This is a genomic window from Streptomyces sp. NPDC057287 (genome assembly GCF_042667905.1).
Classification (GTDB): domain Bacteria; phylum Actinomycetota; class Actinomycetes; order Streptomycetales; family Streptomycetaceae; genus Streptomyces.
Genome location: NZ_JBHUYV010000026.1, coordinates 1 through 52,394 on the forward strand (window position 1 = coordinate 1; position 52,394 = coordinate 52,394).

Here is a 52,394-nt window from a genome sequence, read left to right on the forward strand (position 1 = left end):
CAATGACGACGACACCGCAGGAGGCCACAACCACCTGGACCTGCAGAAACGCTGGTCCTCGAGATCGGCAGCAAGACCCAGGGCAAGAAGAAGTAAGCAGAGCTGAAAAAGCCCCCCACCTGCGGGTTCTCCGCGTGGTGGGGGGCTTCTTGGTGCGCCGGTCCGTGTGGCCCGCCCGATCAGTGATCACCGATGTGATGTGGGACCGCATCCGGTTGCTGATGGCGGCGGCACCGGTACACCCCAGGGCCTGTACGGAGTCGTGGCCACGGGATGGGGGCTGGAGTCCCCCCATGAGGGGCCGGTTAGGGTCTGGGTCATGTCTGCTGTCACTGAGTCCGCGTCTGCTCACACCTTGCGCCCCGCGACCCGTGCCGACCTGCCTGCGGTGCTGGCCCTGCTCGCTGACGAGGAGCAGGTGGTGGACCCGGCGACGGTTGTGGTGACGGAGGCGTATGAGCGCGCCTTCGTGGCGATCGACACGGACCCGCGCAACGAAATGCTGGTCCTGGTGAACGGCGCCGGCACGGTGGTGGGTTGCCTGCAGGCAACCTATATCCCGGGCCTTGGCAAGGGCGGTGCCGAGCGCGCCCTGGTCGAGGCGGTGAGGATCCGCGCGGACCTGCGTGGGGACGGGCTCGGCCGGACCTTGATGGCACACACGATCACGAGGGCACGCTCGCGCGGCTGCGTACTGGTTCAGCTGACCAGCAACAAGCAGCGTGAGGACGCACACCGCTTCTATGGGGCACTGGGTTTCGCACGCAGCCACGAAGGGTTCAAGCTCGCGCTGTAGGGGCGTTCGCCTCCATCAGGAGTCGGCCCTCTCCGGGACGACCGGCTCGGACCGTGTCCTGCATGGTCAGTTGGCGTATGTGCTGGGTCAGTTGCCCGGTCGGGCAGTCAGACCTTGCGGGCGCGCCGCCACTCGTAGGCGCCGGGTGAGGTCTCGACGACCTCGCGGGGGTAGGCCTCGCGGGCCTGGGCGAGCAGATTGCGCTGCTCGGTGACCCATTTCGGCGGCACGAACAACGGGACTGTGACGGTGACTCCTGACGCCGGCTCGTCGTGCACGGATGCCCAGAGCCCGCCGCCCTCGTCAGGCGTGAACTTCATCGAAGGAGTCCGCCCTGATGAGAGCCACATGGCGGACCGGCCGGACTCCAGGGTTGCCAAGGCGTTCTCCCAATCCTGCAGGTCCTCAGGGAGAAGGGTCACCGCGAAGCTGCCGGTGACGGATTCCGCCTTGATGACGATCTCGCAGTCGAGGAAGTCGTGGCCGGTCAGAATTCCCGGTTGATAGCGACCCAGGATGCGCACGGAGATGCTCTGTCCGTTGGTGCCAGGCCGGTCGGCCAGGTGAATCAGATTGATTGCGCCGTCCATCGTGTCCATGGATCCCCTCCCGAAGTGACCAGCTCGGAGCATCCTGCCGGACTCCCCCTCCTCTCGTGGAGGCCCCGGTCGGCAGACGGCTCTTCTCTGCGCCGGACCGTCGGCCGTGCGCGGCCTCCGCGAGTCGGTGGTGCGCTCGGTCACTGCGCCGTGGCCAGCCAGAGGGTCACGGCTGCGGTGGCGATGAGTCCGACGTTGAGGGTGATCCGGCGGTCCTCGCCGGTCAGGTGGACAGCGATCGCGCCGGCCTGCAGCAGTACGAAGCCGATGGCCGCGGCCGACGCCAGCGGCACGGCGATGCCCGTCAGCGGCGGCAGGACCAGGCCGGCCGCGCCGAGTATTTCGACCGCACCCAGCGCCCTGAGGGCGGGCAGGGGCATGCGGTCGACCCACGCCATCATCGGCCTGAGCTGGTCGCGGCTGCGGATCACCTTCAGCGTGCCTGCGTAGACGTAGAAGAGGGCGAGCAGTCCCGCGACGATCCAATAGGCGATGTTCATGGTTTCCGTTCATGGGCCGCCGGTTCGCAGGACCCGTCGATTGCGTCCGACAGCGTCGATTGCCGGGGAAATGGCTGGAGGTCGGAGATGGAGAGGTTCGGTCCGTGGTCCGAGCGGGTCCGGGCGCGTAAGCGTGGAGAGCGCAACGGTCCCGCCGTGCCAGGGAGGGTGGCCGGGACGTCCGCCCGGTCAGGCGGGATGGCTGGCGGGCTCGGTGGCGTAGCGGCTCATCGCTTCGATGTTGGCCTGTGGCGTCAGCGGCCGGCCTGCGGCGAGCACGTCCTGGAGGTCCCGGAAGTACTGCACGTACAGGTCCGGGGTGAACGTGCTGAGCATGACGGCGGGTTGGCCGGTCGGGTTGGCGAAGGTGTGAGGGGTGCCGGGCGGAACCATCACGAGCGTGCCCGCGGTGGCGTCGTGGTCCTCGTCGCCGACGGTGAACCGCACGGTGCCGGAGAGGATGTAGAAGCCCTCGTCGTGCAGTCCGTGGCGGTGCTGCGGCGGTCCTTGGGTGTGCGGGGCGAGGACGGACTCGGCGATCGCGAGGCGGTGCCCGGTGTGGCTGCCGTCCTCCAGGACGCGCATGCGCGTGGTGCCCAGGACGATCGTCTCGCCGCCGCCGGGACCCACCACCGACACGGTGCCGGCCTTGGCTGCTTCTTCGGTCATGCTCACGAGTGCACCGCCGGAGCCCCGCCCATGTCCAAGACCTGTTCCGCGGTGCCGATACCTCGTGGGTATCGTTGCACCGTGGAGCTACGTACCCTGCGCTACTTCGTGGCGGTCGCCGAGGAACTCCACTTCGGCCGCGCCGCCACCCGACTGCACATGAGCCAGCCACCGCTGAGCCGGGCGATCAAGCGGCTCGAGGCCGAGGTCGGGGCCCTGCTGTTCGCCCGCTCGCCTGCGGGAGTCGCGCTCACTCCGGTGGGCTCGGTGCTGCTCGACGAGGCGCGGGCCCTGCTCGACCATGCCGACCGCGTCGGCGTACGCGTGAGCGCGGCGGCCGGCCTCGCGGTCATCACCGTCGGCATCCTGGGCGACGGCACGGACCCGGGAGTGGCCAGGCTGGCCGCCGCCTACCGCCGCAGCCACCCCGGCATCGACATCCGCATCCGCGACACCGATCTGACCGACCCGACGTGCGGACTGCGCGCCGGACAGGTCGATGTCGCCCTGACTCGGGCGCCGTTCGACGAGACCGCCCTGACGACGCATGTGCTGCGGACCGATCAGGTCGGTGTGGTCCTGCGCGCCGACGATCCGCTGGCCGGCCGCGACCGGCTGCGGCTGGCCGAGCTGGATGACCGCCGCTGGTTCCAGTTCCCGGAAGGCACCGACCCCGTCTGGCAGTCGTACTGGAACGGCGGCAGGCCGCGCGAGGGCCCGGTGGTGCGCGCCGTCCAGGAGTGCCTGCAGGCCGTGCTGTGGAACGGCACGGTCGGCCTGGCCCCGCTCGGGCACGACCTGCCTGCGGAGCTGGCCGTGGTACCGCTGATCGACATGCCGCCGAGCCCGGTGGTGGCGGTGTGGAACGAAGGCAGCGCCAACCCGTTGATCCGGTCCTTCGTCGAGGCCGCGACAGCCGCGTACCGCCCCTGAGCACCGGCGACCGGTGCTCCTGGGCGCTTCACAGCCGGAGAGCCCGGAGCCTTACGTCCGGCTGGACGCGCCCGATTCACCGGCCGGGTCCCCTGTCGGCATCACGACGACCTGGTACGCGTCCTCGTAGATGATCCTCCCGGGGCTCGACGACTCCAGGCGCCTGCAGTCGACACCGTGCGCGGCGAGGATCTCCAGGTAGCCGCCCACACGCTCGACGAGTTCGTGCGCCGTGGACTTGAACCAGGCCACGGCACCCGGATGGATCTCGCGGTCGTAGACCTCCGGGTCGACGTGGGTGGGGTTGGGGTAGTTGGCGTCGTACCAGTCGTTGGCGGCACGCCAGAACCGGTGCTGCTCCTCGGTCAGCCGGCCGTCGCGCGCCAGCTCGTTGGTGAGCACGAAGACCCCGGGGAAATGACCACGCGGATGTCGTACCGTTCCCTGGAAACGGATGTACGGGGCATTGTGCACAGGGACACCTCCGTGTCGGCTCTCTCCGGTGGTCGGCGGGCGGTCCCACCGGCGCGCGAATCGCCTTCGCATCCTCCCTGTCATCGGCCGCCGTGCGCGGCACAGTGGGCGCATGGACGCAGACGACAGGAAGACCCTGGCCGGGGCGCGCGGCGCCGCCACCCGCTTGCCGGCCCAGGACCTGGAGCGGGCCCGGCGGTTCTACTCCGAGAAGCTCGGTCTGGAGCCCGTCGACGAACGGCCGGGCGGGTTGCTGTACCGGTGCGGGCAGTCGGAGTTCGCCCTCTTCGAGTCGGCGGGAACCTCGTCGGGCGCCTTCACCCAGATGGGGTGGACCGTCGACGACATCGAGGCGGTCGTCGCTGAACTCCGTGGGCGAGGCGTGGAGTTCGAGCAGGTCGAGCTGCCGGGGCTCTGCACCCGGGGTGGCATCGCCGAGATCGAGGGGAACTACCCGGGCAAGGGTGCCGGCGGTGAACGCGGCGCCTGGTTCCGCGACAGCGAGGGGAACATGCTCGGCATCGGCCAGCCCGTCGCGTAGGCGCGCAAGCCTCTCCTGCCCGGCCCACTCTCAAGGGCCGGGCGTGGCATCCGGTTACGGAGCCCTGCGCACCGGGGAGGCGGACCCGATTGCGCCGTCGAGGCCAACAAGGTTGGGTCAGCCTCTTGTTACGAGATCCGGGGAACGCTGCGGTACCGACGGACGGCATGGCCGGACGTCTTAGGGCCGTGCCGTGCCGGGAGGGGCCCGCTCATCCGGCGCGGCACCCGCTAACCTGACCTCCACGTCCGCCCGTTACCCAGGTACACACGCACCCTCGGGCCGCGGGACGGACAGGGCGCGGAGAGCAAGGAGATCGGGGAGAGCGATCATGGGCGAGTCTCTGAAGACCTTCGTCGGTGGCACCGAGGTCGAGGTGCCCAACAGCATTCCGGCGATCCGCGCCGCGCTTCCCGAGGGGAGACGCGAGGAGTTCGACCACGCGATCAACGACGCCGGGGTGCACGAGATCCAGGCCGTGATGCGCCACTGGATGCTCGAGTCCGTGCCCGATCCCGAGGCCGAGCGGATCCTGGTCCGGCTGGCGCAGGACGAGGCCGAGAGGCGGAAGGTCGCTTGAGCTTCCGCATCTCCTTCGCCCCGCCCGCCGACGACACCCTGGCCAAGATGCGCGACGGCGACTCGTTCCGGGACGAGATGGCGCGCACCCTCGGCCTCGACCCGTACGGACACGCCTCGACCGCCGTGAAGCGCGAACGCGACCGGCGCGAGGCGACGGTGTCCGGCGCCATCGTCCTCTACTACGTCTCGGGAACCGTGCTGACGGTCACCGTCGTGAGGCTCGTACCGCTGCCGTGAGGCTCGGCCCTGCCCCGGGCCTCGGGCTCCTCACCCCAGCCTGACCTGGCGGTCCGTGTCGCCGAGGGATTCCAGCAGGTCCCGCAGGTCGTCCGCGATGCGTTCGCGCTTCTCCTCGGTGAGGCCCGACAGCAGGCGGTTCTGGTTCTCCACATGGTCCACCAGCGCCCGGTCGATCAGCTCCCTGCCTGCCGCCGTGAGCGAGACGTGCACGCTTCGGCCGTCCTCCGGCCGGCGGCTGCGCACGACGAGCTCCCGCTCCTCCAGCCGGTCGAGCCTCTGGGTGATCGCGCCGGACGTGACCATGGCGGACCGCATCAGCTCCGCGGGGGTCAGGCGGTGCGGAGCCGGACTGCGCCGCAACGTGGCCAGGACGTCGAACGCCGCGGGGTCGAGATCGTGCCCACCGAAGACGGCCCGCTGTTCCGCCTCGACGATCCGGGACAGCCGCTTGATGCGCCCGATCAGGCCCATCGACGAGGTGTCCAGTCCGGGGCGCTGTTCCGCCCACTGCGCAAGCACGCGGTCCACATGGTCGCTCATGGGAAACAGCATATCTTTATCTTAGAGTTGAGATACCTACTTGCTTAGCGCTAAGCAAAAACGCTACGGTCCAGCCATGACGCAGGCCTTAGACCTCCTGACCGTGCCGCAGGCGATCCGTGCGCGCCGCAGCATCCGCCACTATCTCCCCGACCCGGTGCCCGACCGCCTCCTGACCGAACTCCTGGACCTGGCGCTGGAGGCCCCCTCAAGCTGGAACGTCCAGGCGCGCTTCGTCGTGGTCGTCTCGGACGACGAGGGACGGGCCGCCCTCACCCGGGCCACCGGGGGCCAGCCACACCCCCAGGAGGCGCCGCTCACCCTGGTGTTCGTGGCCGGAAGCCAGGCCTGGCGCGAGGATCTGAGCGACATCTACGAACGGGCCCTGCGCGACGGTGCATGGAACGAGCGGTTCGTCAGCGGGTTCTCCGAGGCCACCCAGGAATTCCAGCGGGACCTCGAGCAGCGGGGGCTGCTGCGGGAGTACGCCGTCAAGGACGCGGTGATCGCCGCGACCTACGCCATGCTCGCCGCGACCTCCATGGGGCTGGCCACGTCCCCGATGAACGGCTGGGACGAGCAGCAGGTGAAGCGGGTAATCGGCGTCGGGGACCGGGACGACCTGCACATCGCGATGCTGCTGCCGGTGGGCATGCCCGCGGAGACGCGCGCGCACCCGGGCCGACGGCCACGGTCCCGACAGGCCTTCACCGGCCAGTTCGGACACGAGGACCACGAGGACCACGAGAGCCACGGGCCATACAAGGACCACGAGAGCCACGCGCCGCACAAGGGCCACGAGCCACAGGACGCGCACGAGGGACACCAGGAAGGCGGTATCCGGTGAAGACGAAGGCGAACGGGCCCGCCGCCGACTCCGCGATCACCGTCCTCGCCCCGCTGGTCTGGGGCTCCACCTATCTCGTCACCACCGAATTCCTGCCGCCGGACCGGCCCCTGCTGGCCGCGACCGCCCGCGCCCTGCCGGCGGGCCTGATCCTCCTCGCCATCGGCCGGACGCTGCCGCGTGGCAGCTGGTGGTGGCGCGCCGCCGTACTCGGCACCCTGAACATCGGTGCCTTCCTCTACCTGCTCTTCGTCGCCGCCTACCACCTGCCCGGCGGAGTGGCCGCCCTGGTCATGGCCGTGCAGCCGACCGTCGTCCTCGCCCTGTCGGCGGTGCTGCTCAAGGAGCGGATCACGGCGACGCACGCCGCGGCCTGCGCGCTGGGGATCGCGGGTGTCGGCCTGCTGGCCCTGACGCCCCGTGCGGGGCTGGACGCGGTGGGCGTGGGCGCCGGACTCCTGGGCGCGGTGAGCATGGCGACCGGCATCGTGCTGACCAAGCGCTGGGGACGCCCGGCCGGGGTGGGCGTCCTGACGTTCACGGGCTGGCAGCTGAGCTTCGGCGGGATCATCCTGCTGCCCGCCACCCTGCTCGGTGAGGGCCTGCCCGACTCGGTCGACGGCCGTAACCTCGCGGGCTTCGCCTACCTCGGGCTCGTCGGCGCCCTGCTGGCCTACGCGGTGTGGTTCCGCGGCGTGGAGCGGCTGCCCGCGCTGACCGTGTCCGTCCTGGGTTTCGCCTCACCGCTCGCCGCGATGGCGCTGGGCTATCTCGTCCTGGACGAGACCCTGTCACCGGCCCAGCTCTCCGGCGCGCTGGCGGTCGTCGCCGCCGTGGTCCTCGCCCGCCCCCGTACGGCGAAAGGGCGGGAGCCGTCCAGCCCGCCCCCGCCCCCTCGCCGCATCCGGATCAGCCGAGCTTCGCGACCTGCGCGTCGATGACCGCCGTCGGCCGCTCGAAGTCGGCGTCCGCACCCGTCTTGGCGAGGTTGAAGGAGAAGAACGTGGCGATGGTGCCGCCCTGACGCACGCTCACGAGCTTGAAGGGGGCGACCTCGTCGCCCTCGCCCATCTGGACCCGCCAGGCGAGGGCCTCTTCCCCGCCCGTGGCCTTCTCCTCGGTGAGCTTGGTGACCTTCTGCTTCGAGCCCTTCATGGACAGGGTGAACCCGCCGGTCGCGCACTTCGCCGCGGAGTCACGCAGTTCCGCCATGCTCTTCGCCGCGCCGTCGCCGTCGTAGGAGGCCAGGGTGACCAGCGACGACGTCATGTCGAACATGCTGGCGAGGGCGTCCTCGGGGTCGGCCGACTCGTCCTTCTTGGGCTCCTCGACGACCTTGCGCCCGGCGTTCCCCACCGGGGTCCCCCGCTTCACCCCGTAGAAGGCGAAGCCGATGGGCTCGCACTCCTTCTTGTCCACGGTGACGTCCCCGGGCTGCGCGATGTCCTCGGGGCCGGTCTTCGAGATCTTGTGGCCCGCGACGTCGCCCTGCTCCAGCGACACCTTCTCCAGCTCGGCCGAGGACAGCGCCTTGACCGCCGCGGGCTTGGCGGAGGCGTCGTCCTTCGCACCCGAGGCGGCGCCGTCGCCCTTGGCATCGGAGTCGGAGCCGCCGCAGGCGGTGGCGAGAAGCGTCAGGGACGCCACGGCAGCGGCGAGGGCGGTACGGCGTACGGCGGTGGCGCGCATGGTTCGTTCATCTCTCGGTCCGAGGGAGCAACGGCCCTCCACCGGCGCGTGATTCAGGGCCGGCGAGGGAGGGCTGTCGCAGTGGACACACTCTACGATCGGACACCTGTCCGATGATCGTCCCGCGTGGTCACGGTATGTGATCGTGACTCCTCTGTGATCACCCTGTGAAGCTCCTGTGGGGCGGCCGGATCCGCAGCCGAGCCATGGGAGCCCGCCCGTGTCCGTCGACGCGACAACAGCCGTACTGGACGCCATCGGTGCCCACGAGCCGGACTCCCGCGAGCCGCTCGCCGGGGGCACGTACAACACCGTCACCCGCGTGACCTTCGGTGACGGCAGGGACTGGGTGGTGAAGATCCCACCGGCGCACTCCACGGGCATGAGCTACGAACTGCGCCTGCTCGTCAACGAGGTCACCTTCTACGGCGCCGCGGCGGCGGCCGGCGGCGCCGTGATCCCGCGGGTCGTGCACAGCGAGCTCGACCCGGGGGCACCGGCCGGAGCGTACGTCGTCATGACCACGAGCCCCGGGCAGCCCTGGAGCGCCGTCGCCGGTGACCTGACGGCCGGCGAGAAACGCGCTCTGCGGGGCGAGTTCGGGAGGATCGTCGGGCGGCTGCACAGCGTCACGGGCCCTGCCGGGTTCGGGTACCCGGGCGCGCCCTTCGGACCGCTCTCGGCGACCTGGCGCGAGGCGTTCACCGCGATGACGGATGCCGTGCTCGCCGACGCGGAGGCGTACGGGGCGAGGCTGCCACGCCCTGTGGGCGAGATCCGCGACGTGCTCGGCGGGGCGTCGGACGTACTGGGCGAGGTGACCCGGCCCGCACTGGTCCACTTCGACCTGTGGGAGGGGAATCTGCTGGTGGCCGGGGAGCCGGGCGGGCGGCGCATCGGCGGGATCATCGACGGCGAGCGGATGTTCTGGGGCGATCCGGTCGCCGACCTCGTCTCCACGAACCTCTTCGGCGACCCGGAGGCGGACCCGGACTTCCTCGCCGGATACGCGTCAGCGGCGGGCGAACCGATCGCGTTCACCCCGTCCGTGCGGATTCGGCTCAACCTCTACCGGAGCTACCTCTACCTGATCATGCTCACCGAGACGGTGCCCCGGGGAGCGGGGGCCGACGCGCTGGCCCTGACCTGGAAGGAGGTGGCGCCGCGGCTCGTCACGGCACTGGACGAGCTGGCCGCGGCACCGGGTTCCGGCCTCAGGAGGGACGCTTCGTCAGGTGGGTGAAGGCGTCCAGATTGCGCGTGGACTCGCCCCGCTCCACCCGCCAGGCGTACTCCTTGCGGATCGCGCTCGCGAAACCCAGTTCGAGCAGCGGGTTGAACGCACCGTCCGCCGCCTCCAGGACCGCGCCCAGCAGCCGGTCGAGCTCCTCGGGCGTGACGACCGAGAGCGGCAGCCTGCCGACGAGGTAGATGTCGCCGAGCTGGTCGATGGCGTAACTCACCCCGAAGAGACGGAGGTTGTGCTCCAGCAGCCAGCGGTGGACAGCCGCGTCGTTCTCGTCCGGGTGGCGGATGACGAACGCGTTGAGGGAGAGGGAGTGCTGCCCGACGAGCAGGGAGCAGGTCGTGGACAGCTTGCGCGTGCCGGGCAGCTTCACGACGTAGGTGCCGGACTCGGGGCTCTCCCATTCGAGCTCCGCGTCGTTCAGCGTCGCCTCGATGACCTGCGCCGCTGCTGCTTCCTCGGATACGTCAGCCATGGTGCGAGCGTACGACAAGGGGTGCACGCGGACCCGCGGCGAGGGTGCGGGGGCCGGGGAAACCCTCAGCCGTGGTGCGAGCGGGCGCGGCGCCGGTGGTCGTGCATCGCCGCCGTGTACACATCGGCGGTGGCCGACGCCGCCGTGTCCCAGCCGAACGACTGGGCGTGCGCGGCGGCCGCCTCCCCCATCCGGACGGCCAGCTCCGGATCGTCCGCGAACTGGCCGAGTGCCTGTGCGTAGGCCTCCGGTTCATGGCCGGGGATGAGGAAGCCGCTGACACCGTCCCGCACCGCGACGGGGAGACCGCCCACCTCCGCCGCGACCACGGGCGTGCCGGCCGCCTGCGCCTCGATGGCGACAAGGCCGAAGGACTCGCTGTACGAGGGCATGACCAGCACGGACGCCGCCCGGAACCAGTCGGCGAGCTGGTCCTGCCCGACCGGCGGGTGGAACCGTACGACGTCGGCGATGCCCAGGCGCGCGGCCAGCTTCTGCAGGCCTTCCGGCTTGGCGAGCCCGCTGCCGCTGGGGCCGCCGACGACGGGAACGAGGATGCGCGAGCGCAGCGAGGGGTCCCGCTCCATCAGGACGGCGACCGCACGCAGCAGCACGTCCGGAGCCTTGAGCGGCTGGATGCGGCCGGCGAACAGCGGGATCAGCGCGTCCTGCGGCAGGCCGAGGCGGGCCCGGGCGGCCGCGCGGCCGTCTCCGGGGCGGAAGCGTTCCAGATTGACGCCGGGGTGCACGACGGCGACCGACGCCGGGTCCGCCTCGTAGAAGCGGATGAGTTCGTCGGCCTCTCCGGCGGTGTTCGCGATGAGCCGGTCGGACGCATGCACGATCTGGGTCTCACCGATGACACGGGCGGCGGGTTCGGGGGTGTCGCCCTCGGCGAGCGCGGCGTTCTTGACCTTCGCCATGGTGTGCATGGCGTGGACGAGGGGCACGCCCCACCGCTGGGCGGCCAGCCAACCGACCTGCCCGGAGAGCCAGTAGTGGGAGTGGACCAGGTCGTAGTAGCCGGGGCGCTGACCCGCCCAGGCCTGCATCACACCGTGAGTGAAGGCACAGAGCTGAGCGGGCAGCTCCTCCTTGGCCAGGCCCTCGTACGGCCCCGCGTCGATGTGGCGGACCAGCACCCCGGGCGCCAGCTCGACCGTGGGGGGCAGTCCGCCGGTGGTGGCGCGGGTGAAGATCTCGACCTCGATGCCGATCGCGGCGAGGCGCCTCGCGAGCTCCACGATGTAGACGTTCATGCCGCCCGCGTCGCCGGTGCCGGGCTGGTGCAGCGGTGACGTGTGCACGGAGAGCATCGCGACGCGGCGCGGCTTTCGGTGCCCTGCGAAGCTGCCCGGGAAGCGGATACGGGGAGCCGCACGGCTGCTGCCGAGCCGGGAGACGTACTGGCTCACGGGTCCGATCCTCCTCGCGCAGGGCATGACACGTACGGGGCACACGGCCCCCTCGAAGGGCCAGAACAGCGGAACCAGGCCTTTCATTTCCACTTTGCCAAATCATTGCGTTCCGCCCGGCGTGCCGGAGCGCACCCGGCGGCCCCCGCTGCTCCGCGTGTGCCCCCGGGCGCTTCGCATACGCTCCCTTGCATGCACCAGCGCCCCATCGGCACCGCGACCCGCGGGACCACCAACCCCAACCGGCTGCGCCGCATGGACCGCTGGATCGCCGCCACGCACGGTCCCGCGCTGCGCCGCAGCGACTCCCCCGTCGCGGTCGACCTCGGCTACGGCGCCGCACCCTGGACCGCCGTCGAGCTGCTGGAACGGCTGCGCACCGCCGAGCCGCGCACCGCCGTCGTGGGCATCGAGATCGACCCGGCCCGGGTCGCGGCGGCGCAGCCCTACGAGCGCGAGGGCCTCACCTTCGCCCACGGCGGCTTCGAGGTGCCCCTGGCCGGGCGGCCGGCCCTCATCCGGGCCGCGAACGTGCTGCGCCAGTACGACGAGGGCGAGGTCGCCGCGGTCTGGCAGCGGCTGTGCGCCCGGCTCGCCCCGGACGGCCTGCTGGTCGAAGGCACCTGCGACGAGATCGGCCGCAGGCACGTATGGGTCGCGCTCGGCCCCGAGGGGCCGCGCACGGTCACCTTCGCGACCCGGCTCGGCTCGCTGGAGCGCCCCTCGGACCTCGCCGAGCGCCTCCCCAAGGCCCTGATCCACCGCAACGTGCCGGGCGAACCGGTCCACGCCTTCCTGCGGGACCTCGACCGGGCCTGGGCCACGGCCTCCCCGTACGCGTCCCTGGGCGCACGGCAGCGCTGGATCGCGGCGGCCCGGGCGGTCTCCGCCGACTGGCCGCTGACGGACGGCGAACGCCGCTGGCGGCAGGGCGAGATCACGGTGCGCTGGACGGCCCTGCGGCCGGGCGGGTGAGAAGCGGCGCCGTCCGGAACGGGCGGTGAAATCGGCCGGATCCGGGAACGCCTACGGATCACCGTTCGTCCCCCTGTGTGACGGGGCAGGTGACGCGGACCTCTGTTGCTTTACGGGACGGCATGGCACGATCGCGTCGTCACACAAAAGTTACTGACGGTAAGTCACATGTGCGCGATATGGCTTTCGTTGCCTTTCGCCCGGAGGGGGAGCTTGTGAACCGACGCCACTGTGCCAGCGCCGCGATCACCCTGGTCTGCGCACTGGCCCTGCTGACCGCGCCGGTCCAGGCCATGGCCGCCCCGATACCCGAGCCCACGCCGACAGCCACCGCCCCCGCCTCCACCGGGAAGAAGAGCCTGGAGGAGGTGCGCGACGAGATCGACACCCTCTACCGCAAGGCCGGGGCGGCCACCGACGCGTACAACCTCGCCGAGGAGCAGTCGGAGAAGCAGTCCGGCGAGATCGTCCGGCTGACCAAGACGATCGCCGACGGCGAGGCGAAGATCGCGGAACTGAAGGACAGGGCGGGCGCCGCGGCCCGCGAGCAGTACCGCAGCGGCGGACTCCCCCCGGGCACGCAGCTGGTCCTGAGCGGCGACCCGAGCCTCTTCCTGGACGGCGTCAACCAGGCCAGACAGGGCCAGCAGGCCACCAAGGGCATGCTGACCGAACTGGAGCAGGCCCAGGAGGACTTGGAGACGTACACCAAGGACGCGAACCTCAACTGGGAGAAGATCGAGGCCACTCGCGTCAAGCAGGCCAAGGCCAAGAAGAGCATCGACGCGCAGATCGAGACGGCGGAGAAGCTCGAATCCCAGCTGGCGAAGGAGGAGCAGGCCAGGCTCCTCCAGCTGGAGAAGGACGCCGCGTCCACGGCACAGGCCGCCTGGCTCTCCTCCGGCGCCCTCAAGGACATCAACCGCGAGGCGAGCGCCGCCGGCAAGCAGGCGCTGGCCTTCGCGACCGCCCAGATGGGCAAGCCGTACGTCTGGGGAGCCGAGGGCCCCGGTTCGTACGACTGCTCGGGGCTGACCTCGCAGGCATGGGCGGCAGCCAAGAGGCCGATACCCCGGACGTCGCAGGAGCAGTGGAGGCAGCTGCCCCACGTCCCCATCCAGGACATGCGCCCCGGCGACCTGATCATCTACCACAGCGACGCCAGCCACGTCGGGATGTACGTCGGCGACGGATCGATCGTGCACGCCCCCCGGCCCGGACGCAACGTCACCCTGGCGGGCGCCGGCTCGATGCAGATCCTGGGCGTGGTCCGGCCGGACAAGTAGGCGCCGGAGACCGGGCGGCCGGCCGGCACACAGGGAGGACGAGGTGTGCCGCGTGACGTGCGGCACCGACGCGTGCGCGGCTCTCCACATGACGGGGCGACACGCGATGACGGGGCGACACGCGAACGGCTCGACGCGCAAAGGGGCGCGCGTGACGGGGCGCAGGTGACTCCCGCCGCACCGCGCGCCCGGGGACGGGCCGGTAGATGTGTGCGGTGCGTGTCGGGCGCGTGATGTTTGTCATGACCTCATGTCCGTTTCATGCGCGACGATCACGCCGGATCCGTGGCGGGAAGCGGCTTATGGCCGCGCATATGACACAGGAAGATCACCGGTCACCATTCCGTTCCCCTGCCGTGGACCGCTATCGTCCCCGTCGGCGGGTCGTCGATCGTCGTCCCGCCGCGCCCTCGGGGGGAGGGAAGGAAACCCGAACCGATGCCCGTACCCGTACCGCAGCAACGTGCCGTTCCCGCTGCGGAGACCACTCATGGCGCCGACCTCACACTCCTGGTGATCGAGGACGACCCTGCGGGCACCTTCGCCGTCCCCGAGCTGTCGTCCGCCGCCGGGGCGCGGGTCCGCGTCCGCACCGCCCGCAATCTCACCGAAGCGGGCCGGCTGCTCACCGACGACGTCGACTGCATCCTGCTCGACCTCGACCTGGAAGCGGCGCCCCTGCCCGGCGGCGCGCGCTCCGACGTCCGTGACGAGGAGACGGGCGGCCCGGACGAGCTCGCCGCGCTCAAGCACATCCTGCGCATCGCACCGCGCCACGCCGTGCTCGCCCTCACCGCGGAGGGCGACGCCGAGCGGGCCGCCGAGGCCGTACGGGTCGGGGCCCAGGACTATCTCTTCCGCGACGAGCTCGACGGCCGCCTCCTCAGCCGCGCCATCCGGTACGCGGTGGAGCGCAAGCGGGCGGACACCGCCCAGCACCAGCTGACCGAGTCCCGGCTGCGCGCCCAGGAGAACGCGCGGCTGGAGCGTGGACTGCTGCCCACCCCGCTCCTCGACGGCTCCGACCTCGCCTTCGCCGCGCACTACCGGCCGGGCCGCAGCCGCGCCCTGCTCGGCGGCGACTTCTACGACACGGTCCGCACGCCCGACGGCACGGTCCACGCGATGATCGGTGACGTCTGCGGGCACGGCCCGGACGAGGCGGCGCTCGGCGTCGAGCTGCGCATCGCCTGGCGGGCGCTGACGCTGGCCGGGCTCTGCGGCGATGCCCTGCTCTCCACGCTGCAGCAGGTCCTGGAGCACGAACGGCAGAGCGAGGAGATCTTCGCGACGCTCTGCACCGTCGACATCGCCCCCGACGGCCGCCGCGCGGGCCTGTGCATCGCGGGTCACCCCGCGCCGCTCATCGCCCGCCAGGGGCGGGCGGCGCACCTGCTCCCGTACGAGGACGGCGGCCCGGCCCTCGGCCTGCTTCCGCACGCCCGGTGGCCGCGCCGCCAGGTCGAGCTGGGCGGTTCCTGGAGCCTGATGATGTACACCGACGGGCTGATCGAGGGCCGTGTCGGGCGGGAGGGGACCCAGCGCCTCGGCCAGGACGGCATGGTCGCGATGGTCAACGGCCGCCTGGACCAGGGGCTCGGCGGCGAGGCGCTGCTGGAGGCCGCGGTCACGCAGGTGCAGGAGCTGAACGGCGGCGAGCTCACCGACGACGTGGCAGTGCTGCTGCTGGAGCGCGACGAGGCCTGGATACGACGAAAGGGCAGGAGCACATCGCGCTCCCGCCCCGGTGCAGCGTCCGCGGTGGGCGCTCAGCGCCCGCCGTTGTAGGGACCGTACGGTCCGTCACTGCTGGAGCCTCCGCGCCGGCCACCGCCGCCGCCCGACACCGCCTTGAGCGCGGGCTTCACGTCCACCATGAAGACGATGGACGCGATCACACCCGCGATCTGCAGGAACAGGATCGGGATGACGAGGTTCACGAAGACGGTGACCCCGAGGATGATCAGCCAGAAGGACTTCTTCTGCTTGTCCGCGGCCCGGTAGGCGTCCTCGCGCGCCGTCACGGCGAAGACCAGCGCGACCACGGCCAGGACGAGCATGGCCAGGTACAGCAGCTGGAGGAACGAGCCGAATGCTTCGAGCAACACGGTGAGCACCGCCTAGTCAGTGGATGAGCGCCTCGCGGCCAAGGTACCGGGACAACGACCCGGGCACCCCCAAAGGTGCCCGGGTCGCCCTCCCGGCAATCCCGGAACCGCTTCCCGCCTACTTCGCGGAGGGCGGGGTCGCCTTCTTCGCGGCGGGCTTGCGCACGGGCGTCGCCGGCTTCTTCGCCGCGGCGGCGGGCGCCGCCTTGGACTCGGCGGCCTTCGGCGCGGGCTTCTTCGCGGCGGGGGCCACCGGCTTCGCGGGGGTCGCCGGCTTCACCGAGGTCACCGGCTTGACGGGGGTCACCGGCTTCGCCGCCGCGTCGGACTTCTGCTTCGGCACGGGCTTCGGCTCCGCCTCGACGACGGCGGCGATCTCGACGATCTCGTCGGCCGTCTCGCCGCGCCAGGTCCGCACGGTCAGCTCGCCGCGCTCGGCGACCTTCTCGTAGGTCTCCCGGGCACGGACCGCGTACTCGGCGGCCACACCGACGCTGCGCAGAGCCAGGTCCTGGGCGGTCTCGCCCCACTTCTTGAGGTCGGTGTCCAGCGCCCCGAAGACCTCGGTCACCTTCGCCTGCACGGTGGCCTGGGCCTCCTTCGCCTGCGTGGTGACCCGCTCCTGCACCGCCTTCGGGTCGGTGTTGCGCACGGCGTCGATCCGCTCGGGCGCCTCGGCCCGCAGCTGCTCGATCAGAGCCGGAACCTTGCGCGCCTGCTCCACGGCGAGGTCGGCCGTGCCGGCGGCGAAGTAGAGGGGGGTGGGGTCGGTGAGGGTCTTACGCAGGTCATCGGTGATGGCCATGACTGTGGTCCTCCCGGATCATCAGAAGTCAGTTAGCTGGTGGGTCTGCATCACTGCCGCCGGCCGTGCGGGGGCCGCGGGCATCCGGACCGGCGCCGTTCGCGTCATCGGCACCGCTTTCCGCGTCGGCATCGATTCTGCTCTCCGCATCGGCGGCACCGTGGAACCCGGCGCCGGTGTCGGGCGCGACATCGAAACCGTTCTCCCGGCGGAAGGAGTCGTAGATCTGCAGCAGAACGTTCTTCTGCCGTTCGTTGATCGACGGATCGGCCAATATGACCGCCCGCGTCTCCAGCTCCTCCCGCTCCCGCTCATCGAGGATCCCGGCCCGCACGTACAGCGTCTCGGCCGAGATCCGCAGGGCCTTGGCGACCTGTTGCAGCACCTCGGCGCTCGGCTTGCGCAGACCGCGTTCGATCTGGCTGAGATACGGATTGGACACCCCGGCGGCGTCGGCGAGCTGCCGCAGGGAGAGCTGCGCCGTACGCCGCTGCTCACGCAGGTACTCGCCGAGATTGCCGACGTTGAGTGATGCCATGCCTCGATAGTGCCCACCGGTGCTAACTTTTGCAAGCGCCTGCTTGCAAAAGTGTTCCACCTCATCCGGTTCTGGCGAACGACCTGGCGGAGTCCCGGCGTGGCCGGCCGGCCTGTACGGTCCACCGCATGGCTGACGCGTTCGATGTGGCTCAGGCTCTGCGCGGTGGGATACCCGACAGAGCGCGAGCCTGGGCCTTCATCCGGGACTTCGCCGCGGCGTGGGCGGAGCCGCTCGCCGACGACGCCGGTACGCGAGCGGAGGAGCTGGAGCGGGCCGAGGAGACGCTGGGGCTCACGCTGCCGACCGCGTTGCGCGAGGCGTACTCGCTTCTCGGCACGCGCCACGACCTCACCGGCAACCAGGACCCGCTGCTGCCCCCTTCCGACCTGTTCGTGCACGAAGAGTTCGGTGGAGTGCTCGTCTTCCGCAGCGAGAACCAGGGATGCGCTTTCTGGGGAGTGCGGCTGCGGGACCTCGGCCAGGACGATCCGCCGGTGTTCGTCCAGTCACAGGATGGCTGGGTCCACTACCTGGAGCGGGTCTCCCTGGCCTGTGTCGAGCTCGTACTCAGCGAGACGCTGCTCGGCAGCGAAGAACGGCTCTACAACGCCTGCGAACTTCCCGCCGGCCTGATTCGGGAGCTGCCGAGCCGGTTCGCACCGGTGGAGTTTCCCGAGTACCCGATGTGGACGGGGAAGGAAGAGTCACCCGTCCGCTGGTTCTCCGCGCCGGGGAAGCTCTTGCGGCTCGACGGACTGAGTGACCACAGCTGGCTGCACGTGCGGGGACGTACGTCCGCCGACCTGGAATCGCTCTGCGCCACCTTCCCCGGCCACTGGGTACGTGGGTACCCGGAGCCGCTGGAAGCCGACGAACTGCCGTTCCAGTCACCCTCGCTCGGATGACCGGGAAAGTCTGTGAACCGAGCTGATCCCACTCAGGCCGGTCGACCTCCCGAGCGCGACCCACCAGGCACTGAACAGATGACTTCCCTCGCGTCCGGTCTCCGGGCCTTTCTCGCCAAGGAGCACCGGTGACATCCGGCATACGCATCACCTGGACGCCGGCGGGATCCGGGTGGGCCGACTGCACCCTTGAAGACCACCGGACGAAAGTCGTGCTCGCCGCGTCCGACATCACCGGTGCGCCCGAGGAGCTCCTGACCGCAGTGGCCCGGCTCCTCGCAGGCGAGCCGGAGACCCGTGCCCAGTTCGAGGCCGAGCCGACCGCCTACCGGTGGATCTTCTACCGCGAAGGCGTGGACACCTGGACCCGCGTGCTGGAACTGCGTCATGGCAGCGATCACGACAACAAGGGAACCGAGATCTGGTCCGGCCAGCTCGGCATCGACCAGCTCGCCCGCTCTGTGATCCGCTGCTTCGACGAGGTCGCGCAGACATATGGCGAGAGCGGCTACCGGGGCAAGTGGGGCGAACACTTCCCACGAACCGAGCTCGAAGCTCTCAGACGCCTCTGGCACGCCCAACGCCGCAGCGACGACGCATAGCGCGCAACAGCCCGCTGCGCGGATTGCATGGGGCGACCCAGCCGTTCCCGTCTCGATCAACCCGGACCACCCCAGGTCGCCGCCTCGTGATGGCCCGGTTCAACCGAGACGGGACTCGGCCCGCTCCCCCCCTCAGCGCACGGTGATGACCAGCTTTCCCGTGGTGCGGCCCGTCTCCCCCAGGGTGTGGGCGCGGGCGCCCTCGGCGAGGGGGAACGTGCCGGACACGTGCGGGCGGAGCCTTCCCCGCTCGACGAGTTCGGCGATCGCCAGCATCCCGGACCGGTCGTGCTCGACGAGCAGGGTGACGGCGCGGACCTGCGCCTTCTCCGCTGCGGCCTGTGTGTCCCCGTCGCCCGGCAGCAGGGAGACCAGGGCTCCGCCGGGGCGGAGCACACTCACGGAACGGGTGGCGGTTTCGCCGCCGAGGGTGTCGAGGACGACGTCGTAACGCTCGTCGGTGTCGGCGAAGTCCTCGGAGCGGTAGTCGACGCAGGCGTCCGCGCCGAGCTCGCGCAGGAAGTCGTGCTTGGGGGCGCTCGCCGTCCCGGTGACGTGCGCGCCAAGCTCCTTGGCGATCTGTACGGCGAGGTGGCCGACACCGCCGGCCGCGGCGTGGATCAGCACCCGCTGTCCGGCCCGGAGGTCCGCGGTCTCGACGAGGGCCTGCCAGGCGGTGAGCGCGGCCAGAGGCAGAGCGGCAGCCTGGACGTGGTCGATCCCGGCGGGCTTGGCCGCGAAGGCGCGGGCGGGGCCGGTCACGTACTCGGCGTGGGAGCCGGCCCCGTACGGGTAGGGCAGCATGCCGAACACCTCGTCACCGGGCTGGAAGAGGGTGACGCCGTAGCCGGCCTCCACCACGGTGCCGGAGACGTCCCAGCCGAGGGTCAGCGGCGGGGGCGGCAGGAAAAGGCTCACGGCGCGGTGCTTGAAGTCCGTGGGGTTGAGCCCGGCCGCGTGCACGGCGACGAGGATCTCGCCGGGGCCGGGCGCGGGCCGCGGAAGCTCCGTAAGCCGCAGGACCTCGGGGCCGCCGAGGGCTGTCTGGTGAAGGGCGGACATCGAGGGGGCGGGGGCCGGAGCGGCGGGGTCCGTGGTGGCCACCGGGTCCGGAGAGCCGGGGTTCTCGGGGGTGTGCGTCGTGGTCATACCTCGATCCTGGCCGTCCGGCCCACCCCGGGTCGATGGCAAGAAGGTCATCCTCCGATACATTCATGCCATGTCCCTCGCTCCTGCCGACCGCGGCGTTCCCACTCCCCACGGCGCGCCCTTCACCCGCCCCTGGGCCGCCGGGCCCCTCCGGGACCGGGACCTCGCCGACCGCGCGGCCGAACTGGACCGCCAGATGCGTCCGGACCCACGGCCCGGCGCCCACAAGGTCGTCGTCCTCGCCCTCGACGGCGTCTATCCCTTCGAGCTCGGCATCCCGCACCGCGTCCTGGGTTCCGCCGACGGCCGCTACGAGGTGCTGTCCGCGAGCGTGGACGGGCAGCCCGTGCGGACCGACTCGGACCTGACCGTCACCCCCGCCCACGGACCCGAGGTGCTGGCCGGGGCGGACACCGTCGTCATCCCGCCGTACGCGATCTCCCGGGCGGCGGCCGCCGCCCCGGAACCGGAGGCCCTCGCCGCCCTGGCCCGGATCCGTCCCGGCACCCGCCTGGTGTCCATCTGCACCGGCGCCTTCCTGCTGGCCGCCGCCGGTCTCCTGGACGGGCGGCGCGCGACCACCCACTGGGCTCTCACCGAACACTTCCAGGAGCTGTTCCCCCAGGTCGAGCTCGACGCCGGCGTGCTCTTCGTCGACCAGGGCGACGTACTGACCTCCGCCGGGGCGGCGAGCGGTGTCGACGTCTGCCTGCACCTGGTGCGCCAGGACCACGGCAGCGAGGTGGCCAACCAGGTCGCCCGTCGCTGCGTCGTGCCGCCGTACCGGGACGGCGGGCAGGCGCAGTACATCGAACGGCCGCTGCCCCCGGCGAGCGGCACCGGCACCGGGCCGACCCGCGACTGGGCACTGGGGCAGCTGGAACGTCCGCTGTCGCTGGACGAGCTGTCCGCACACGCGGCGATGAGCACCCGCACCTTCGCCCGGCGGTTCCGGGAGGAGACGGGGCTGAGCCCCGGCCGCTGGCTGACCCAGCAGCGGCTGCGGCGGGCGCGGCACCTGCTGGAGTCCAGCGACCTGCCGGTGGAACGGGTCGCCCACGAGGTCGGCTTCGCCACCGCCACCTCGCTGCGACGGCACCTGGCGGCGGAGGCGGGGGTCGCCCCGTCCGCGTACCGGCGCACCTTCCGCGCCTCGGACCCGGCCTGAGCCGTCCCTCCGAGCGGGAGCCGGTGCGGAGCCCGCCTGCCCGGCCGGTCGAGCGGGAACGGGTGCGGCGCCTGCCTGCCGGAGCGAGCCTCTTGAGAGACTTCCGGCCATGACCTCGGCCGATGACGACGTGCGTACACCGTGGGACCGCATCGACACCTGGTGCGGGAGCCACCTCCGCGACACCCCCGTGAGGGCCGCCTCGGACGAGGGCCGGCTCCGCGCGGCCGAAACGGCGCTCGCGACGGTGCTTCCCTCCCAGGTGCGTGACTGGTGGGCCCTGGAGCGGGTCGGCGCCGACTTCTGGATCCCGGGAGCGTTCGCACCGGTGGATCTCGAGGAGGCGCTGGAGACGAGGGAGATCTGGTTGCAGGTCGCGGAGGAGGAAGACCCTGCCTTCGACGCCGACGGCACACCGCAACCCCGCTTCCTGCCCTCGTTCCTGCCGATCGCGATGGATCCCGGCGGTGACGGACTCGTCGTCGACCTGGCGCCCGGTGACTCCTGCGGCGCGGTGTACCTGTGGGACCACGAGACGTGGATGCTCGGGGTGCCGCTGTGGAGTTCGGTGGCCGCCATGCTCCGGGACATCGCCACGGCTCTGGAGTCGGGGACGCCCGCACTGCTCCGGCACGCGGCCCTCGGCGGTGTCCGGAAGGCATGCGTGGCGGTCGTGGACGACAGCGGGGATCTGGCCTGGGAGGCAGCGGCCAGCTGAGCCACCTCGGACGGGACGCGCTCCGGTGCCCGCCTGCCCGGCCGGGACGAGAAATCGGTTGGGCGGGTGCCGCGCGAACGACAGACTCGGTGCCATGACCTCCCCGACCGCCAAGTCCGACCTCCGCTTCTACCTTCAGTCCGCCCGGGACGCCCTGCTCTGGAAGCTCGACGGGCTCTCCGAGTACGACGCCCGACGCCCCCTCACTCCGACGGGTACCAACCTCCTGGGCATGGTCAAGCACGTCGCCACCGTCGAATTCGGCTACCTCGGCGACACCTTCGCCCGGCCGTCCGGTGAGCCGCTGCCCTGGGTCGGGGAGGGCGCCGAGCCGAACGCGGACATGTGGGCCACCGCCGACGAGTCGCGCGAGGAGATCGTGGAGCTCTACCGCCGGGCCTGGGCCCACGCGGACGCGACGATCGGTGCGCTGGCCCTGGACACCGTCGGCACGGTGCCGTGGTGGCCGACCGGGAGGGACGAGGTGACCCTGCATCATGCAGTCGTGCGCGTGATCGCCGACACGCAGCGGCACGCCGGGCACGCCGACATCCTCCGCGAACTGCTCGACGGGGCCGTGGGGATGGAGAAGGGCAACAGCAGCATCCCGCCCGGGGACGCGTCCTGGTGGGAGAAGCACCGGAGCCGCCTGGAGAGCGCGGCCCGCGAGGCCGGCCGGGATGTCTGACGCCGTGCCACCCCGACCTCGGCCGAGGGCGCTGGAGAGGGAAATGTCTACGCCACGCTGCCTCACTGCTCACGGGGTTCGGGCTGAGCTTCGCCCTGGAGCTCTACGCCGAGGAGGGCGGCGTGCTCCGGGAGCTCCGGACCTCGTGAGGCCCGAATGAACGACCTCCTGGCCCTTCTCGTGCTCGCGGGTGTGCTCGCCGCCGTGATGGGGTTCTTCCGGTGGCTGGCGTCCCGAGTCCGGCGGCGCGGAACCGCCGGTGCCGCCATCAGCGCGGCCCTGGCTTCGTACGACGAGGCGTTCCGCGTGACCGCGCACGAGGCCCACCACGAGATCCGGGCGCAGGCCGAGCGCAAGGCTCCGCTGCTCTCGCCGGACCACCCGTGGGAGACGGGCCGCAGCCGTCGGCCGTCGTGGGAGGGCCCACGGCGGCGGGGGCTGCGACGCCGCGTCGGGCGTCTGTGGCGCGGGCGTCGGGCCGGGCCCGCGTAAACCGGTCGCACGGCCGGGGCCACGTAAACCGGTCGCACAGCCGGGCCCGCGTAAACCGGTCGCACGGCCGGGGCGGATTTCCTACGCTGACCGCATGTCCCACGCCAACACGTCGTACGTCTGCCTGCCCTGCCGGGCCTCGTACAAGCAGCCCTACGAAGGGGGATGGGACGACCGTGTCTGTCCTCGGTGCGCCGGGACGCTGATCCACGCCGGATCAGCCTTCGCCGCCCCTCGACGCCGGGACGCCTCCGCGTGGCGCGTCCTCTCCTTGCTGCTGAACGCCGGCGTGCGCTTCCACAAGAGCTGCTGCGGCGGGCCGGGTTATCGCCCGCGCACGCTGCGGGAGGCGAAGGAACGGATGGTGTACGCCGAGCGCACCGGCGAGCCGCTCGCCAGGGCGCTGGTCAGGCCCGAGCTGCCGCAGTAACGTCCTCTTGCGGATGATCTGCCACGGTACGGATTGTTACAGTGGCAGACATGACCGCCCTGAGCCCCGCGCGCACCGAGCCCGACCTGTCCTTCCTCCTCGACCACACCAGCCACGTCCTGCGGACCCGGATGGCGGCGGCGCTCGCCGAGATCGGACTGACCGCACGCATGCACTGCGTCCTCGTCCACGCCCTGGAGGAGGAGCGCACCCAGATCCAGCTCGCGGAGATCGGCGACATGGACAAGACCACGATGGTCGTGACCGTGGACGCCCTGGAGAGCGCGGGACTCGCCGAGCGGCGACCCTCCACCCGCGACCGGCGGGCGCGCATCATCGCCGTCACCGAAGAGGGGGCCCGGACTGCCGCACGGAGCCAGGAAATCGTCGACCGGGTGCACCAGGAGGCCCTCGCGGTGCTTCCCGGCGGCGACCGCGAGGCGCTGCTGCGCGCCCTGAACCAGCTGGCCACAGGCCACCTGTCCACCCCCGCCGAGAATCCCCGGCCCGTCCGGCGGGCGCGCCAGGGGCAGCGGTAGCCCGCCGGGGCGACCGCCGCAGACCGGACCGTAAAATATAGTCTGCAACAAAACCATCTGCTACGGTCTCTCTTATCGACCCTTCCGACAGGAGAAGACCGATGCCCGCCCATGCCCCGCACGACACGTCCGCCGCGCCCCGCCCCGCGACGACCGAGCCTTCGGTCCCCGGACTCCGCGCACCCGCCCCCGAACATCCCGGCCCGGGTGAGACCACCCGTCACCGCGGCCTCGCCCTCGCGGTGATCGCCGCAGGAATGCTGACGGTCACCCTCGACGGCTCGATCGTGACCGTCGCGATGCCCACCATCCAGCGGGACCTGGGCTTCACCCCGGCCGGCCTCAGCTGGGTGGTCAACGCCTACCTGATCGCCTTCGGCAGCCTGCTCCTGCTCGCCGGGCGGCTCGGCGACCTGATCGGCCGCACCCGCGTGTTCCTCGCCGGCACCGCCGTCTTCACCATCGCCTCCCTGCTGGCCGGTGCGGCCACGACCCCCACCGCGCTCATCGCCGCCCGCTTCCTCCAGGGGGTCGGCAGCGCGATGGCCTCCGCCGTCGGTCTCGGCATCCTGATCACCCTGTTCAGCGGGGTCCGCGAACGGGCCAGGGCCATCGCCGTGTTCTCGTTCACCGGAGCGGCCGGCGCGTCCATCGGGCAGGTGCTCGGCGGGGTCCTCACCGACGCGCTCAGCTGGCACTGGATCTTCTTCATCAATCTGCCGATCGGCGTGGTGGCCCTCCTCGTCGCCCGCCGCGTCCTGCCCGCCGACCGCGGCGCCGGACTCACCTCCGGCGCGGACGTCATCGGTGCCGCTCTCGTCACGGCGGGTCTGATGCTGGGGATCTACACCGTGGTCAAGGTCGAGGAGTACGGCTGGATCTCCGCCCCCACCCTGGGGCTCGGGGCGGTCGCCCTGGCGATGCTCGTGGCCTTCGTCGTCCGTCAGGCGACCGCCCGGACCCCGCTCATGCCTCTGCGCGTCCTGCGCTCCCGCAGTGTCGCCGGGGCCAATCTGGTCCAGGTCCTCATGGTCGCGGCCCTGTTCTCGTTCCAGATCATCGTCGCGCTGCACCTGCAGAACGTCCTCGGCTACGGCGCCGCGGAGACGGGGCTCGCCATGCTCCCGGCCGCCGTCGTCATCGGGGGTGTCTCACTGGGCGTCTCGGCCCGGCTGAACGCCCGCTTCGGTGAACGCGCCGTGCTGCTGACCGGGATCGTCCTGCTGATCGGCGCCCTCGGATTCCTCACCCGGATCCCCGCGGACGCGCGGTACGTCACCGACGTGCTCCCCGTGATGCTCCTCGCGGCCGGCTTCGGACTGGCGCTTCCCGCGCTGACGGCCCTGGGCATGTCCGGTGCGGGCAAGGAGGACGCCGGGCTGGCGTCCGGGGTCTTCAACACCACCCAGCAGATCGGCATGGCCATCGGCGTCGCGGTGCTGACCACCCTGGCGGCGGCCCGGACCGACACCATGCTCGCCGAGGGCCACCGCCGGGCGGAGGCGCTGACCGGCGGCTACCAGCTGGCGTTCACCGTCGGAACGGGCCTGCTCGTCGCCGCCTTCGCCGTGGCGTTCCTCGTCCTGCGCCCCGCACCCTCCGCACCCCGCTCCTGAATCCCGAGAGGCAGACCCCATGAACACCACCGGAGAGACGAAAGGCGGGCCCGCGCCCCGCCCCCTCACCGACCAGGCACTCCTCCGGACCCTGCGGGATCAGCAGTTCGGCGTGCTCGCGGCCGTCCGCTCCACCGGCCATCCGCACCTGTCGACCGTCCTGTACAGCATGGACACCGAGGAACGCGTCCTGCGAGTCTCCTCCACGGCGGACCGGCTGAAGACACGCATCCTGCGGAAGAATCCGCACGCCTCCCTGCACGTCGGCGGCGACGACGCCTGGTCGTTCGCCGTGGCGGAGGGGACCGCGGAGGTCTCGGAACCGACCACCGTGGCCGGCGACGCCGTCGGACGTGAACTCCTCTCCCTGACACCGGGTTTCGACGATCCGGCGGAGGAACGGGGCTTCCTGCAGCAGGCCGTCGCCGAGCACCGCGTGGTGATCCGGATCAGGGTGACGAGGCTCTACGGAACCGCCCTGGACGTGACGGCGGCCGGCACGTGACACACGGCAGGGACACCGCGCACGACGGACACGTGACGCGCGACGGACACGAGACGCCGCACGACAGGCGCATGACGCACGGCACCGACGTCCTGCCCGCCAGGCCCTACGACGCCGTGCTCTGCGACCTGGACAACGTCGTCCGCTTCTACGACACGACACACCTGTCCGCACTGGAGCCTCCGCGAACCCGCCGACCTCCACGCGCCGTTCGGCCTCACCCGGACCGCACCGTGAGCAGCCCGTCCGCCAACTGCGTGAAGGCGAACCCCGCCGCCTCCCGCGCGTCCGCGTGCACCTGGCCGGCGCTCTCCCCCGCGTCCATCCGCCGCCAGTTCTCCATGGCCAGGATCCGCAGTACGGCGATGATCTGACCGGCCGCGAGGCGCGCCGCCACCGGCGTACCGGGGTCCAGGGCACGGGCGAGCGCGGCTTCGGAACGGCCCTGGTAGGCGTAGAGGCGGGCGACGAGCGACGGGGTTCCGTAGAGCAGCCGGTGGAAGGCCAGCACGTGAGGGTTGTCGCAGAGGCCGGTGACCGGGTCGCGGCGGTCCAGGCCCTCCAGGAAGTGCTGACGCAGCGCTTCGAGCGGGGAGAGGCCTTCCGCCCGGCCGGAGACGACACGGGCGGCCTCGTCCTCGTGGTCGGCGAACCGGTGCAGGACCAGGTCCTCCTTGGACGGGAAGTACCGGAACAGCGTCGGCTTCGAGATGTCGGCCGCCGCCGCCACCTCGGCCACCGAGACCTTGTCGAAGCCCCGTTCGAGGAACATCGAGATCGCGGCCTCGGAGACCGCCTGGTAGGTCAGCTGCTTCTTGCGCTCACGCAGGCCGGTCTTCCCGTCGCTCATGACGGCGATCCCTTCTCGATGAGCGCGTCGACCCCGTCGAGGATCCGCTCGAGGCCGAACACGAACTCGTAGTCGGGCTCGTCCGGTTCACTCATGATCCCCGTGTCCAGCAGCCCTGCCAGCTCCGGATGGAGTGCCGGGTCCACGAGTCTGCGCACCGTCCGCTCCCACCGCGCCATGAACTCCTCGGCGGAGACGCCCTTCTCCTCGACGGCGGCGGCGATGTCGCTCATCAGCGTCGCCTCGTTCCGCACGTAACCGGAGACGAGGAGGATGACCGAGATCTTCTCGCCCGAGGACAGGCCGCTGTCCCTCAGCGCGTGGAGCCCGCGTTCCCACCACAGCACCATGTGCGGGCTGGCGGGCGGACCGCCGATCGGGATGCGCAGGGACCACAGGTTCTGCTGGAACATCCGGCGCTGGGACCAGGCCCACCGGCTCAGCGCCTCCCTCCAGCCCGCCTGCTCCTCCGCCTCGGACAGCGGCGGCGGGGTGCCCAAGGCCGCCTCCTGCATGAGGACGTACAGCTCCTCCTTGGCGGAGACGTAGCGGTAGAGCGACATCGTGGAGGCCCCGAGCTCCTTGGCGACCCGCCCCATCGAGACGGCCGAGAGGCCTTCGGTCGCGGCCACCGACACGGCCGCCGCCACGATGCGGTCCAGTGTCAGGCCGGGCTTCGGGCCCTTGACCGGACGGTCGCGCAGACCCCACGCGGCCTCGATGCTGGCCGGCAGGCCCGTACCGCCCGACGCACTGCTGTTCTCCGTCACCCGTGGCCCTCTTCCCCAGTACTGGCTTGCCACCATCCTAGGTTTGCGTAATGCTTACGCAGTAACGCGTATGGCTTACGCAGAAGGGGGACAGTCATGAGCACACCCACGAACGGCGTCATGATCGAGGCGCACGGCCTGACCAAGTCCTACGGAGGAGGCACGCGGGTCCTGGACGGGGTCGGCCTCCGCGTCGCCCGCTCCGGGATCCACGCGCTCCTCGGACCCAACGGCGCGGGAAAGACCACGACCGTGCGGATCCTCGCCACCCTCACCACCGCCGACTCCGGCACCGCGCGCGTCGCCGGGTACGACGTCGTCGCCGACCGGCGCCGGGTGCGCCGCGCGATCAGCCTGACCGGGCAGTTCGCCGCCGTGGACGAGACGCTGACCGGTGAGGAGAACCTGCGGATGATGGCCCGGCTCTCCGGCCTGTCCCGCGCACGGGCCAGGACCCGCACCGAGGAGCTCCTCGACCGCTTCGGCCTCGCGGACGCGGCCCGCCGCCAGGCCCGTACGTACTCCGGGGGGATGCGGCGACGCCTCGACCTGGCGGCGGGACTCGTCGGCTCTCCCGAGCCCGGCGTCTTCTTCCTCGACGAGCCCACCACCGGCCTCGATCCCCGCAGCCGCCGCGAGCTCTGGCAGGTGGTCCGCGACCTCGCCGGCCGGGGCGCCGCCGTGCTGCTCACCACCCAGTACCTGGAGGAGGCGGACCAGCTCGCCGACGGCATCAGCGTCCTCGCCGAGGGGCGCATCGTCGCCGAGGGCACTCCGGACGCACTGAAGTCCCGCGTCTCGGGACACCGCCTGGACCTCGTCCTCAGCACCCGCGAGGCCTACCTCCGGCTCGCCACCCGCGCCGACCACCACTCCCCCGAGACACTCACCCTCGGCGTCCCCACGGACGGCACCGCGGCCCACGTCCGCGCCCTGCTCGACGAGATCGACCCGCACCGCACCGACGTCGACCGCTTCTCGCTGCACCGCGCGACCCTCGACGACGTGTTCCTCGCCCTCACCGCCGAGAGGACGGAGGCACCCGCCCATGTCTGACACACCCGGAGCGCTGACCCACGCCGCGGTCATGACCAGCCGCAGCCTGCTCATCAGCCGCCGCAACATCGACGCCGTCATCACCTCGATGATGCTGCCGATCATGCTGATGCTGATCTTCGTCTACTTCTTCGGCGGCGCGATCGACACCGGCGCCGCCTACGACTCGTACGTCATGTACGTCGTCCCCGGCGTCCTGTTCCTCTGCGTCGGCTTCGGTTCCGCCACCACCGCGGTGGCGGTGAGCGAGGACATGAAGGGCGGCATCATCGACCGCTTCCGCTCCCTGGACATCGGCGCGCTGCCGATCCTGGCCGGCCATGTGGCGGCCAGCACCGTCCGCAACCTGGTCTCCACGACGCTGGTGTTCGCCGTCGCCCTGCTCATCGGCTTCCGCCCCGCGGCCAGCCCCGCCGGCTGGCTCGCCGTCGCCGCGGTGCTGCTCGCCTGCATCGTGGCCCTGTCCTGGATCTCGGCGGCGATCGGCCTGCTCGCCCGCACGCCGGAGGCGGCCGGCGGATTCACCTTCTTCATGTCGTTCCTGCCCTACCCGAGCAGTGCCTTCGTCCCGGTCGACACCATGCCGGACTGGCTCCACGGCTTCGCCGACCACCAGCCGGTGACCCCGGCCATCGAATCCCTCCGCGGTCTCCTGCTGGACCAGCCGGTGGGCAACGCCCCCTGGACGGCACTCGCGTGGGCGGCCGGGATCCTGCTGCTGGCGGTGGGCCTGTCGGGGACACTGTTCAGGAGGCGGACGCGGTGACGCGCGGGCGCGCCCCGTCAGAACACATCCGGGCACCACGCCCGCCGTGGCGCCCGGAGCAGCGCGTCGGCCGAGGCCGCCGCGCCCGCCCGGTGCTCGTCGATCCGGCCCAGCGCGGCCAGCCGCACCGGGGACTCGTCACCCAGCAGAAGCGCGCCGAGATCCGCCACGTCCAGCGTCAGGTCGGCGTCCCGGGTCGTGGGCCCGCAGGACGCGCCGGAGGGTGACACGTCCAGCAGGAAACGGCCACCCGCCAGGCCCGCCGCGTCCCGGACGTCGAGGACCAGCGCGCCCTCGGTCGCGTACGTACGTGACTCCAGGGCGCGCGGGACGTCCAGGACCCTCAGCCACAGCCAGTCCGCCTGCGTCACGACGCGGGCGGCGCGGGGGTCGGGGAGGAGGAGGGGGAGCAGGTCGTCGGGGGCGCGGTAGCCCGTGCGGACCGTGGTGATCCAGTCGATGGAGCAGACGAACTGCCACAGGGCGCGTTCCGCCGCCGGGGTAGCGGCGATCAGGCTGCTCACCTTCGCCGTGTTGAGCGGCTGCTTCCGGTCGCCCCAGTGAGCGTCCGCCCGGTAGACGACCAGGCCCTCCGTCTCCCCGCCGGCCGACCGGTACACGGCGTAGAACGGCTCCGTCCACGTCTCGAACGCCGGGACGTCCACACCGGTGTTCCGCTGCCACCAGCGCTCGTCCCTGGAGACCACGCCGTGCTGCCGCGCGGCGAGACGGCCGTGGAGTTCGGGGCCCAGCTTGCGTACGTCCGCGCCGTCGACCAGCTCGATCCGGCCGCCGTCCGCCTCGGAGGGGACCCGGCCGCGCGGGTCCAGGCCCGCCCGGGGGACGTCGATCTCCCACTCGGCCGTCCAGGCGGCCGGCCCGAATCCGTACCGCCCGTAGATCGGGTACTCCGCGGCGATCAGCGACGCCACCACGTCACCGCGCTCCTTCGCCGCCGCCAGGTCCGTCGCCATCATCCGGCTGAGCAGCCCCCGTCGCCGGTGCGTGGGGGTGACCGTCACGGCCGTGATCGCGTCCGCCGGCACCTTCGCGCCACCGACGACGGTCAGTTCCTGGGCGAACGAGCGGAAGGTGGCCACGCAGCGCCCGGCGTCGAACACGCCCTGGACGCGGTCGAGATCGGTGTGGGCCAGGCGCACCGCGATCTCCTCCTCCGCAACCGGTGCCGACGACGCCCGGAGGAATCCGGTGCCGACGGCGCGCAGCCAGTCGGGGAACTCGGCGGAGGAGACGGTACGTGGATCAAGACTCATGCGGCCCACGCTAGGCGCAGGGCAATCCGAATGTCGCGCGCGTTTCACCCCGGCGCGGGCCCACGCGCACGCGCGCGACCCGCGAGCAACCCGCCGGAGCCCGCGCGAGCCGGCGCCGGGCCCCCGCCGTCGCTCAGAACGCCGCCCGGATCGCGCCCACCTCCGCCGCGCCGCCCAGCAGCGGAGCGCGCCCGATGCGGGACACCACGGGGGCGTCGACGCCCAGCAGTTCGAGGGAGCGGGCCAGCACCGGGCCCAGGGCACGGGTGGAGCCGTCGTCGATCTTGAAGGCGAGTGCCCTGCCGTCCGGGAGGGCCAGCGCCTGGACCGCCTCGGCGCCCATCTTGGAGAGCGTGCCCGGCACCTCCCGCATCAGCCAGGTGTCCGGCCGCCGTGTGCCCGCGACGTACTCCGGGTGCGCCCGCATGGCGTCCGCGACCCGCCGCTCCGCCGTGCCCGGCTCCGCCAGTACGAACGAACGGAACGCGCGGGCCAGGCCCACCAGGCCGATCGCCATCAGCGGGGCCCCGCAGCCGTCCGTGCCGATCGCGGCGACGGGCTCGCCCGCCGCCTCCGCGACGACCTGGCCGACCAGCCGCTGGAGCGGGTGGGCCGGGTCGAGATAGGTGGCCGTGTCCCAGCCGTTGCGCACGCAGACGGCGAGCATCGCCGCGTGCTTGCCGGAGCAGTTCATGGTGAGCGGCTCCCGGACGCCGCCGGCGGCGAGGTACGCCTCGGCCTCGACCGGGTCCAGCGGCAGATCCGGCGGGGTCTGCAGATCCGCCGGCTCCAGGCCGTGCTCGGCGAGCATCGTGCGCACCAGGTCGAGGTGGAAGGGCTCCCCGGAGTGGCTCGCGGCGGCCAGCGCCAGCCGCTCCTCCGAGAGGTCCAGCCCGGCCCGCAGGATCGCGGCGGCCTGCATCGGCTTGTTCGACGAGCGCGGGAAGACCGGGGCCGCCGGTTCGCCGAGCGCGAGCTCCACGCTCCCGTCGGCGGCCAGGACGACCAGCGACCCCCTGTGGTGGCCCTCGGTGAAGCCGGACCGTACGACCTCGGCCAGGACCGGGAGCTCGGGGGACGGGGTCGACGACGGGGCTATGGAGGACGTCATGCGGCGGGTGGCCTTCCGGGGACGGGGTGACCCACCCCCGGAAGGGTCGCTTCAGGCGAGCAGGTCCTCTACTTGTGCTTCCCCGTCACGGTACCTGCGGGCGATCTCCGCGCTGCAATCGTCCACGGTCCGCTGGAGCCGGTGACGGCGCCGGGACACCTGCTGCTCGTAGCGGACGAGCCGTCCCATGGCGGTGAGGAGCTCTTCGTCCGTCCGGGCGTCGAGGTCGGAGAGCTCGACCTCCGCGAGGGTGTCCGCCGCCAGCTGCCGGTACTCGTCGCTGCGCGGCGTGGTGAGGGTGACGTGCCGCGCCGACGAACGGTGGACGGAGGGGGTGTCGGCGAGGATCTCCGACAGCCGGTCCACCACGGGCGACTCGGGATCCACCCGTCGGGCGAGCTCGGCCCGCAGGATGTCGATCCGCCCCTGGACCAGACGGCGTACGTAACTGAGGTCCGCCTCGTCGCGCTGGGCGTCACGGCGCAGGGTGCGCAGCTCCGGAAGCCGCAGCCCGCCGAATTCGGGCTGCGGGCGCACGGAGGCCAATCCCTCGAGCGCACCGCCCGCACCGCCTCCGGTCTGCCCGGGCACGGACACCACTCCGGGCAGGTGCACGGGTGGCGGGGTGGGCAGCTGACCGGGCGCAGCGACGGACCGCTGCACGGGTGGCCGCAGGCCGGCGGCTGTACGTGTCACTGGTACGGCACCGGGTGATGGCCCGGTTCCCTGTGTCGTCATGATGTTCCGTCCCCTCGACCGGTGCGTCGGCACACCGACATCGTGCATCGTGCCACTACGCAGGGTGTTCACGCAGGTGCTCTGTACCCGTTCAGCCCAAGATAGGTTGGTCTGTATGCGTGCAGTGATACAGAGAGTGGACGGCGCGAGCGTCAGCGTGGCGGGCGCCGCGGACGATCCGTCGGGGACCGGGACGGTCGGCGAGATCGTCGGCGAGGGACTGTGTGTGCTGGTGGGGGTCACTCACGGCGACACCGCGGAGAAGGCGGCACAGCTCGCCCGCAAGCTGTGGAGCGTGCGGATCCTGGAGGGCGAGAAGTCCTGCTCGGACGTTAATGCACCGCTTTTGGTCATTTCTCAGTTCACCCTCTACGGGGACGCCAGGAAGGGCCGCAGGCCCACCTGGAACGCCGCCGCGCCCGGCGAGGTCGCCGAACCGCTGGTCGACGAGGTGGTGGCCCAGTTGCGCGCGCTCGGCGCGCAGGTGGAGACGGGCCGGTTCGGGGCGGACATGCGGGTCACGCTCACGAACCACGGCCCGTTCACCGTACTGATCGAGGTATAGCAGCGCGGGCAGCCCGGCTGGACGGCCGCGCGTAGTCGCTCTACGGCTCGACGACCGTCTCCTGGGCCGCCGCGGTGTCACCCGCGATCAGTTCCGCGTCCACCGCCACGTTCCGCTTGACCAGTGCCAGGGCGATCGGCCCCAGCTCGTGGTGGCGGGCCGAGGTGGTGATGAAACCGAGCTGGCGGCCCTCCTCGCCGTCGGCGGCGAGCCGGACGGGCGTCCCGTGGCCGGGCAGGTACACCTCGCTGCCGTCGAGGTGCAGGAAGACCAGGCGGCGCGGCGGCTTCCCCAGGTTGTGGACACGGGCGACCGTCTCCTGGCCCCGGTAGCAGCCCTTCTGGAGATGCACGGCGCTGCCGAGCCAGCCCAGCTCGTGCGGGATGGTTCGGTGGTCGGTCTCGAATCCCAGACGCGGGCGGTGCGCCTCGACGCGCAGTGCCTCGTACGCCAGGATGCCGGCCACCGGGCCGTGCGCCGAGGCGTACGCCTCCAGGTCGGCCCGGGGCAGGAAGAGGTCGCGGCCGTGGGCCGTCTCCCGTACGGCCGCGCCGTCAGGGACCTCGGCGATGGAGCCGGCCGGCAGGTGGACCACGGCGAAGTCCTCGGTGCGGTCGGCGACCTCGACCCGGTAGAAGAACTTCATCGACTCCAGGTACGCGATCAGCTCGCCCTGGCTCTCCGGCTCGGCGTGCATCCACATCGTCGTGCCGTCGTCGACCAGGTACAGGGCGTGCTCGATGTGCCCGTTGGCGGAGAGGATCAGTGCCTCGGTCGCCTGGTTCGGCGCGAGATCGCTGACGTGCTGGGTGAGCAGCAGGTGCAGCCAGGCCAGCCGGTCGTCGCCGGTGACGGTGACGACCGCGCGGTGCGAGAGGTCGACGAGACCACTGCCGTCGGCGAGTGTGCGTTGCTCACGGAACAGGTCGCCGTAGTGCGCGGCGACGCCTTCGTCGCGCCCCTCGGCGGGGACGGCGCCGGGCAGGGACAGCAGGGGGCTCTTCATGCGACAAGCGTACGACCCGAGGGGGCCGGTCTACCGCTCGGCGGCGGGCCCCTCCGGCGGGCCGGCCTCCGCGGCCTTCGCGGTGCAGTCGGCGCAGCGTCCGAAGATCGCGAAGTGCTTCATGTCGGTCTCGAAGCCGAACGTGGCCCGCAGCTTCGCCGTGAAGTCGGTGACCACGTCGACGTCGGCCTCGATGACGTCCGTGCAGTCCCGGCAGACGAGGTGGATGTGGTGGTGCCGGTCCGCCAGGTGGTAGGTGGGGGCGCCGTGCCCGAGGTGGGCGTGGCTGACCAGCCCGAGCTCCTCCAGGAGCTCGAGGGTCCGGTAGACGGTGGAGATGTTCACGCCCGACGCCGTCCGGCGCACCTCGCAGAGGATGTCGTCGGGTGTCGCGTGCTCCAGGGTGTCGACGGCCTCCAGGACGAGCTGACGCTGAGGCGTCAGCCGGTAGCCACGCTGCCGAAGATCGGTCTTCCAGTCGGTGCTCACCACAGCCCCAGTGTAGGGCGGGGTGAACACGTCCCGACCGGATCCGGGCGGGACGGACCGACTACTTGAAGAACGCGATGCCGTCGTCCGGCAGGTCTCCGAGGCCCCGCGCCATCTCGGCGACCTGTTCCGGGGAGACGACCTTCTTCAGGTGCGCCGACATGTACGGCCGCAGCTCCACGTCGGGGGTGGCCTTCTCGCCCACCCACATCAGGTCGCTGTTCACGTAACCGTAGAGCCGCTTGCCGCCGCTGTACGGCCCGGAGGCCGCGGTGCGCGCCACGGCGTCGGTCACGACGTCGATCTGCGGCTTCTGCTTCGCCAGCTCGCCGTACCAGATCTCGACGATGCCCTGGTCGCGGACCATGACGATCTCGACCTTGCGGTCCTTGTCGATGCGCCAGTAGCCGGACTCGGACTCCAGCGGCTTGACCTGGTTGCCCTCCGCGTCGAGCACCCAGGAGTGCGAGACGTACTCGAGGAAGTCGCGGCCGTCGTGGCTGAAGGTCACTTCCTGGCCGAAGTTGCACTTCTCGGCGCCGGGGAAGTCGGAGACGCCCGCTCCCGCCCAGTTGCCCAGGAGGAAGGCCAGCGGCACGAGGTCCGGGTGGAGGTCGGACGGAATCTCGATCATGAGCGGCTCAGACGATCTGTGAGGGTGTACGGGAGGTGTTCGGCGAGGGTCAGCGCTGGCCCTGGTACAGCTTCTTCACGGTCACGGCGGCGAAGGCGAGCACGCCGACGCAGACCAGGACCAGCAGGGCGGAGAAGAAAGCCTCAAGCACGGGAGCTCCTCGGAACGAACGACATGACGGCAGCGGGCGGCCGGGCCCCCAGCCTAATGGGTGGGGGCCCGGCGCGGCGGTCCGGGGCTTCGCCCCGGCCCGGTCGGCTCAGCCCAGGAGCTGGTTCTGGAGGATCAGCGTCTGGTGGAACGGAACCGCCTCCGCGCCGGCCCCGCCCTTGCGGCTGTGGACGACCAGGGCGACGGTGTCCCCGGCCAGGACGTAGGCGTGGCGGACCTGTTCGGCGCCGTAGGGCTCGGGCTCGGAGTAGACGTGAGCCGTCGTGAATTCCGCCCCGGCCGTGGCGGTCCAGTCCTCGTCCCACACGGGCTCGGCCATCCCGGCGAGGGGGATCGGCAGAGAGCCGCCCTCGTCGAAGATCTCGTCGATGAAGGCCGTGGAGTACGCCACCGAGTTGAACTGGAGCAGATAGACGCGGGACGACGTGCCGTCCTTCATGGTCCAGCCGCGGGCGGCCACGTGCCGCAGGGCGGAGTCCTCGAGGTGCTGGTCGAGAGCGGTCCGGTCATCCTTCCCGTACTCGGCGGTGTACCGGGCGGTGTCCACCCAGCCGCCGTCGAGCTCCTTGTCCACCGTGGCCCCTGCCGGTACCGGCAGCAGCAGGCGCCGCAGATCCGCGTGGTGGATCTCGGCGGTGTTGGAGTCGCTGAACGGGCGGGGCGCGTCGGCGGGCAGAGCGGGCAGGGTCAGCGCCGGGTAGTCCCACCGCCCGTCGTCCCGCGTGGCGAGGCCCGGTACGTCGGTGCGCTTCATCGACGTGATGCCGGCGACCGTGCCGGCTCCCAGCCCGCCCATGACGAGCACGGCGGCCGTCCATCGCAGGACGGCCCGCAGGACGCGGCGCTGCGGGCGGGGCGCGGCGGGCGCGAGCTCCTCGGTCTGCACGGGAGGGGGCGGAGGATCCTGCGGGACCGGCGGGAGGGCGGTCGTGGCGGGAACGGCCACGTCGGCCGGTGGGGCCGTCTGCTCGGTCATACGTACTCCCCCGGGGACGTGATGTGGTCCAGCTGGTCCTTCAGCAGTTCGGCGACGGCTGCCTTGTCGACGGGCTTGATGCCGGTGGCCCGGTAGGTGATGCTCAGCTCACCGTCGTACGCCGCGCACACCAGGTCCTCGATACCGCTCTCGCTGTCCTTGGGCTGCAGGTAGCAGGTCGCCCTGCGGGTGTGGCCCTTGACCTTCGGGCCGTCGCGGAAGATCCCGACGAGGTCGAACAGCTCCTTCTGGAAGGTGTAGAAGGTCCGGACCGCGTTCTTGTCCTTCATCCGGACGATCTCGGCGTGCACCTCCAGATCGTTGTTATCGGAGACGTACGAGCGAAGAGCGAGGCCCTGCACGCGGAGCTTGTCGATCCGCTTCTCGTACTCCCGGCGCTCCTTGCCCGCGAGGCCCCGCCTGGACTCCTTCATCGCGGCGACGGCCTGTCTGCCGTCCACCTCGTCGTCGTTGCCGTGCTCACCGTCGTCCGGACCGAGCCGGTAGCCCTTGGGTACGGGCAGCAGCAGCTTGCTGAGCTCCGTGTCCGACCGGCCCCGGCCGGTGTCGCCCGCGGGGTCCTTGCCGGCCTTGCGGTCGGACACGTCCCAGAGGCGCGTTTCCACGGTGCGGTCCGCGCCGTCGACCGTGACCTTCGTGTACGCGGCCGCGCCTCCGACAGCGCCCAGCACCAGCACGAAGGGAAGCGCCGTGAGCAGGATCCGTCGGGCCCGGACACCCCGGACGGGGGCGACCGGGGTGTCAGCGACGTCCGTGGCGTCGAGCGGTGCCGCGTCGGAGGGCCCGGGCGGGGTCATGTCGTTCACACGCGCTCCAGCTGTCGCTCGGCCAGCGTCCGGATGTCCTTCTTGCTGATCGGCCGGGTGTCGTAGATGTCGATCTCGATCATGATGTCGCCGCGGTGCACGACGGCCCTGGCCTGGTACGACGGCAGGTAGCCGGGATCACGGTCGACGCCGTAGATGTAGTAGCGGCCGTCTCCACTGCCCTTGAGCAGGTCGCCCTCGTTGCCCGCGTATTCGTCCGAGGCCATGTACGCGCGCTGGCCGGCGGCGTAGTCGGCTGCCGCCGCCTCCGTCCCGGAGGAGAACTGGGCGAGCGTGATCGTCGCCTCCCGGTACTCGCCCTTCTTCCAGGCGGCCCCGGCGGCACGGCGGAAGCCGGACTCCTGGAGGTACTCGAACATGTGCCCTTCCTCCTTGTAGCCGCGCGCGAGGTCCCCCACGCCGATCCAGCCGTCGTCCAGCCAGTCCGCGTCCTCGTTCTCGCTCCAGCCCGCCGGGCGGTCGATCAGCAGCTTGCGCAGGTCGCCGTCCGTCTTGACCTGCCGGTCCTGCGAGGCGGGCAGCGGGGCCGGGACCTTGTCCGCGGGAAGCGCCTTCGCCGGGTAGGCCAGCTCCGTCTGCGACAGCGCGGGCAACTGCGACGGGGGCCGCTGCGCCTGGATGCCGTAGCCGACCGCCGTGCCGCCGGAGATGCCGAGCAGGGCAGCGGCGGCGATGAGCAGGGCCGTACGGCCGCGCGGGCGCCGGCGTACGGGCACGGCCGGCGGCTCCGCCGGTGCCGTGGGCGAGGTGGCCGGTGCCGTGGCCGGCGGCTGGACCGACCTGTCAGAAGTGGTGTCGTTCGGTTCCAAAAGGGTCCCCCCCAAGAGACCTGAGGCGCAGGTTCCATTACCTGCGCACACAACTGACCCACAGGTCACAAGGGAGGTTGCACCACCGAGGATTACAGTTCGGTACATGCCGAAGAAGCTCGTGATCAAGGTGACCGCCGGGGCCGATGCCGCCGAGCGCTGCTCGCAGGCCTTCACCGTGGCGGCCGTGGCCGTCGCCAGCGGGGTCGAGGTCTCCCTGTGGCTGACCGGCGAGTCCGCCTGGTTCGCCCTGCCGGGGCGCGCCGCCGAGTTCGAACTGCCGCACGCCGCGCCCCTGCCCGATCTGATCGACTCGATCCTGGCGGGCGGCGGCATCACGCTCTGCACCCAGTGCGCGGCACGGCGGGACATCACCGAGAAGGACGTGCTGGAGGGGGTGCGGATCGCCGGCGCCCAGGTCTTCGTGCAGGAGGCCATGGCGGACGGCACCCAGGCGCTCGTCTACTGACCCGAGGCGAGGGAGGGCCTACCGGCGGTTCCTGCCGTCGAGTTCGTCCCACCACGCGTCCGACGTCGGGTCGCCGGTGGGCCCCTTGCCGGCCGGGCGAGGGCGGGAGTCGCCAGGTGGTGAGTCCCGGGACCCCGACCCTCCGGGCGGGCCCGACTCTCCGGGCGGGCCCGGGTCTCCGGGCCGGGAGCCCCGTGAGGGGTCGTCCCACCAGCGGTCCTCCGGTCCCCGCCGGTTCGCGACGATCGCCGCGACGGGCGGTATGACCATGGCGACCACGCACATGGCCACGGCCGCCGGGACCGACCACAGACGCACGAAGGCCCAGGCGGACACGAAGAGGAGAAGGCATCCGCCCATCATCAGGAAGTAGACGCGCCTGCGCCGGGCGTACATGTCTCCAGCGTAGGGCTCTCCGGCGCGGACGCGACCGCGGACGGCACGAAGGGCCGCACCCCTGTTCAGGTGGCGTCCAACCCCCTGAGGTGCGGCCCTCCGGCCGTATGTGCGCGTGAACTACACCGCGATGGCGACCTCGGCGAGGCCACCGGTCTGCGCCACCACCGTACGGTCGGCGGTGCCGCCCGGAACCAGGGCGCGAAGCGTCCAGGTGCCCTCGGCCGCGTAGAAGCGGAACTGTCCGGTCGCCGAGGTCGGGACCTCGGCGGTGAACTCACCGGTCGAGTCCAGCAGACGGACGTAGCCGGTGACGGGCTCGCCGTCGCGGGTCACGCTGCCCTGGATGGTCGTCTCGCCCGGCTTGATCGTCGAAGCGTCGGGGCCGCCGGCCTGTGCTCCACACATGGTGTTCTGTCCTTCTGGTCGGGGTCCTGCTGATCGGGTCCTGTGGATTTACTTGTTGGCGCCGAGCTCGATCGGCACGCCCACCAGGGAGCCGTACTCGGTCCACGAGCCGTCGTAGTTCTTGACGTTCTCCTGGCCGAGCAGCTCGTGCAGCACGAACCAGGTGAGCGCGGAGCGCTCACCGATGCGGCAGTACGCGATGGTGTCCTTGGCCAGGTCGACCTGCTCGTCCTCGTAGAGGGCCTTGAGCTCGTCGTCCGACTTGAAGGTGCCGTCGTCGTTGGCGTTCTTCGACCACGGGATGTTGCGGGCGCTCGGCACGTGGCCGGGGCGCTGCGACTGCTCCTGCGGGAGGTGCGCCGGGGCGAGCAGCTTGCCGCTGAACTCGTCGGGCGAACGCACGTCGACGAGGTTGAGGCTGCCGATGGCCTTCACGACGTCGTCGCGGTAGGCACGGATCGACTCGTCCTGCGCCTTGGCCTTGTACTGCGCGGCCGGGCGGGCCGGGACGGCGTCGGTCAGGTCGCGGGAGTCGAGCTCCCACTTCTTGCGGCCGCCGTCGAGCAGGCGGACGTCCTGGTGGCCGTAGAGCTTGAAGTACCAGAAGGCGTAGGACGCGAACCAGTTGTTGTTGCCGCCGTAGAGGACGACCGTCGTGTCGTTGCCGATGCCCTTCTCGGACAGGAGCTTCTCGAAGCCGGCCTGGTCGATGAAGTCACGGCGGACCGGGTCCTGGAGGTCCTGCGTCCAGTCGATCCGGATCGCGTTCTTGATGTGGTTCTTCTCGTACGCCGAGGTGTCCTCGTCGACCTCGACGATCGCGACCTGCGGGTCGTCGATGTGGGCCTCGACCCAGTCGGCGTCGACCAGAACGTCTGCGCGGCTCATGTGTTTCTCCTCCGGGGCAGTCTGCGGCGGGGCGGTGCGGTGTGCGGGGTGCGAGGTGTACGCGCAGGTGCTTGGAGCGGAACGCGTACGGACGGCACGGGTTCGGCCCTGACATCGTCGAAGGGCCGGGGGAAACGGGAGAGGGTCCCGCTCAGAAGGTGCGACAGAGCATGGCGGCGACGCGGCACAGGTCTACTGCCCGCCGCTTCGTGAGGTCCGCCTGTCGCTTCATGCATCCGATCGTAGGGAGGTACGGGCGGAGATGTCACCGTCGTGTCGGATGATGAGACACGATCGTCCGCGATACGAGACGGAGTGAGCCGGTAAGGCCCTCCCGGCCGGGATTCGCCCACCCTCCGCCCGACGGACATCTACGGAACGGACAAGCCTGTCTCATTATCTGGATCGAGCCGTCCGGGGCGCCTCCGCGGAGCCCCTACCCCGCGCGGCCGGGGGTTATCCGCGGCCGCGCCGTGCCGCTCCGTCACCCACGAGTGGGGCGGTCAGCCCGCCAGTTCGACGTCGGAGCCGCTCATCGATATCTCCAGACCGCCCGGCGCCACCTCGATCTTCTCCAGCTTCAGCCCGTCCGGCAGGCCGCCGATCCCGCGCTCGAAGTCGGTCTTCTGCCTGACCAGGTCCTCGAGGCCGGGAATGCCCTCGCCCGGGACCTCGTCGGCGCGCACCTTGACGGTGTCGCCGTCGACCAGGGTGACCGTGGAGAGCACGCTGCGCGTGAGCGTCCGGTCCACCAGCGGGATGCGGACCGACCCGGTGACCTTGACCTTGCCCTTGCCGCCGTACGCGACCGTGACGCCCTCGTCGGCGGCCTCGGTCAGGGCCGCGTACGAGACGACGGCCGTCCCGGTCGCCCGGGATGCCGTCGCACTGGTGTAGCCGGCGCCCAGCGTCACCTGGTGCAGCTGGGCCCGGATCTCGCTGATCCGTATCTCCCGCCCGGCCGCGCTGGCGCGGATGTCCTCGACGGTGACGTCGACCCGGTCGAGCTCGGAGCCCGCCACCTGGGTCAGGAAGGGGAAACCCTTGATCGAGACGTCGGTCGAACCGGTCTCGACGCCGCCGAACCCGACCCGGTCCTCGGCCTCCGACTCCGCGAAATACACGGCGGCCCGGTCCACGGCGACGAAGACGCCGCCCAGCACCACGGCGATGATCAGCAGTATTCGCAGTGCGCGCATGCCTGTTGTTCCCCCACTCGGACCGGCCGGACCTCTGGTGCACGTGAGCCTACTGCCGCTGCGCGGCGCGCCCGGAGTGATCGACGAGCGGAAGGCCCGGCCGGTTCCCCGGCGACGGGGAACCGGCCGGAAAGAAGTGAGGGAACGTCAGGAACGTCCCGTACGTCAGGCGATCGCACGGCCGATCAGATAGACGGCGGGGGCCGCGGCCGTGAGCGGCAGAGCCACCCCGGCCGTCATGTGCACGAAGCGGGACGGGTAGTCGTAGCTCGCGACCCGCAGCCCGATCAGCGCGCAACCCCCGGCGGCGAAGCCGAGGAACGCGGCCTGCGCACCGAAGTCGGTGAACACCCCCGCGGCCACGCCCGCGCCCGCCGAGGCGAGCAGCGCCGCGACGACCGAGACCGGTCCGGGCAGCGGCAGGGCCCTGACGAGCACGGCCACCGCGACCGCGATCCCGCCCACCGTCACCGCGTCCGGGACGGCCGCCAGGTGACCGGCGGCCAGCACGGCGAGCGCCGCCGACGCGACGGTGGCCGTCAGGCCGTACATCCGCTCGTCGGCCCCGGCACGGCTGCGCAGCTGGAGGACGAGGGTGAGCAGCACCCAGACACCGAGCGTGCCGAGGAGGGCGGCCGGTGCGTTGCTCCGGCCCGCGGCGAGCAGCGCGGCGTCCGCGACGACACCGCCCGCGAAGGCCAGGGCGATGCCCTGCCTGGCCGGCCACATGCCGTTGAGCCGGAACCATCCCGCGGCCGTCACGGCCTGGAGCAGGACCAGGGGCACGAGCAGGGCGTACGACCCGATCGCGGCACCGAGGGCCAGGAGCAGACCGAGGCCCGCGGTGATCGCGGCGGGCTGCATGCCCGGCGCGATGACCGGCGAACGCCCCTCGGCGCGGGCCCGCTGGGCGTCGGTGATCCGGCTGTTGCCCAGCGTGGTGGGCGCGCTGTAGCCCTCGGAGGCGTCCGTCCGGGCGGCGGGGGCGGGCGCCGCGGGAGCGGCCGGTGCCGCCGGGGCCTCGGGCGGCAGCGGGTACGCGGCCTGGGCGGCCTGCGGAGCGACGGGGGCGGCGGCCGGCGCGGCCCGGTGCTGCGGCTGGACGGTCGGCTGGTACTGGGTGTCCCAGGTCTGGCCCTGCCACGTCTGGGTCAGGCCCTGGTCGCCGCCCTGCGCGGCGCTCTGCTCCGGGTACACGGGAGGCTGCTGCTGCGCGTGGGGCGCCGGCTGCCGACCGTACGCCGGGTCCTGGCCGTACGCCGGGTCCTGGCCGTACGTCGGGTCCTGCGAACTCTGCGGGTTCTGCTGCCCGTACGCGGGGTCGTTCCCGTACGCGGGGTCGTTGCCGTACGCGGGATCCTGCCCGTACGCCGACTGCTGGGGGCCCTGCTGCCCGTACGCCGGGCTCTGCTGCCCGTACGCGGGGTCCTGCGGGTTCTGCTGCCCGTACGCCGGGTCCTGCGGGTTCTGCTGCCCGTACGCCGGCTGCTGCGGGTTCTGCCGCCCGTACGCCGGGTCGTGGGGCTGCCGGTCCTGGTGCTGCTGCTGCCCGTGTCCCGGGTCGTACGGATACTGCTGATCGCTGTTGCTCATGGTCTGCGGTTCACCCTCCTGCGAACGGCGGGAGCACCTCGACCGTGCCGCCCTCGGCAAGCCGTACGGTCTCATGACCGCGGGTCCCCACAGGATTCCCGTCGATCAGGAACGAGCATCGGAGCAGTACGCGCGTCAGCTCACCGGGGTGACGCTCGCGCACCCCGTCGAGCGCGTCGGCGAGTGTCTCCGCCGTGTACGGCTCCTCCGCGGTCCCCGCTGCGGCCTTGGCCGCGGCCCAGTAGCGGATCGTCCCCGCTGCCATGGCGGCACCCCTTTCGTCGTACGTCAGCTGTCCATCATGGATCACGCCGACTCCGTCCAGTCTGCGATACGGGTCAGCAGGCCCTCGTCCGCCGCGTTCTCCGCGTGGCCCATGCCGCGCTCCAGCCAGAGCTCGGCCCCGTCCTCCGCGGCCGCAGCCAGCATCCGCGGGTGGTCGAGGGGGAAGTACGGGTCACGGTCGCCGTGCACGAGGAGCAGCGGCGCGGTGATCAGCGGGACCGCCTCCACCGGCGAGAGCGGCACCGGGTTCCAGTCCTCCCGGTGGATCCGGGTGCGGAAGCCGTAGCGGCCGACGAACCTGCCGGTCGGGCGCGTGACGACCCAGTGCAGACGGCGCATCGGGGCCGTGCCCCGGTAGTACCAGCGGGCCGGAGCGCTCACGGCGACGACGGCGTCCGTGTGCGCGTCCATGCCCACCTGCCCGTGCGCTCCCGAATGCGCCTGCGCGCGCCCCCCGTGCGCCGTATGCGCCTCAGCGCGCCGGCCCACCCGTTCGGCCTCCGCCGCCCCGGATTCCTCGTCCGTGAATTCTCCGGATTCCGGCGCCGTATACAGAGCCGCGTGCCGGAGCACCACGGACCCGCCCATCGAGAAGCCGACCGTAACGATGCGGCGGTGTCCCAGGGAACGCGCCCAGGCGACCGCGGCAGCCAGGTCCAGGACTTCCCGGTCGCCCACCGTGGACCGTCCTCCGGACCTCCCGTGACCCCGGAAGGAGAACGTGATCACGGCCGCACGCTGGGCGAACACCTGAGCCGCCCGCACCAGCGCCGGCCGGTCCGCGGCGCCGGTGAAGCCGTGCGCGAGGACGACGGCCGTCCCGCCGGATGCACCGCCCCCCTCGCCCCCGGAACCCGCCGTACACGGGGTGTACACCGCCTCGATACGGACCCCGTCACCCGTCAGCAACGTGGTGCGCCGGGGCCCCCGCGTGAGCGAGGGAACAGAAGAACTCAGGAATCGACCCTCGGACACAGAACTCATGTGGGTTATTCTGCTGCGAAGAGGATCCGGGCAAAGCAGCCCCCGGGTCCTTTTGTGCTTTCCGAGCGTTGTTACGGCAGCGTTTCGACAAGCTCAGCGGCCCCCGGGCGCGGGACCGCACAGTAAAAACCGTATGACAGCCGTCGCGGGTGACGGCCGTACGGGAGTACGAAGCAGTGCCGCACTACTCCCCCGGGTCCGACCCGGGAGTGCCCCTCTCGCAGGGAACGAGGAGGACCGACGTAATGGGCGAGCTGAACGTGCACGATCGACCGACGACCCAGGCAGGTGGGCGGCGATGAGTTCACTGCTGCTTCTGACGAATGCCCTTCAGCCCTCGACGGAGGTGCTCCCCGCCCTCGGTCTTCTGCTCCACAGCGTGCGGGTCGCCCCCGCCGAGGGTCCAGCCCTCGTCGACACCCCTGGTGCCGACGTCATCCTCATCGACGGACGCCGCGACCTCCCCCAGGTGCGCTCGCTCTGCCAGCTGCTGCGGTCCACCGGACCCGGCTGTCCGCTGATCCTCGTCGTGACGGAGGGCGGCCTGGCGGCCGTCACCGCCGACTGGGGCATCGACGACGTCCTGCTGGACACCGCGGGTCCCGCCGAGGTCGAGGCCCGGCTGCGGCTGGCCACCGGCCGCCAGCAGATCACCGCCGACGACTCCCCCATGGAGATCCGCAACGGCGACCTGTCGGTCGACGAGGCGACGTACAGCGCAAAGCTCAAGGGCCGGGTCCTCGACCTGACCTTCAAGGAATTCGAACTGCTGAAGTACCTCGCGCAGCACCCCGGCCGGGTCTTCACCCGCGCCCAGCTGCTCCAGGAGGTCTGGGGCTACGACTACTTCGGCGGCACCCGCACGGTCGACGTCCACGTACGGCGGCTGCGGGCCAAGCTCGGCCCCGAGCACGAGTCGCTGATCGGCACCGTGCGCAACGTCGGCTACCGCTTCGTCACCCCCGAGAAGGTGGACCGGGCGGCCGAGGAGGCGAAGGCCAGGGCGGCATCGAAGCCGGTGGACCAGGAGGTCACCCGTTCGGAGCATTCCGCGAAGGCCGACATCGCGGAAGAAGCGCCGGTCCGGCCTGCCAAGCGGTAGGTCGATCCGCGTAGACTGCCGCGCGTGGCCAAGGTGACGCGGGACGATGTGGCGAGACTGGCGGGGACCTCGACAGCGGTCGTCAGCTACGTCATCAACAACGGACCGAGGCCGGTCGCCCCGGCCACGCGCGAGCGGGTGCTCGCCGCGATCAAGGAGCTGGGCTACCGGCCCGACCGGGTCGCCCAGGCGATGGCCTCGCGGCGCACCGACCTCATAGGGATGATCGTGCCGGACGCCCGGCAGCCGTTCTTCGCGGAGATGGCGCACGCGGTCGAACAGGCCGCCGCCGAGCGCGGGAAGATGGTGCTGGTCGGCAATTCGGACTACCGCGACGAACGCGAGGTCCACTACCTGCGGGCCTTCCTCGGCATGCGGGTCTCCGGGCTGATCCTCGTCAGCCAGGGGCCCAGCGAGCGCGCGGCGGCGGAGATAGAGGCCTGGGACGCCCGCGTCGTCCTGCTGCACGAACGCCCCGAGGCCATCGACGACGTCGCGGTCGTCACCGACGACATCGGCGGAGCGCTGCTCGCCACCCGGCACCTCCTCGAACACGGCAACGCGTACGTGGCGTGCCTCGGCGGCATGGAGTCGACCCCGGTCGTCGGCGACCCGGTCGCCGACCACATCGAGGGCTGGCGCCGTGCGATGCACGCCTCGGGACGCTCCACGGAAGGCCGGCTCTTCCACGCCCCGTACAACCGCTACGACGCCTACCAGGTGGCCCTGAAGCTGCTGGCCGGCCCCGACAGGCCCCCGGCGATCTTCTGCTCCACCGACGACCAGGCGATCGGCGTGCTGCGGGCCGCGCGCGAGCTCCGCATCGACGTGCCGGGCGAGCTGGCGGTGGCGGGCTTCGACGACGTGAAGGAGGCGGGGCTGACCGACCCGCCGCTGACGACGGTCTTCTCGGACCGTCCGGCGATGGCCAGGGCAGCCGTGGACCTCGTCCTCGACGACTCGCTGCGGGTCTCGGGATCCCGGCGCGAGCGGCTCAAGCAGTTCCCGTCCGCGCTCGTCGTGCGCCGGTCGTGCGGCTGCGGCGAACCGACGGTGACCGCGCGGTAGCGAAGCGCGTCCTTATATAGGGCATACGAGGTTCTGCCGGGCTTCTCAGGGCACGCTCAGGCTGCTCTCATGTTCGCTGGCCACTCTCGTAGACATGACCGACAGCCACCGCCCGAGCGGCGAGTACCCGATGTCCCCCTCGCACGACAACGGTTCGTACGGCGACGGCTCGTACGGCACCGGAACACACGGCACCGGTTCGTACGAGAGCGCCACGCACGGCAGCACCGCGCAGGGCGGTGCCACGCAGGGCGGCGCTCCGTACGGCGGCGCTCCGTACGGCGGTGGCGAGGCGGCCTACCCGCCGCCTCCGGCCCACGAGCCCGGGCAGCCCACCACCGCGGTCCCCGCCTACGGCTGGCCGGCCCCAGCGGCCGAGCCCTTCCCGGCCGCGGACGCCCCGAAGTCCGAGCGCCGGGTCAAGCGGCCCCTCGCGCTGCTGGCGGCCGTGGCGATCGCCGCGGCGGCGATCGGCGGCGGCACCGCGACCCTCATCGGCGAGCTCGCCGACGGCGGCTCCGGCAGCACGGGCGGCGGCAGCATCGTCAGCGGCACCACTGTCTCGCAGAGCAGCAAGGGCACCGTCTCCGGCGTGGCGGCGGCCGTGTCGCCCGCCATCGTGGAGATCAGCGCGAGCTCCTCGGCCGGCGACGCCACCGGCTCCGGTGTCGTCATCACGGACGACGGCGAGATCGTCACCAACAACCACGTCGTCTCCGGCGCCTCCACGATCAAGGTGGCACTCAGCACCGGCAAGACGTACACGGCCGACGTGGTCGGCACGGACGCCGACAAGGACCTGGCACTCATCAAGCTCCAGGGCGCGAGCGGACTCAAGACCGCCACGCTCGGCGACTCCTCCTCGGTGAAGGTCGGCGACGAGGTCGTGGCGATCGGTTCCCCCGAGGGCCTCACCGGCACGGTCACCAGCGGCATCGTGTCCGCGCTCGACCGCGACGTCACGGTCGCCAAGGAGGAGCAGCAGCAGGACCAGCAGCAGCAGCAACAGGGCGGCCAGAACTGGCCGTTCGAGTTCGGCGGCCAGCAGTTCAACGGTGACACCGGTTCGTCCAAGACGACGTACAAGGCCCTGCAGACCGACGCCTCACTCAACCCCGGCAACTCCGGCGGCGCCCTCATCAACATGAACGGCGAGATCATCGGCATCAACTCCGCGATGTACTCACCCAGTTCCGCCAGCAGCTCGGGCAGCTCGGCAGCGGGCAGCGTCGGTCTCGGCTTCGCCATCCCGGTCGACACCGTCAAGGCCGACCTGGACACCCTGCGCGCCGGCAACGGTTCCTGACGAGGAGGTCTCCATGAACCCCGCCACCCCGGACACCGGCACCGGCCCCGCCGGGCTGTCCCTCCCCCTCGCCCTGGCCGCCGAACTGGCCGCCTCGGCCCCCTCCGCGACCGCACCCCGCCCGGCCGAGATCCGTACGGGCACGGACCGCGCACGCCGTGCCGCGCGACGGCGTGCGACCGCCGTGCGAGGCTGAGGACCCCGCACGCAGCACCGCCACGAAGGAAGAGGACGAAGAAGCGATGAGCCCCGCCGAAGACGATCCGCAGCGCGTCCTGATCGTCGACGACGAGCCCGCCGTGCGCGAGGCACTGCAACGCAGCCTCGCGTTCGAGGGGTACGGAACCGAGGTGGCCGTGGACGGCTACGACGCCCTCACCAAGGCCGAGTCGTACGCCCCCGACCTGATCGTCCTGGACATCCAGATGCCCCGCATGGACGGCCTCACGGCCGCCCGGCGCATCCGGTCCACCGGGTCGACCACGCCCATCCTGATGCTCACCGCCCGCGACACCGTCGGGGACCGGGTCACGGGCCTGGACGCCGGCGCCGACGACTACCTCGTCAAGCCCTTCGAGCTCGACGAGCTCTTCGCCCGCATCCGCGCCCTGCTGCGCCGCAGCTCGTACGCGGTCGCGGCAGGGGGCCCCGCCCCCGACGACGACGTCCTGTCCTTCGCCGACCTCCGCATGGACCTGAACACCCGCGAGGTCACCCGCTCCACCCGCCGCGTGGAGCTCACCCGCACCGAGTTCACCCTCCTGGAGATGTTCCTGGCCCACCCCCGGCAGGTGCTGACCCGCGAGCAGATCCTGAAGGCGGTCTGGGGATTCGACTTCGAACCCAGCTCCAACTCCCTGGACGTGTACGTGATGTACCTGCGCCGCAAGACCGAGGCGGGCGGCGAGCCCCGCCTCGTCCACACGGTGCGGGGCGTCGGCTACGCCCTGCGCTCCGGCGGCGGTGACGGGTGACCGGCCTGCGTCGCCGCCTCCGCGCCCTCCCGCTCCGCTCACGGCTCGCCCTGCTGGTCGCCATGGCGGTCGCGGTGGCGGTGGCTGCGGTGGCGGCGGCGTGCTGGTTCGTGACGCGGGAGCAGCTGGAGCACCAGCTGGACCAGTCTCTTCGCAACTCGACGGCGATCGACGAGACGTACGTCCAGAACCTGCTCAACGCCTGCGCGGGCACCGCGGCCCGCCAGCGCCCGGCGCCCGGCTCGTACAGCGTGCAGATCATCGCCACCACCGGTGACCCCTGCGCCGCGCCACCGCGCCCCCAGCCCTTCCCCACGACGGACGAGGACATCGCCGTGGCGGGCGGTGACAGGGACAACGTCCTGCACACCGTCACGGACACCGACGGCGCCAAGCTGCGCGTCTACACCTACCAGATCAGGCTGGACCGCCCCGGCCCCGGAGCAATCACCACCCTCGCGGTGTCCGTGGCCCGCCCGATGGACGATGTCACCGACCCCCTCTCCACCCTCGCCTGGGTGCTGCTCCTCGTCTCGGGCATCGGCGTCGTCGGCGCGGGTGCCGCGGGCCTGTGGATCGCCCGCACCGGTCTGCGCCCGGTGGACGACCTCGCGCACGCCGTCGCGCACGTGGCCGAGACGGAGGACCTCACCGTCCGGATCCCGGTCGAGGGCGAGGACGAGATCGCCCGCCTGTCCCGCTCGTTCAACGCGATGGCCGGCTCCCTGGCCACCTCCCGCGACCGTCAGTCGCAGCTCATCGCGGACGCAGGGCACGAGCTCCGCACCCCGCTCACCTCGCTCCGCACCAACATCGAGCTGCTCGCCCGGAGCGACGACACCGGCCGGGCCATCCCGCCCGACGACCGCAAGGCCCTGATGTCCTCGGTCAAGGCGCAGATGACGGAGCTGGCCGCTCTGATCGGCGACCTCCAGGAGCTGTCCCGCCCCGACGCCGCCCAGCCCGGCCCGCTCCAGGTGGTCGCGCTGCACGACATCACCCGCGCCGCCCTGGAGCGCGCCCGGCTGCGCGGCCCCGAGCTGACCATCACGGCCGAGCTGGCCCCCTGGTACGTACGGGCCGAGCCGGCCGCCCTGGAGCGCGCCGTCGTCAACGTCTTGGACAACGCGGTGAAGTTCAGTCCGTCCGGCGGGACGATCGAAGTCGTCCTGCACCGAGGCGAGCTGACCGTCCGTGACCACGGTCCCGGCATCCCGGCCGAGGAGCTCCCGCACGTCTTCGACCGCTTCTGGCGCTCCCCCTCGGCCCGCCAGCTCCCCGGCTCGGGCCTCGGCCTGTCCATCGTCGCCCGCACGGTCCAGCAGGCGGGCGGCGAGATCGGCCTGAGCCCGGCCAAGGGCGACGGCACGGTCGCCTCGATCCGGCTGCCGGGGGCGCCGACGCCACCGCCGGAGGGGTGAGGGCGGGCAGCTCAGAGCCTGCGACGGAATTCCGCAGCGAACTGCGGGGCACCGCCAGAGTCACGCCTGTCCCGCAGACCACGCGCATCACGCAGGGCGCAGCTAGCTGCCGACCCGCGACCGCAGGACGGAGGCGCGGTCACGCCTCGGCCTTCGCCATCAGCCCCACCAGGCTGGAGAGACCGTCCTCGGCGTGACCGGCGCCCACGCCGCGCCGGAAGAGGTCTACGACCACGGCCGGACGGGCGGTGCCGACGCCCGCGTCGGCATGGGTGTGCAGGATGCGCTCAACGCCGACCGCCCCCGGTCGGCCGCAGGGGCCGGACACGCTCCGCACGGATCGCGGGCACCACGCGGCTCAGGCGAGGTCGTCGAACTCGCCCTCCTTGGCCCCGCCGAGGAAAGCCCGCAGCTTGGCCCGGGTGGTGCGTACGACCACGTCCGGGTGGTCGCTCTCGCGCAGGAGTATCTTGCCTTCGTGCTCGGCGAGTTCGAGGCAGTCCGAACCCTCGGCGTTCGATGATTTCGAGGACTTGCGCCACTGGATTTCCATGATCCTCACGCCTTCGTGCTCTGTGTGATGCCGCGAATGAAGTCCCGCGAGCTCTTCGGATCGAGAGACCGGCTTTCGACCCGGTCCAGCACGGCCCGGTAGTTCACGAGGCGGCTCTCGGCATCGATGAACGCGGGCCCGGTCGCCGTGTCCGTCTGTACGGTGTCGAGCTGCGGAACCGGACCGTGGACATACTGTGTCGAACTACCGATCTCCGGGAAACCGCCCGCCGCGAAGGGGATCACCCGGACCGTGACGTTGTCGCGCTCCGACTCCGCCAGCAGATGGCCGAGTTGTTTGCCGGCCACGCCGGGCCCGCCGTACGTCATCCGCAGCGCAGCCTCATGGATGAGGAACGTGCAGGAAGGCGCTCCCTCCCCGTCCAGCACATCGCGGCGTCGCAACCGGTGCGACAGCTGACGCCGGAGACGCTCCGGGCTCAGAGGGGGGCACGAGCCGCCAGGTCGACGACCCGCCGCGCACGGATGACGACCGCCGCCACGCCCGGCTCTACGCGTGGGACCGGTGGTACGAGGTGGCCGCCCACTACGACACGGCCCCCGGCGTAGTGGCCCTCATCCGGCCGGGTTGTGCCGGATCAGCGATTCCACCAGTCCGGACCGGGTGGCGGGATAGTCGAGCGGGACGATGCCGAGACCGGTCCAGCCCGATGCCTCCGACCCGTCGAGGAAGGAGTGCACCTGCGGGTTGAGGCGGTCCGAGTTCGATCGCGGGGGGAGCAGGGCCGCGGTGCTCACGTAGTTCATGAACAGCTTGCCGGGCTGCTGCGCGGCCTTGCGGAACTGCGCCTCGATCTTCGGGTACTTCCCGAAGGGCTCGGCCATGTAGTCGTCCTGGATGTCGAAGACCGCCGGATCGGCGTACCGGACCCCGGGCAGGCCGCCGTTGTCGGCGAGCACCACGACCCTGCCCCGGGCGCCGCCGAGATCAGGAAGCGTGGAATCCAGGCGGAGCAGTGGGCGCCAGCCCTTGCCGTCGAGGTAGATGTCGAAGATCCTCCGGAACGCGGCGTCGCTCTCCTCGGAGTACTCCTGCTTGACGCGCATCAGGACGGTCTCCGACGGCCGCCGCGCCAGGAAGTCCCGGCAGGCGCCCAGGACGTCGTCGAAGTTCAGGTTCTGGTACGACGCCCCGTGATGGATGGCGTACGCGTCACCGCTGATCCGGCAGCGGATGTCGAGGAAGCGGATGCCGCTGTCGAGCTGCGCGGCGACGGTGGTGTTCTGGCATGCGGTCCAGGGGCCTCCGAAGCGCGCCCCCGAGTTGTGGGTTCCCGGGATCGTCAGGCGTCGCAGGGGGGTGGAGTCGGCGATACCGCTCATCCAGTCCTGGGTGCCCGCCGCTCTCGCTGCGGCGGGCGTCGTACCGATGACGACTCCCGCGGTGGCGGCCAGGGCGCCGGTGAGAAAGCTTCTGCGGGTGGCGGTGTACGGGCTCATGGGGACATGCCTCCGAGGGCCGTGGGGGGGAGTGGCCCTGGGATTATGACCGGTACTCATCAAGGACGGAACAGGGCCTCGGCGGCTCCTGAGACCCCCGCCACGCGGTGCGGACCGGAACGACAGCGGGGCGGTGAGCCGACCGGCCCACC

Annotated in this window: 65 protein-coding genes and 2 pseudogenes; 32 read left to right on the plus strand and 35 right to left on the minus strand. The window is 71.6% G+C overall.

Translation table 11 applies throughout. The features are described 5' to 3' along the window. Window positions 1–319: 319 nt before the first annotated feature. On the plus strand, window positions 320–796 hold the full coding sequence (locus ACFUNE_RS34430) for a GNAT family N-acetyltransferase (RefSeq protein WP_383576340.1): 477 nt from the start codon (window positions 320–322) through the stop codon (window positions 794–796). Window positions 797–903: 107 nt separating this feature from the next. On the opposite strand, the gene ACFUNE_RS34435 is transcribed toward ACFUNE_RS34430, so the two are convergent. From ACFUNE_RS34435 to ACFUNE_RS34445, 3 genes are all read right to left on the minus strand, one after another. Then, window positions 904–1,395 carry a DUF5959 family protein gene (locus ACFUNE_RS34435; protein WP_383576342.1) on the minus strand — a complete coding sequence of 164 codons (492 nt, stop codon included), beginning with the start codon at window positions 1,393–1,395 and terminating at the stop codon, window positions 904–906. 140 nt (window positions 1,396–1,535) lie between these two features. Then, the gene (locus ACFUNE_RS34440) at window positions 1,536–1,895 is read right to left on the minus strand and encodes a DoxX family protein (RefSeq protein ID WP_383576346.1); all 360 of its coding nucleotides are present in this window, start codon (window positions 1,893–1,895) and stop codon (window positions 1,536–1,538) included. A gap of 189 nt (window positions 1,896–2,084) precedes the next feature. Then, the gene (locus ACFUNE_RS34445; RefSeq protein WP_383576349.1) at window positions 2,085–2,564 is read right to left on the minus strand and encodes a cupin domain-containing protein; all 480 of its coding nucleotides are present in this window, start codon (window positions 2,562–2,564) and stop codon (window positions 2,085–2,087) included. Between the two features lie 96 nt (window positions 2,565–2,660). Here ACFUNE_RS34445 and ACFUNE_RS34450 point away from each other — a divergent pair, with 96 nt between their 5' ends. Next, window positions 2,661–3,497 carry a LysR family transcriptional regulator gene (locus tag ACFUNE_RS34450; protein WP_383576556.1) on the plus strand — a complete coding sequence of 279 codons (837 nt, stop codon included), beginning with the start codon at window positions 2,661–2,663 and terminating at the stop codon, window positions 3,495–3,497. Window positions 3,498–3,548: 51 nt separating this feature from the next. Here ACFUNE_RS34450 and ACFUNE_RS34455 read toward each other — a convergent pair whose 3' ends face one another. Continuing rightward, complete coding sequence (locus ACFUNE_RS34455) at window positions 3,549–3,971, minus strand: hypothetical protein (protein ID WP_383576351.1); 423 nt, start codon at window positions 3,969–3,971, stop codon at window positions 3,549–3,551. Between the two features lie 112 nt (window positions 3,972–4,083). Between ACFUNE_RS34455 and ACFUNE_RS34460 the strand changes: the two genes are divergently transcribed. The 3 genes from ACFUNE_RS34460 to ACFUNE_RS34470 all read left to right on the plus strand — a co-directional run bounded on the left by ACFUNE_RS34460 (window position 4,084) and on the right by ACFUNE_RS34470 (window position 5,331). Then, window positions 4,084–4,512 carry a VOC family protein gene (locus tag ACFUNE_RS34460; protein ID WP_383576353.1) on the plus strand — a complete coding sequence of 143 codons (429 nt, stop codon included), beginning with the start codon at window positions 4,084–4,086 and terminating at the stop codon, window positions 4,510–4,512. A 331-nt stretch (window positions 4,513–4,843) separates the two neighbouring features. Next, window positions 4,844–5,092, plus strand: a complete 249-nt coding sequence (locus ACFUNE_RS34465) for a hypothetical protein (protein WP_383576354.1) — start codon at window positions 4,844–4,846, stop codon at window positions 5,090–5,092. After that, window positions 5,089–5,331, plus strand: coding sequence for a hypothetical protein (locus ACFUNE_RS34470; protein WP_329231287.1), 243 nt, complete (start codon window positions 5,089–5,091; stop codon window positions 5,329–5,331). The genes ACFUNE_RS34465 and ACFUNE_RS34470 overlap by 4 nt, the downstream gene beginning before the upstream one ends. A 30-nt stretch (window positions 5,332–5,361) precedes the next feature. Here ACFUNE_RS34470 and ACFUNE_RS34475 read toward each other — a convergent pair whose 3' ends face one another. Next, window positions 5,362–5,874 (minus strand): MarR family winged helix-turn-helix transcriptional regulator, encoded by a 513-nt coding sequence (locus tag ACFUNE_RS34475; RefSeq protein WP_376368798.1) that lies wholly within the window; start codon window positions 5,872–5,874, stop codon window positions 5,362–5,364. A gap of 76 nt (window positions 5,875–5,950) precedes the next feature. Between ACFUNE_RS34475 and ACFUNE_RS34480 the strand changes: the two genes are divergently transcribed. Together ACFUNE_RS34480 and ACFUNE_RS34485 are read left to right on the plus strand one after the other, a co-directional pair. Continuing rightward, window positions 5,951–6,721: a nitroreductase family protein gene (locus ACFUNE_RS34480; RefSeq protein ID WP_383576357.1), complete on the plus strand. Its 771-nt coding sequence runs from the start codon at window positions 5,951–5,953 to the stop codon at window positions 6,719–6,721. Continuing rightward, on the plus strand, window positions 6,718–7,662 hold the full coding sequence (locus ACFUNE_RS34485; protein ID WP_383576359.1) for an EamA family transporter: 945 nt from the start codon (window positions 6,718–6,720) through the stop codon (window positions 7,660–7,662). Before ACFUNE_RS34480 ends, ACFUNE_RS34485 begins: the two co-directional genes overlap by 4 nt. Here the strand turns inward: ACFUNE_RS34485 and ACFUNE_RS34490 are convergent. Beyond that, a complete protein-coding gene (locus tag ACFUNE_RS34490; protein ID WP_383576362.1) occupies window positions 7,631–8,410 on the minus strand; it encodes a hypothetical protein in 780 nt (259 codons plus the stop codon). The genes ACFUNE_RS34485 and ACFUNE_RS34490 overlap by 32 nt on opposite strands. A gap of 220 nt (window positions 8,411–8,630) precedes the next feature. Here ACFUNE_RS34490 and ACFUNE_RS34495 point away from each other — a divergent pair, with 220 nt between their 5' ends. Beyond that, window positions 8,631–9,653 (plus strand): phosphotransferase family protein, encoded by a 1,023-nt coding sequence (locus ACFUNE_RS34495; protein WP_383576364.1) that lies wholly within the window; start codon window positions 8,631–8,633, stop codon window positions 9,651–9,653. On the opposite strand, the gene ACFUNE_RS34500 is transcribed toward ACFUNE_RS34495, so the two are convergent. Together ACFUNE_RS34500 and mshA are read right to left on the minus strand one after the other, a co-directional pair. Continuing rightward, a complete protein-coding gene (locus ACFUNE_RS34500) occupies window positions 9,625–10,131 on the minus strand; it encodes a YbjN domain-containing protein (RefSeq protein ID WP_383576366.1) in 507 nt (168 codons plus the stop codon). The two genes, ACFUNE_RS34495 and ACFUNE_RS34500, sit on opposite strands and share 29 nt — an antisense overlap. A 65-nt stretch (window positions 10,132–10,196) precedes the next feature. Then, window positions 10,197–11,546, minus strand: a complete 1,350-nt coding sequence (mshA, locus tag ACFUNE_RS34505) for a D-inositol-3-phosphate glycosyltransferase (protein WP_383576367.1) — start codon at window positions 11,544–11,546, stop codon at window positions 10,197–10,199. Window positions 11,547–11,738: 192 nt separating this feature from the next. Between mshA and ACFUNE_RS34510 the strand changes: the two genes are divergently transcribed. From ACFUNE_RS34510 to ACFUNE_RS34520, 3 genes are all read left to right on the plus strand, one after another. Further along, entirely contained in the window at window positions 11,739–12,521 is a 783-nt protein-coding gene (locus tag ACFUNE_RS34510; protein ID WP_383576369.1) for a class I SAM-dependent methyltransferase, read from the plus strand. A gap of 215 nt (window positions 12,522–12,736) precedes the next feature. Next, the gene (locus ACFUNE_RS34515; protein WP_383576371.1) at window positions 12,737–13,807 is read left to right on the plus strand and encodes an NlpC/P60 family protein; all 1,071 of its coding nucleotides are present in this window, start codon (window positions 12,737–12,739) and stop codon (window positions 13,805–13,807) included. A gap of 438 nt (window positions 13,808–14,245) precedes the next feature. Further along, window positions 14,246–15,595: a PP2C family protein-serine/threonine phosphatase gene (locus ACFUNE_RS34520; RefSeq protein WP_383576374.1), complete on the plus strand. Its 1,350-nt coding sequence runs from the start codon at window positions 14,246–14,248 to the stop codon at window positions 15,593–15,595. Here ACFUNE_RS34520 and ACFUNE_RS34525 read toward each other — a convergent pair. From ACFUNE_RS34525 to ACFUNE_RS34535, 3 genes are all read right to left on the minus strand, one after another. After that, entirely contained in the window at window positions 15,577–15,915 is a 339-nt protein-coding gene (locus ACFUNE_RS34525; protein ID WP_383576376.1) for a DUF2516 family protein, read from the minus strand. The two genes, ACFUNE_RS34520 and ACFUNE_RS34525, sit on opposite strands and share 19 nt — an antisense overlap. A gap of 118 nt (window positions 15,916–16,033) precedes the next feature. After that, window positions 16,034–16,720, minus strand: a complete 687-nt coding sequence (locus ACFUNE_RS34530) for a hypothetical protein (protein ID WP_383576378.1) — start codon at window positions 16,718–16,720, stop codon at window positions 16,034–16,036. 28 nt (window positions 16,721–16,748) lie between these two features. Next, window positions 16,749–17,258 carry a helix-turn-helix domain-containing protein gene (locus tag ACFUNE_RS34535; protein ID WP_383576380.1) on the minus strand — a complete coding sequence of 170 codons (510 nt, stop codon included), beginning with the start codon at window positions 17,256–17,258 and terminating at the stop codon, window positions 16,749–16,751. Window positions 17,259–17,386: 128 nt separating this feature from the next. On the opposite strand from ACFUNE_RS34535, the gene ACFUNE_RS34540 reads away from it, so the two are divergent. Both ACFUNE_RS34540 and ACFUNE_RS34545 read left to right on the plus strand, forming a co-directional pair. Next, on the plus strand, window positions 17,387–18,166 hold the full coding sequence (locus ACFUNE_RS34540) for an SMI1/KNR4 family protein (RefSeq protein WP_383576382.1): 780 nt from the start codon (window positions 17,387–17,389) through the stop codon (window positions 18,164–18,166). Between the two features lie 128 nt (window positions 18,167–18,294). Beyond that, window positions 18,295–18,768: a hypothetical protein gene (locus ACFUNE_RS34545; RefSeq protein ID WP_383576384.1), complete on the plus strand. Its 474-nt coding sequence runs from the start codon at window positions 18,295–18,297 to the stop codon at window positions 18,766–18,768. Between the two features lie 132 nt (window positions 18,769–18,900). On the opposite strand, the gene ACFUNE_RS34550 is transcribed toward ACFUNE_RS34545, so the two are convergent. Next, a complete protein-coding gene (locus ACFUNE_RS34550; RefSeq protein WP_383576386.1) occupies window positions 18,901–19,917 on the minus strand; it encodes an NADP-dependent oxidoreductase in 1,017 nt (338 codons plus the stop codon). Window positions 19,918–20,113: 196 nt separating this feature from the next. Here ACFUNE_RS34550 and ACFUNE_RS34555 point away from each other — a divergent pair, with 196 nt between their 5' ends. The 9 genes and pseudogenes from ACFUNE_RS34555 to ACFUNE_RS34595 all read left to right on the plus strand — a co-directional run. Continuing rightward, window positions 20,114–21,085 carry a GlxA family transcriptional regulator gene (locus ACFUNE_RS34555; protein ID WP_383576558.1) on the plus strand — a complete coding sequence of 324 codons (972 nt, stop codon included), beginning with the start codon at window positions 20,114–20,116 and terminating at the stop codon, window positions 21,083–21,085. Between the two features lie 109 nt (window positions 21,086–21,194). Continuing rightward, the gene (locus tag ACFUNE_RS34560; RefSeq protein WP_383576387.1) at window positions 21,195–21,803 is read left to right on the plus strand and encodes an SMI1/KNR4 family protein; all 609 of its coding nucleotides are present in this window, start codon (window positions 21,195–21,197) and stop codon (window positions 21,801–21,803) included. Between the two features lie 94 nt (window positions 21,804–21,897). Then, complete coding sequence (locus tag ACFUNE_RS34565; protein ID WP_383576389.1) at window positions 21,898–22,491, plus strand: DinB family protein; 594 nt, start codon at window positions 21,898–21,900, stop codon at window positions 22,489–22,491. Window positions 22,492–22,647: 156 nt separating this feature from the next. Further along, a complete protein-coding gene (locus ACFUNE_RS34570; RefSeq protein WP_383576391.1) occupies window positions 22,648–22,983 on the plus strand; it encodes a hypothetical protein in 336 nt (111 codons plus the stop codon). A gap of 94 nt (window positions 22,984–23,077) precedes the next feature. Further along, window positions 23,078–23,413, plus strand: a complete 336-nt coding sequence (locus tag ACFUNE_RS34575) for a deoxyxylulose-5-phosphate synthase (protein WP_383576393.1) — start codon at window positions 23,078–23,080, stop codon at window positions 23,411–23,413. A gap of 50 nt (window positions 23,414–23,463) precedes the next feature. Further along, entirely contained in the window at window positions 23,464–23,952 is a 489-nt protein-coding gene (locus ACFUNE_RS34580; RefSeq protein WP_383576395.1) for a MarR family winged helix-turn-helix transcriptional regulator, read from the plus strand. Window positions 23,953–24,053: 101 nt separating this feature from the next. Continuing rightward, complete coding sequence (locus tag ACFUNE_RS34585; RefSeq protein WP_383576397.1) at window positions 24,054–25,568, plus strand: MFS transporter; 1,515 nt, start codon at window positions 24,054–24,056, stop codon at window positions 25,566–25,568. Window positions 25,569–25,587: 19 nt separating this feature from the next. Next, window positions 25,588–26,073: a TIGR03618 family F420-dependent PPOX class oxidoreductase gene (locus ACFUNE_RS34590; protein ID WP_383576399.1), complete on the plus strand. Its 486-nt coding sequence runs from the start codon at window positions 25,588–25,590 to the stop codon at window positions 26,071–26,073. A 71-nt stretch (window positions 26,074–26,144) separates the two neighbouring features. Then, window positions 26,145–26,252: pseudogene (locus ACFUNE_RS34595) on the plus strand (HAD family phosphatase); the annotation flags it as partial. A 38-nt stretch (window positions 26,253–26,290) separates the two neighbouring features. On the opposite strand, the gene ACFUNE_RS34600 reads toward ACFUNE_RS34595, so the two are convergent. Continuing rightward, window positions 26,291–26,923, minus strand: coding sequence for a TetR/AcrR family transcriptional regulator (locus ACFUNE_RS34600; protein ID WP_383576401.1), 633 nt, complete (start codon window positions 26,921–26,923; stop codon window positions 26,291–26,293). Further along, a complete protein-coding gene (locus ACFUNE_RS34605; RefSeq protein WP_383576403.1) occupies window positions 26,920–27,729 on the minus strand; it encodes a TetR/AcrR family transcriptional regulator in 810 nt (269 codons plus the stop codon). Before ACFUNE_RS34605 ends, ACFUNE_RS34600 begins: the two co-directional genes overlap by 4 nt. A 60-nt stretch (window positions 27,730–27,789) precedes the next feature. On the opposite strand from ACFUNE_RS34605, the gene ACFUNE_RS34610 reads away from it, so the two are divergent. Both ACFUNE_RS34610 and ACFUNE_RS34615 read left to right on the plus strand, forming a co-directional pair. Beyond that, window positions 27,790–28,749 (plus strand): ATP-binding cassette domain-containing protein, encoded by a 960-nt coding sequence (locus tag ACFUNE_RS34610; protein ID WP_383576405.1) that lies wholly within the window; start codon window positions 27,790–27,792, stop codon window positions 28,747–28,749. Next, window positions 28,742–29,515 carry an ABC transporter permease gene (locus ACFUNE_RS34615; protein WP_383576407.1) on the plus strand — a complete coding sequence of 258 codons (774 nt, stop codon included), beginning with the start codon at window positions 28,742–28,744 and terminating at the stop codon, window positions 29,513–29,515. Before ACFUNE_RS34610 ends, ACFUNE_RS34615 begins: the two co-directional genes overlap by 8 nt. 17 nt (window positions 29,516–29,532) lie before the next feature. On the opposite strand, the gene ACFUNE_RS34620 is transcribed toward ACFUNE_RS34615, so the two are convergent. From ACFUNE_RS34620 to ACFUNE_RS34630, 3 genes are all read right to left on the minus strand, one after another. Further along, window positions 29,533–30,789, minus strand: a complete 1,257-nt coding sequence (locus tag ACFUNE_RS34620) for a GNAT family N-acetyltransferase (protein WP_383576408.1) — start codon at window positions 30,787–30,789, stop codon at window positions 29,533–29,535. A 133-nt stretch (window positions 30,790–30,922) separates the two neighbouring features. Continuing rightward, entirely contained in the window at window positions 30,923–31,900 is a 978-nt protein-coding gene (locus tag ACFUNE_RS34625; RefSeq protein WP_383576410.1) for an asparaginase, read from the minus strand. 51 nt (window positions 31,901–31,951) lie between these two features. Then, window positions 31,952–32,638 (minus strand): ABC transporter substrate-binding protein, encoded by a 687-nt coding sequence (locus tag ACFUNE_RS34630; RefSeq protein WP_383576412.1) that lies wholly within the window; start codon window positions 32,636–32,638, stop codon window positions 31,952–31,954. A gap of 115 nt (window positions 32,639–32,753) precedes the next feature. Between ACFUNE_RS34630 and dtd the strand changes: the two genes are divergently transcribed. After that, entirely contained in the window at window positions 32,754–33,203 is a 450-nt protein-coding gene (dtd, locus tag ACFUNE_RS34635) for a D-aminoacyl-tRNA deacylase (protein WP_383576414.1), read from the plus strand. A 40-nt stretch (window positions 33,204–33,243) separates the two neighbouring features. Here the strand turns inward: dtd and ACFUNE_RS34640 are convergent, their stop codons facing one another. From ACFUNE_RS34640 to ACFUNE_RS34665, 6 genes are all read right to left on the minus strand, one after another. Then, on the minus strand, window positions 33,244–34,209 hold the full coding sequence (locus tag ACFUNE_RS34640; protein ID WP_383576416.1) for a YgfZ/GcvT domain-containing protein: 966 nt from the start codon (window positions 34,207–34,209) through the stop codon (window positions 33,244–33,246). Window positions 34,210–34,239: 30 nt separating this feature from the next. Further along, window positions 34,240–34,701 carry a Fur family transcriptional regulator gene (locus ACFUNE_RS34645; protein ID WP_383576418.1) on the minus strand — a complete coding sequence of 154 codons (462 nt, stop codon included), beginning with the start codon at window positions 34,699–34,701 and terminating at the stop codon, window positions 34,240–34,242. Between the two features lie 58 nt (window positions 34,702–34,759). Further along, the gene (locus ACFUNE_RS34650; protein WP_329231232.1) at window positions 34,760–35,332 is read right to left on the minus strand and encodes an FABP family protein; all 573 of its coding nucleotides are present in this window, start codon (window positions 35,330–35,332) and stop codon (window positions 34,760–34,762) included. A gap of 259 nt (window positions 35,333–35,591) precedes the next feature. After that, on the minus strand, window positions 35,592–36,479 hold the full coding sequence (locus ACFUNE_RS34655) for a hypothetical protein (protein ID WP_383576420.1): 888 nt from the start codon (window positions 36,477–36,479) through the stop codon (window positions 35,592–35,594). Next, the gene (locus ACFUNE_RS34660) at window positions 36,476–37,306 is read right to left on the minus strand and encodes a hypothetical protein (protein ID WP_383576422.1); all 831 of its coding nucleotides are present in this window, start codon (window positions 37,304–37,306) and stop codon (window positions 36,476–36,478) included. Before ACFUNE_RS34660 ends, ACFUNE_RS34655 begins: the two co-directional genes overlap by 4 nt. After that, window positions 37,303–38,136: a hypothetical protein gene (locus ACFUNE_RS34665; RefSeq protein WP_383576423.1), complete on the minus strand. Its 834-nt coding sequence runs from the start codon at window positions 38,134–38,136 to the stop codon at window positions 37,303–37,305. The genes ACFUNE_RS34660 and ACFUNE_RS34665 overlap by 4 nt, the downstream gene beginning before the upstream one ends. A gap of 106 nt (window positions 38,137–38,242) precedes the next feature. Here ACFUNE_RS34665 and ACFUNE_RS34670 point away from each other — a divergent pair, with 106 nt between their 5' ends. After that, complete coding sequence (locus tag ACFUNE_RS34670; RefSeq protein ID WP_383576425.1) at window positions 38,243–38,605, plus strand: DsrE family protein; 363 nt, start codon at window positions 38,243–38,245, stop codon at window positions 38,603–38,605. Window positions 38,606–38,623: 18 nt separating this feature from the next. Here the strand turns inward: ACFUNE_RS34670 and ACFUNE_RS34675 are convergent, their stop codons facing one another. From ACFUNE_RS34675 to ACFUNE_RS34710, 8 genes are all read right to left on the minus strand, one after another. Continuing rightward, window positions 38,624–39,001, minus strand: a complete 378-nt coding sequence (locus ACFUNE_RS34675; RefSeq protein ID WP_383576427.1) for a DUF3099 domain-containing protein — start codon at window positions 38,999–39,001, stop codon at window positions 38,624–38,626. Between the two features lie 120 nt (window positions 39,002–39,121). Then, window positions 39,122–39,409 carry a DUF1416 domain-containing protein gene (locus ACFUNE_RS34680; RefSeq protein WP_014154938.1) on the minus strand — a complete coding sequence of 96 codons (288 nt, stop codon included), beginning with the start codon at window positions 39,407–39,409 and terminating at the stop codon, window positions 39,122–39,124. Between the two features lie 48 nt (window positions 39,410–39,457). Beyond that, window positions 39,458–40,297, minus strand: a complete 840-nt coding sequence (locus tag ACFUNE_RS34685; protein ID WP_383576429.1) for a sulfurtransferase — start codon at window positions 40,295–40,297, stop codon at window positions 39,458–39,460. 151 nt (window positions 40,298–40,448) lie between these two features. After that, a complete protein-coding gene (locus tag ACFUNE_RS34690; RefSeq protein ID WP_350310325.1) occupies window positions 40,449–40,529 on the minus strand; it encodes a putative leader peptide in 81 nt (26 codons plus the stop codon). Between the two features lie 271 nt (window positions 40,530–40,800). Beyond that, on the minus strand, window positions 40,801–41,496 hold the full coding sequence (locus tag ACFUNE_RS34695) for a DUF2993 domain-containing protein (protein ID WP_383576431.1): 696 nt from the start codon (window positions 41,494–41,496) through the stop codon (window positions 40,801–40,803). Window positions 41,497–41,661: 165 nt separating this feature from the next. Further along, window positions 41,662–43,089 carry a hypothetical protein gene (locus ACFUNE_RS34700; protein WP_383576433.1) on the minus strand — a complete coding sequence of 476 codons (1,428 nt, stop codon included), beginning with the start codon at window positions 43,087–43,089 and terminating at the stop codon, window positions 41,662–41,664. A gap of 10 nt (window positions 43,090–43,099) precedes the next feature. Beyond that, a complete protein-coding gene (locus ACFUNE_RS34705) occupies window positions 43,100–43,354 on the minus strand; it encodes a MoaD/ThiS family protein (RefSeq protein WP_360363474.1) in 255 nt (84 codons plus the stop codon). A 41-nt stretch (window positions 43,355–43,395) separates the two neighbouring features. Then, entirely contained in the window at window positions 43,396–44,358 is a 963-nt protein-coding gene (locus ACFUNE_RS34710; RefSeq protein ID WP_383576435.1) for an alpha/beta hydrolase, read from the minus strand. Between the two features lie 298 nt (window positions 44,359–44,656). On the opposite strand from ACFUNE_RS34710, the gene ACFUNE_RS34715 reads away from it, so the two are divergent. The 6 genes from ACFUNE_RS34715 to ACFUNE_RS34740 all read left to right on the plus strand — a co-directional run bounded on the left by ACFUNE_RS34715 (window position 44,657) and on the right by ACFUNE_RS34740 (window position 50,229). Next, window positions 44,657–45,460: a response regulator transcription factor gene (locus ACFUNE_RS34715; protein WP_383576436.1), complete on the plus strand. Its 804-nt coding sequence runs from the start codon at window positions 44,657–44,659 to the stop codon at window positions 45,458–45,460. Between the two features lie 24 nt (window positions 45,461–45,484). Beyond that, complete coding sequence (locus ACFUNE_RS34720) at window positions 45,485–46,528, plus strand: LacI family DNA-binding transcriptional regulator (RefSeq protein ID WP_383576438.1); 1,044 nt, start codon at window positions 45,485–45,487, stop codon at window positions 46,526–46,528. Between the two features lie 94 nt (window positions 46,529–46,622). Further along, entirely contained in the window at window positions 46,623–47,834 is a 1,212-nt protein-coding gene (locus ACFUNE_RS34725) for a S1C family serine protease (protein WP_383576440.1), read from the plus strand. A 13-nt stretch (window positions 47,835–47,847) separates the two neighbouring features. Next, complete coding sequence (locus tag ACFUNE_RS34730) at window positions 47,848–48,030, plus strand: hypothetical protein (RefSeq protein WP_383576442.1); 183 nt, start codon at window positions 47,848–47,850, stop codon at window positions 48,028–48,030. A gap of 46 nt (window positions 48,031–48,076) precedes the next feature. After that, a complete protein-coding gene (locus ACFUNE_RS34735; protein ID WP_383576444.1) occupies window positions 48,077–48,808 on the plus strand; it encodes a response regulator transcription factor in 732 nt (243 codons plus the stop codon). After that, window positions 48,805–50,229 carry a sensor histidine kinase gene (locus tag ACFUNE_RS34740; protein WP_383576446.1) on the plus strand — a complete coding sequence of 475 codons (1,425 nt, stop codon included), beginning with the start codon at window positions 48,805–48,807 and terminating at the stop codon, window positions 50,227–50,229. The genes ACFUNE_RS34735 and ACFUNE_RS34740 overlap by 4 nt, the downstream gene beginning before the upstream one ends. Window positions 50,230–50,368: 139 nt before the next feature. Here ACFUNE_RS34740 and ACFUNE_RS34745 read toward each other — a convergent pair whose 3' ends face one another. The 4 genes and pseudogenes from ACFUNE_RS34745 to ACFUNE_RS34760 form a co-directional block, all read right to left on the minus strand. After that, on the minus strand, window positions 50,369–50,566 hold the full coding sequence (locus ACFUNE_RS34745) for a hypothetical protein (protein WP_383576448.1): 198 nt from the start codon (window positions 50,564–50,566) through the stop codon (window positions 50,369–50,371). A 21-nt stretch (window positions 50,567–50,587) separates the two neighbouring features. Then, window positions 50,588–50,782 (minus strand): DUF397 domain-containing protein, encoded by a 195-nt coding sequence (locus tag ACFUNE_RS34750; RefSeq protein ID WP_383576450.1) that lies wholly within the window; start codon window positions 50,780–50,782, stop codon window positions 50,588–50,590. Window positions 50,783–50,787: 5 nt separating this feature from the next. Beyond that, a pseudogene (locus ACFUNE_RS34755) lies at window positions 50,788–51,231 on the minus strand (DUF5753 domain-containing protein); the annotation flags it as partial. Between the two features lie 126 nt (window positions 51,232–51,357). Further along, window positions 51,358–52,242 carry a phosphatidylinositol-specific phospholipase C gene (locus ACFUNE_RS34760; RefSeq protein WP_383576452.1) on the minus strand — a complete coding sequence of 295 codons (885 nt, stop codon included), beginning with the start codon at window positions 52,240–52,242 and terminating at the stop codon, window positions 51,358–51,360. Window positions 52,243–52,394: the final 152 nt, after the last annotated feature.

Coding starts and splice junctions, on each gene's coding strand:
- ACFUNE_RS34430 (WP_383576340.1), top strand. CDS start 320: ATGTCTGCTGTCACTGAGTCCGCGTCTGCTCACACCTTGCGCCCCGCG.
- ACFUNE_RS34435 (WP_383576342.1), bottom strand. CDS start 1,395: ATGGACACGATGGACGGCGCAATCAATCTGATTCACCTGGCCGACCGG.
- ACFUNE_RS34440 (WP_383576346.1), bottom strand. CDS start 1,895: ATGAACATCGCCTATTGGATCGTCGCGGGACTGCTCGCCCTCTTCTAC.
- ACFUNE_RS34445 (WP_383576349.1), bottom strand. CDS start 2,564: ATGACCGAAGAAGCAGCCAAGGCCGGCACCGTGTCGGTGGTGGGTCCC.
- ACFUNE_RS34460 (WP_383576353.1), top strand. CDS start 4,084: ATGGACGCAGACGACAGGAAGACCCTGGCCGGGGCGCGCGGCGCCGCC.
- ACFUNE_RS34465 (WP_383576354.1), top strand. CDS start 4,844: ATGGGCGAGTCTCTGAAGACCTTCGTCGGTGGCACCGAGGTCGAGGTG.
- ACFUNE_RS34475 (WP_376368798.1), bottom strand. CDS start 5,874: ATGAGCGACCATGTGGACCGCGTGCTTGCGCAGTGGGCGGAACAGCGC.
- ACFUNE_RS34480 (WP_383576357.1), top strand. CDS start 5,951: ATGACGCAGGCCTTAGACCTCCTGACCGTGCCGCAGGCGATCCGTGCG.
- ACFUNE_RS34490 (WP_383576362.1), bottom strand. CDS start 8,410: ATGCGCGCCACCGCCGTACGCCGTACCGCCCTCGCCGCTGCCGTGGCG.
- ACFUNE_RS34500 (WP_383576366.1), bottom strand. CDS start 10,131: ATGGCTGACGTATCCGAGGAAGCAGCAGCGGCGCAGGTCATCGAGGCG.
- ACFUNE_RS34510 (WP_383576369.1), top strand. CDS start 11,739: ATGCACCAGCGCCCCATCGGCACCGCGACCCGCGGGACCACCAACCCC.
- ACFUNE_RS34520 (WP_383576374.1), top strand. CDS start 14,246: ATGCCCGTACCCGTACCGCAGCAACGTGCCGTTCCCGCTGCGGAGACC.
- ACFUNE_RS34530 (WP_383576378.1), bottom strand. CDS start 16,720: ATGGCCATCACCGATGACCTGCGTAAGACCCTCACCGACCCCACCCCC.
- ACFUNE_RS34535 (WP_383576380.1), bottom strand. CDS start 17,258: ATGGCATCACTCAACGTCGGCAATCTCGGCGAGTACCTGCGTGAGCAG.
- ACFUNE_RS34540 (WP_383576382.1), top strand. CDS start 17,387: ATGGCTGACGCGTTCGATGTGGCTCAGGCTCTGCGCGGTGGGATACCC.
- ACFUNE_RS34550 (WP_383576386.1), bottom strand. CDS start 19,917: ATGACCACGACGCACACCCCCGAGAACCCCGGCTCTCCGGACCCGGTG.
- ACFUNE_RS34555 (WP_383576558.1), top strand. CDS start 20,114: ATGCGTCCGGACCCACGGCCCGGCGCCCACAAGGTCGTCGTCCTCGCC.
- ACFUNE_RS34560 (WP_383576387.1), top strand. CDS start 21,195: ATGACCTCGGCCGATGACGACGTGCGTACACCGTGGGACCGCATCGAC.
- ACFUNE_RS34565 (WP_383576389.1), top strand. CDS start 21,898: ATGACCTCCCCGACCGCCAAGTCCGACCTCCGCTTCTACCTTCAGTCC.
- ACFUNE_RS34570 (WP_383576391.1), top strand. CDS start 22,648: ATGAACGACCTCCTGGCCCTTCTCGTGCTCGCGGGTGTGCTCGCCGCC.
- ACFUNE_RS34575 (WP_383576393.1), top strand. CDS start 23,078: ATGTCCCACGCCAACACGTCGTACGTCTGCCTGCCCTGCCGGGCCTCG.
- ACFUNE_RS34580 (WP_383576395.1), top strand. CDS start 23,464: ATGACCGCCCTGAGCCCCGCGCGCACCGAGCCCGACCTGTCCTTCCTC.
- ACFUNE_RS34585 (WP_383576397.1), top strand. CDS start 24,054: ATGCCCGCCCATGCCCCGCACGACACGTCCGCCGCGCCCCGCCCCGCG.
- ACFUNE_RS34590 (WP_383576399.1), top strand. CDS start 25,588: ATGAACACCACCGGAGAGACGAAAGGCGGGCCCGCGCCCCGCCCCCTC.
- ACFUNE_RS34600 (WP_383576401.1), bottom strand. CDS start 26,923: ATGAGCGACGGGAAGACCGGCCTGCGTGAGCGCAAGAAGCAGCTGACC.
- ACFUNE_RS34605 (WP_383576403.1), bottom strand. CDS start 27,729: ATGGTGGCAAGCCAGTACTGGGGAAGAGGGCCACGGGTGACGGAGAAC.
- ACFUNE_RS34610 (WP_383576405.1), top strand. CDS start 27,790: ATGAGCACACCCACGAACGGCGTCATGATCGAGGCGCACGGCCTGACC.
- ACFUNE_RS34615 (WP_383576407.1), top strand. CDS start 28,742: ATGTCTGACACACCCGGAGCGCTGACCCACGCCGCGGTCATGACCAGC.
- ACFUNE_RS34620 (WP_383576408.1), bottom strand. CDS start 30,789: ATGAGTCTTGATCCACGTACCGTCTCCTCCGCCGAGTTCCCCGACTGG.
- ACFUNE_RS34625 (WP_383576410.1), bottom strand. CDS start 31,900: ATGACGTCCTCCATAGCCCCGTCGTCGACCCCGTCCCCCGAGCTCCCG.
- ACFUNE_RS34630 (WP_383576412.1), bottom strand. CDS start 32,638: ATGACGACACAGGGAACCGGGCCATCACCCGGTGCCGTACCAGTGACA.
- dtd (WP_383576414.1), top strand. CDS start 32,754: ATGCGTGCAGTGATACAGAGAGTGGACGGCGCGAGCGTCAGCGTGGCG.
- ACFUNE_RS34640 (WP_383576416.1), bottom strand. CDS start 34,209: ATGAAGAGCCCCCTGCTGTCCCTGCCCGGCGCCGTCCCCGCCGAGGGG.
- ACFUNE_RS34650 (WP_329231232.1), bottom strand. CDS start 35,332: ATGATCGAGATTCCGTCCGACCTCCACCCGGACCTCGTGCCGCTGGCC.
- ACFUNE_RS34655 (WP_383576420.1), bottom strand. CDS start 36,479: ATGACCGAGCAGACGGCCCCACCGGCCGACGTGGCCGTTCCCGCCACG.
- ACFUNE_RS34670 (WP_383576425.1), top strand. CDS start 38,243: ATGCCGAAGAAGCTCGTGATCAAGGTGACCGCCGGGGCCGATGCCGCC.
- ACFUNE_RS34675 (WP_383576427.1), bottom strand. CDS start 39,001: ATGTACGCCCGGCGCAGGCGCGTCTACTTCCTGATGATGGGCGGATGC.
- ACFUNE_RS34680 (WP_014154938.1), bottom strand. CDS start 39,409: ATGTGTGGAGCACAGGCCGGCGGCCCCGACGCTTCGACGATCAAGCCG.
- ACFUNE_RS34685 (WP_383576429.1), bottom strand. CDS start 40,297: ATGAGCCGCGCAGACGTTCTGGTCGACGCCGACTGGGTCGAGGCCCAC.
- ACFUNE_RS34690 (WP_350310325.1), bottom strand. CDS start 40,529: ATGAAGCGACAGGCGGACCTCACGAAGCGGCGGGCAGTAGACCTGTGC.
- ACFUNE_RS34695 (WP_383576431.1), bottom strand. CDS start 41,496: ATGCGCGCACTGCGAATACTGCTGATCATCGCCGTGGTGCTGGGCGGC.
- ACFUNE_RS34700 (WP_383576433.1), bottom strand. CDS start 43,089: ATGAGCAACAGCGATCAGCAGTATCCGTACGACCCGGGACACGGGCAG.
- ACFUNE_RS34705 (WP_360363474.1), bottom strand. CDS start 43,354: ATGGCAGCGGGGACGATCCGCTACTGGGCCGCGGCCAAGGCCGCAGCG.
- ACFUNE_RS34710 (WP_383576435.1), bottom strand. CDS start 44,358: ATGAGTTCTGTGTCCGAGGGTCGATTCCTGAGTTCTTCTGTTCCCTCG.
- ACFUNE_RS34715 (WP_383576436.1), top strand. CDS start 44,657: ATGAGTTCACTGCTGCTTCTGACGAATGCCCTTCAGCCCTCGACGGAG.
- ACFUNE_RS34725 (WP_383576440.1), top strand. CDS start 46,623: ATGACCGACAGCCACCGCCCGAGCGGCGAGTACCCGATGTCCCCCTCG.
- ACFUNE_RS34730 (WP_383576442.1), top strand. CDS start 47,848: ATGAACCCCGCCACCCCGGACACCGGCACCGGCCCCGCCGGGCTGTCC.
- ACFUNE_RS34735 (WP_383576444.1), top strand. CDS start 48,077: ATGAGCCCCGCCGAAGACGATCCGCAGCGCGTCCTGATCGTCGACGAC.
- ACFUNE_RS34750 (WP_383576450.1), bottom strand. CDS start 50,782: ATGGAAATCCAGTGGCGCAAGTCCTCGAAATCATCGAACGCCGAGGGT.
- ACFUNE_RS34760 (WP_383576452.1), bottom strand. CDS start 52,242: ATGAGCCCGTACACCGCCACCCGCAGAAGCTTTCTCACCGGCGCCCTG.